The organism is Algiphilus sp. (assembly GCF_023145115.1).
Lineage (GTDB): Bacteria > Pseudomonadota > Gammaproteobacteria > Nevskiales > Nevskiaceae > Algiphilus.
Map to the genome: position 1 here is coordinate 1 of NZ_JAGLEJ010000036.1, position 57671 is coordinate 57671.

A 57671-nucleotide genomic window follows, 5' to 3' on the forward strand; every position below is an offset into this window, starting at 1 on the left:
AGCCGCGGAGGACAGGATGTCCGTCCGCGGCGACCCCGGAGCGCGCCGCCAGTCGCCGGGACTCCGGCCCGCCCCGCGGGCGGGCCGGAGCGCCTTCTGCGGGGTGCGCTCTTTTGGCAACTTTTCTGTCGCAAAACAGAAAAGTGGCCCGCGCCGGTCGAGCGGCTGCATTCGGTAGCGCCGAGGTTCCGAGGCGCGGAACCCGTGAGCGCGAACGGGACCAACGAGGAAGTCGCAAGCCCCAATGAGCACTGACGAGGCGATGGGCAACCGGGGACCGATCAAACCGCCAAGGCGGCGCACCAGCTGCCCGTCACGCGCAACCTGGCACCCCGCAAGACCTCAGCTCCGATACCCCTTCACCTTCACCCGGAAACTCGTGGCCGGCCCCGGCGTGGGCGCGGTCTTGGTCTTGAGGTCGTAGTCCGGCGGATCGAGCTCGAGGTCGAGCTTGTGGAACAGCCGTGCCATCGACAGCGCCAGCTGCACCTCGGCGAGGCTCTTGCCGAGGCAGGTGTGCGGGCCGCGGCCATAGGGCGAGTAGGCGCCGGACTGCATGTGCTCGGCGCGGGGCTTGGCGTAGCGGTCGACGTCGAACTTCGTGGGCTCGGGGTAGTACTCCTCCATGAAGTGCGGCACGGAGGTTCCCATGTAGATCATCTCGCCCTCGCGGACCTGGAAGCCCTGGAAGACGAAGTCCTTGTTGGCCGTGCGCATCTGCGCCACCGCGATCGGATACAGGCGCATGGCCTCCATGATCGCGCCCTGCAGCGTCGGGATCTGCGAGAAGAAGGTGCTCTCGTCGATTTCGCCGTCGGCGAAGAGCGCGTCGACCTCCTCGTGCACGCGACGCTTCACTTCGGGGTGCTTGAGCACGCAGTAGGTGATAGCGGCGGTGGTATTGGCCACCGTGTCGAGGCCGGCGACGTAGGGGCCGGTCAGCGTGACGGTGAGGTCCTGCTCGGGAATGACGTCGGGGCGCTCGACGTGGGCGCGCATGATGTCGTCGATGAGGTTGGGCGGATCGTCCTCCGACACCTCGGCAGAGGCATTCCGCTGCTTGGCGTACCAGTCCTCGACCATCGAGCGACGCAGCTCCTGCACCCGCGCCTTGGCGCGCTTGTACTTCGGGTTCTGCAGCAGGATCTTCGGCCGCTGCCGGGTGACCAGCACGTTGAGGATGTAGAGGATGTTGGTGCGGATGGCATCCACGTACTCGAGCGGCGCGCTGCCGGTGAGGATGGTGCCGAGCTGATCGGTGACCATGTACTGCATCGCCGGCAGCACGCGCACGCTCTCGCCCACCGGCCAGTCGCGCTTGAAGCAGCGGTCGGTGATGCGCACCAGCTCGTTGTAGCGTCCCTTGATGGATTCCTTGGAGTAGCCGCGCCGCATGATGTTGCGCAGTTCCTTGTGCGACTCGCCGTCCTCGCCGGTCAGCGTCCGGGTGGCGCCGTATTCCTCGACCAGCCCCTCCCAGAACTCCTTGGAACGCAGACAGTCCTTGCCCTCACGCGAGCCCATGAAGTTGGCCGCTTCGATGCCGCTGAGCACGACATAGGGCTTGCCGAGCACCGAGATGCGACACGCCGGTCCGTACTCGCGGTAGAGCTTGACGAAGAACTGCGCCGGATCGCGCGCCATGTCGAGGGTGTTGCCGAGCAGCGGCAGGCCCTTGGCCTGGGGGATCTCGCGTGCGGGCTGGGTTTCGGCAGCGACATTCATGAGCACATCCTGTTCCACAGGGCGGGACTTAACAACCGGACGGTATTCGTAAAGTCGCGGGCCCGACTCATGCAATTGGAGGAGGCGACCGCAGCGGCCGTTCAATCGAGCGCGTCGACCAGACCCCATGCGTGCGCGGTTTCCGCATCGATGCGCCCGCCGGAGAGCACCATCCAGGCCGTCCGGTATCGCCCGATCCGGCGGGAAATGCTCACGCAGCCGCCGGCACCGGGGATCAGCCCCATGCGGAGCTCGGGCAGCTGGAACCAGGCGTCGCGAGCCGCCGTGACATGACCCGCGAACGCCGGGAACTCGATCCCCGATCCGATGCAGGCGCCGTGCACGCGCACCCGGGTGCGGTCGGCGCAGACGGAGAGCGTCCGCCCGGGCAGCGCCACGCTCCGCACCAGGTGGCCGGTCACCGGATCCGGCACGGTGCCGAACTCGTCGAGATCGCCGCCGGTGGAGAAGCACTTGCCCGCCCCGTCGATGGTCACGGCATCGATGCTGTCGTCGGCGACGGCCAGCGACAGCGCCGCCACCAGCGCGTCGCGCATCTCCACCGTCATGGCGTTGCGTTGCGCGGGCCGGTCGAGGCGCAGATGCAGGCGATCGCCGTCGCGCAACAACGCGACCGCCTCGCCGTCTCCGGGAGGCGCGGCGGCCGGACGAGCCCGATGATCGCGCAGCCAGGCTCGGTGCTCGGGGCCGCCCTGCAGGGTCGCATAGGCGAGCGACTCGGCCACCAGCCCGGCTTCCAGTGGCAGCCCGTCGATGACGCGCAGCAGCTGCACGAACACCGCAGCGGCCCGGGGCGCGGCGTCGATGCCGTGCACGATACGCGCCAGATCCCGTGCATCCGCCGCCAGCACGTCGCACGCCGGCGCGTCGTCGAGCGACGTGCCGATGCCGATCACCGGGCAGGGCTGCACACCCAGCCACGCGCCAACCCGTCGGCGTTCCGCGGGCGTCAGCGCCGGGGCGCTGTCCAGCGCCACCACCAGACCATTGGCGCCGTCGAGAGCCGATAGCCGCTCGCCGGCGGCCGCCATGCCCAGCAGCGCCTCGTAGGTCAGCGGGCTCATCGCGCGCGGCCCGTCGCCGCGACCGGACGCGTCAGTGCCACAGGCCCGGATCGGGGGCGGCGCCGCGCAGGACGGCGTGCGCATCGCGCCAGCCCGGCATGGCGCGCTCGACGATCGCCCAGAATCGCGGGGTATGGCCCGATTCGCGCAGATGCGCCAATTCGTGGATCAGCACGTAGTCGAGACAGATGCGTGGCTGCGCGACCAGCGCCAACCCGATGCGGATGCGGCGCGTCTGCACGGTGCAGCTGCCCCAGCGCGACCGCATCCGCCGCACCTCGATCCGCGCGGCGCGGGCGTGCACCGCGCGCTCCGCCCGCGGCAGCCGCTCGGCGATGCGTGCCTCGAGCATCCGCCGGTACCACTGGTGCACCAGTCGCTGGCGGGATTCGCGGGTCGCGGTGGCATCCGCGGGCAGCAGCAGCGTGTCCCCCTCGCGCCGGCAGGTACGCGCCCGTCCGGCGGCGCGATCGCCCAGGAACAGGGTCTCGCCCCAGAGCGGCACGGCCTCGCCGGCCTCGAAATCGCGCCGCGGTGTCGTCGGCCGTGCGGCGAGACGCTCGCGGTGACGCCGGACCCAGTCCTGGCGCGATGCCACGAAGGCCCGCAGCTCGGCATCGCTGACGCGCGGCGGCGCACTCAACCGCAGCGCCCCGTCCGCGCTGCTGACCCGCAGGCGCAGATACTTGACGCGCTTGCGCTCGACGGTTACCGCCAGTTCCCCGACGGCGAGCGTGTACGGCGAGCGCGCCCGCGGCTTCACGCGCCGGCACCGCCATCCGGCAGGCGCTCGGCATATCCCTGATCGCCGAGCGCGCGTGTCAGGCGCTCGCGCGCACCGTCGGCGAGATCGGACCAGGCCGCGGCCAGCATCGACCAATGCTCGCCGCCTTCCAGGGCATCGCCGAGACCGGACAACGTACGCTCAGGCGCAACGCCGATGAGTCCCATCGTTGCGCCGCGCTCGCGCGGCGCCATGCGTGCGATCACGGTCAGCAGCGCGGGCCACGCGTCGGTATGGGCGGCGGCCTCGACCGCGTGCAGCAGCTGCTCGCCGTCGAGCCTTCCGGCAATGCGCGCGACCTGCGCCTGCTCGTCCTCGCCCATCAGCGTCACCAGTGGCAGCATCGAGGGCCACAGCCGCTCGGCATCGGTCGCACGCAGCGCGTCCACGAGCACCTCCTCGCGCTGGATGGCCGGCAGGGTCGCGAAACGCTGCTGACTGAACGGGCTCATGCAGGTCACCACCGGCAGCGCCACCGACCAGAGATCGTGGGTGTGGATCGCCTCGATCATGCTGGTGAGGATGCGCTCGTCCAGCCCGGCCGCCAGGTCGCCGAGCTTGCGGCGCCAGTCGTCGCCCACGTGCTCGAGCAGCGCCAGCGCTTCGGGCCAGAGCCCGCCGTCGGCGTCGGTAGCCTCGATGATGCGCACCAGCCGATCCTCGGGCAGCACGCCCATGATGTTCTCGAGCCGCCGCTTGTTCTCGACGAAGAAGGCGGTGTGCAGCACCGCGGCGTCGTCGTCGATGGCGTCCATGACGGCGCGCAGCGCCTCCAGCGTGATGATGTCGACGAAGCGCGCCATGGTGACGTACTCGCCCCGCCCCGCCAGCTCCACACCGACATCGCGGATGGTGACCACCGGCATGGCACGGATCAGCGGTTCGGTCTGCCCCGGGTCCAGGCTCAGGCAGAGATCGGCGAGAAACGGCGTCGGCAGGCGCTGGGCGATGCCCACGCCGCGGTCGACATCCATCTGCCCGGCGACGCGCGCGCTCAGCATGGGGCCGAGCACCTTCTCGGCCACCGTCGCCAGCATCGGGATCGGCAGCAGCCGCGAGGCCTGCACCAGACGCTTGAAGAACGCGGTATCGGAGGCAAAGAAGTGACGCGTTGCCTGCTCGCGCAGGCGCCGGATATCGGCCGCAGCCACCGATTCGAGCATGCCCAGCGCATCGCGCTCGACATCGAGGAATCGCGCCAGCTTGAGGATCTCGGCCTGGTGTTCGAGCTTGCTCATCAATCCCCCCTGCGCGGAAACAGCACGCGGCGCACGGGCCCGCGCAGCAGACGCGGCAGATAGCCCAGTGCGCGCTCGAGCGCGTCCTGGAGCTGCCGCTGCTGCGCGCGCCGGGAGTCCTCGATGAGTGTCGCGAGCGCCTGCGCGGACGCATCGTCCAGCGCATCCACCCCCGGCGGCGGCTCGTCGTCGATGGCCCGGCGCAGCGCCTTGCGCCCGTCGTCGTGCGGCATCTGCTTTCCTCGTTGTCGTTGTGCCTTCCCGCCCCCGTGCGGTTCGCCCGCCGGCGGACCGGAATCGTATCAGGTGGTCACCCGCCGCCGTGCCTGCGATGATCGACCCTGCGCGCACACAACACCGACAACAGGAGACGGCGCATGGCATCGACGGACGCCCGGGACGAACGCCCCGGCTGGCGCTGGGGCCCCTTCACCTTCCGCCTGCCCTTCCTGCACACCCGGCTCTGCTGGCCGGAGTTCCTGCAGGGCACGGCACTGGCATCGGCCACCGGACTGGCGCTGGTGCCGCTGATGACCACGCACTTCGGTCTGACCTTCGAGGAAGCGGTGACCATGTCGCTGATCAGCGGCTTCCTGCTCGGCACCGCCCCCATCGTCTTCGGGGAGCCCTACGCGCCCGGATGGGTGACCCCGGCACTGCCGCTGGTCCTGACCTTCGTGCTGGGCGGCTACGACACGCCGGTGGAGCGCTTCCAGGCGATGACCGCGCTGGCGGTCACGCTGTCGGTGCTGCTCTTCGTCCTCGGTGCCACCGGCCTGGGGCGCCGATTCATGGCCTGGCTGCCCGGCGCGCTCAAGTCGGGCCTGATCCTCGGCGCCGCCATCGCGGCGTTCAAGCGGGTCTTCGTCGACGACGCGCCGGAATACCTGTTCGCCCAGCCGGTCACCACGATCACGGCCTGCGCGGTGTGCCTGATCTTCATCTTCTCGATCCCCTTCCGCCTGCTCAAGACGCGCTTCCGGCCGCTCATGGTGCTGGGCAGTCTCGGCCTGCTGCCGGGCTTCCTGGTGGCCGCGGCGATCGGCCCCCTGGTCGGCGAGGTCCGCTACGACATCGAATGGGGCATCCTCGTCCCGCCGTTCATGGACACCTGGGCCAAGGTGTCGCCGCTGGCCATCGGCTGGCCGGACTGGGAGATGTACCTGGCGGCACTGCCGCTGGCGCTGGTCACCTACGTCATCCTGTTCGGCGACCTGGTGGCGGGCAACGAGATCCTGCGCGACGCCGGCGCCGACCGTCCCGACGAGCACATCGACATCGACACCACGCGCTCGCACTGGTCGCTCGGCATCCGCAACGCGGTCATGGCGGTGGCCGCTCCCATGTTCCCGACCCAGGGCAGCGTCTGGGCCGGCGTGCACGTGGTCATCGTGCAGCGCTGGCGGCAGGGCCGGCACGCCATGGACTCGCTGCACAGCGGCATCCACTCCTACTACTTCATGGGTCTTCCCTTCGTGTTCCTGCTGCTGCCGCTGCTCACCGGGCTGAAACCGCTGATGGGCATCGCCCTGTCGCTGACGCTGGTACTGACCGGCTTCGCCTGCGCCTATGTGGCGATGGCGGTGGTGCGCCATCCGGTCGAGCGCGGTGTGGCGCTGCTCACCGCCATGGCGCTGGCCCTGTTCGAGCCCTGGCAGGGCCTGCTGATCGGCCTGCTGGCGACCTTCCTGCTGATCGGCGGCCGCGATGCCGACGCAACCGAGGCGCGCGTCGCAGCGGCCGAGAAGCGCCTGCGCGAGGACGGCCCGGGCTAGGAGCCGAAAACCGTCATGTGCAGCATGCCCAGCCGCTCCTTGAGCGCCCGCGTGCTGCGGTCCAGCGCCAGCGTGTGCGGGAGGTAGTCGCGCGCATTGCCGTGGCGCAGCCGCTCGATGTCGGCCGGCGCCGGCATCGCCCGCAGACCCGCGGCCCGGAAGCGGGCCATGGCGCGCGGCATGTGCATGGCCGAAGTCACCAGCAGGAAGGGTTCGTCGGGCGCCTCCAGCAGCGGCCGGACCAGTGCCGGATGCGCGCGCGTGTTGACGGCGTCCGGCTCCAGCACGACAGCATCGGTGGACACGCCCAGCTCCACCAGCAGCGCGCGCATGGCATGGGCCTGCGTCCACTCGCTGCCGTCGCCGCCGCTGACCACGATGCGCGGCGCCCGTCCGGCATGCCACAGGCGCGCTGCCAGCAGCACCCGGTCGACCGCGGCGGTGGCATCCATGCCGCCCGCATCGTCGCCCGCCGCGACCACACCACCCCCGAGCAGCACGATCGCCTGCGTCGTGCCGTACTGCGCCACCGGTTGCGGCGGGTAGCGGTCGGACAGCGTGCCGGCGATGTGCTGTGCCACCAGCGGCGTGCTGATGGCGTAGCACAGCAGGCAGGCGACGATGGCCAGCGCGCGCAGGAACCAGTGGCTGATCAGCGCCGCGAGCAGCGCGAGGAACAGTGTCACGGTCAGCGGCTGAACCAGCGCGAACGCGATCTTGAGTGGATCGATGCTCATGCTTCGGCCTCCCTCGAAATCTCCCAGCAGCGATGGGCCGGCGGCGGACGGCGGAAATCCTCGTCGAGCGTCGCGGCGGTGATGTCCCGTATCCGCAGCCCGGCCAGCGCGTCCTCGTCCAGCTTGAACCGCCGTCGATTGCACGAAAAGTACAGCACGCCGCCCGGCGCCAGCAGCGCGGCCGCCGCGGTGATCAGCGCGGCATGGTCGCGCTGGACGTCGAAGTCGTCCTCGACGCGCTTGGAGTTGGAGAAGGTGGGCGGATCGCAGAAGATGCGCTCGAAGCGCAGGCGGCTGTCCTCGCGTGCCGTCGCGAGCCAGCTCATGCAGTCGGCGCGCAGCAGCGCGTGCGCGCCGGGCAGGCGGCGGCTGCGCCCGTCGCCGCGCTCGGCGCGGACGCCGTTGGCGGCGAAGTTCTCGGCCGCCCAGTCCAGGTAGCGGTTCGACAGATCCACCGACACCGTCTGGCGCGCCCCGCCGACCGCCGCGTGCACGCTGGCGGCGGCGGTGTAGCAGAACAGGTTGAGGAGTCGCAGGTCGCGGCATTCGCGCTGCAGGCGCAGGCGCATCGGGCGATGATCGAGGAACAGCCCGGTGTCGAGGTAGTGATCGAGATCGACGCGCAGTCGGCAGCCGTGCTCGTCGACATGGAACGCGGTGTCGCGGGTGCCTTCGTTGGCGGTGTACTGATGGCCGCGCTTCTGGGCGCGGCGCTGCTTGAAGTGCACCCGCCCCGCGGCCACGCCGGTGGTCGTCACCAGCGCGTCGAGGGCGCCGCGCAGCCGGGCCTCGGCGCGGGCCGGCTCGACGGTCCTGGGCGCGGCCATCTCCTGAACATGGAGGTGCGGCTCGCCGCCGTCCGCGTCGTAGCGGTCGATGAGCAACGGGTACTCGGGCAGGTCGGCGTCGTAGACCCGATAGCACGACACGCCGTTGCGTCGCGCCCACCGCGTCAGGTGCCGCTGGTTCTTGGCGAGGCGGTTGGCGAAGTCGGGCGCCGACGGGGCGGCTTCCTCCCCGCCCTCGCGCATGTCGAACTGCAGGAAGTTGCAGGCCAGCGGACCGTTGGAGACGCTGTGCCGGGCGCTCGCACGCAGCCCGAGTCGCTGCGAGTCGGCGTCCTGCGACAGCAGCAGCCCGACCCGCCAGCCGCCGAAGGCGCGGCGGAGGTGGCTGCCGAGCAGGCTGTAGAGCTTGATCAGCTCGTTGGCATCGCCGAGCCGCTCGCCGTAGGGCGGATTGGCGACCATCAGGCCGCGCGCCGCCGGCGCCGGCACCGCCACCGCATCGCCGCGCTCGAACCGGGTGATGGCGGCCATGCCCGCGAGCCGGGCATTGGACCGCGCGGTCGCCACCGCCGCCGGGTCCTGGTCGAAGCCCCGCAGCGGCGGCCCCTCCCAGGCGCGCACCGCGTCGCGGGCGCGCGCCACGGCCGCGTCCCAGCGCGCGGCGTCGTGGCCGTTCCAGCCGCGCGGGCTGGCGACATCGCGCAGCAGGCCCGGAGCGGTCCGCGTGGCCACCAGCGCCGCCTCGATGACCAGCGTGCCGCTGCCGCAGAACGGATCGCAGAAGGCCTCGCCGGCATCCGCGCGCTCGGGCCAGCCGGCGCGCAGCAGCAGACCCGCCGCCAGATTCTCGCGCAGTGGTGCCAGGCCGCCCTCGCGCCGGTAGCCGCGCCGGTGCAGGCCGCCGTTGCCGAGGTCGATGCCCAGCCGTGCACGGCGGCCCTGCAGCTGGAGCAGGACGCGGACATCGGGGTGGTCCGGGTCGACATCGGGGCGTTCACCGGTCTGCTCGCGGAAGCGGTCGACCACGCCGTCCTTGACGCGCAGACCGGCGAAGCCGGTGTGCGACACCGACTGGCTGCGCCCGGTCACCTCCACCATGAAGCGCAGCTCGCGCGCGAACAGCGCCGGCCAGTCGATGGCGCGTGCGGCCTCGTAGCAGGCATCGCCGGTCGGCGTCTCGAACTCGGCCAGCGGCAGCACGATGCGGCTTGCGACCCGGCTCCCCAGCAGGCAGGTGTAGAGACCGTCGAGATCGGCCGAGAACTGCACGCCGCCGCCGAGCTCGGCTGCATCGGTGGCGCCCAGCGCCGCGAGCTCGTCGCGCAGGACCGGGGCCAGTCCGAGACTGGTAGTGGCGAGGAATCGTTGCATGCGCGAGAGGATAGCGGCACCGCGGCATCAGACGCGGCGCGGCGGACCGTCGCGCCGCGCGATCAGCCGGCTCCGTCGGCCTCGCCGTCCGGTGTCAGGGCCACCAGCAGCTGCCGCGCCCGCACCTGCTGGCCGGCCTCGACCTCGACGCTGTCGACGGTGCCCGCCACCGGCGTGGTGAGCTGGAACTCCATCTTCATGGCCTCCAGCGCGATCAGCGTCTGACCGGCTTCGACGCGCTCGCCCGCGGCCACCTGCACCGCCACGATCTTGCCGTCGCTGTGCGCGACGATGCGGCCATCCGAGCCCGCCGCACCCGCTTCGGCCGGTGCCAGCGTGCGATCGTCGTAGCCGTGGGTGGCGCCCTCCGCGGACAGCCAGACCCCCGCCTCGTCGCGCGCGTAGTCGGCCACGCCCGAGCCTTCCGCGGTGTGGAAGCGGAAGCGGCCGTGCGCCGCGCGCTCGACGCGCGCCTCGACCTCGCTGTCCCCGATCCGCGCGCGGAACACGGCGCCGTGCTCGACGAAGAGCTTGAAGCGGTAGTCGGTCTCCCCGCGGCGCAGATGAAAGGCGGTGGGCGCCTCGTGCGAGCTGTGCCAGCCGCGGTACTCGGCGCCGAGGCCGTGCGCCTCCGCCAGCCGCGCGGCGTCGTCGATGTAGAGCGCCACCGCGGCCAGCAGCACGTGCCGGGCGGAGGGCGCATCGTCGGCGATCGCCTCGGGCGGGAAATGCGTCCCGATGAAGGCGGTGGTGGCGCTGCCGTCGGCGAAGGCCGGATGCCCGACGATGGCGTGCAGGAAGTCGCGGTTGGAGCGCACCCCGGCCAGGAAGGTGTCCTCCAGCGCGCGCAGCAGGCGGGCGCGCGCGGTCTCGCGATCCTCGCCCCAGGCGATGATCTTGGCCTGCATGGAATCGTAGTACGGGCTGATGACGCCGCCCGGCTCCAGGTAGGTATCGACGCGGATGCCGGGGCCCTCCGGCGCCCGCCAGTCGAGGACCGGCCCGGACTGCGGGACGTAGCCCGCCGCCGGGTCTTCCGCGCACAGCCGCACCTCGATGGCGTGGCCGAAGCGGTTCTCGTCGACCTCCTGCTGGGTCATGGGCAGCGCCTCGCCCTGCGCGACGCGCAGCTGCCATTCCACGAGATCGACGCCATAGACCATCTCGGTCACCGGATGCTCGACCTGCAGGCGGGTGTTCATCTCCAGGAAGTAGAACGCGCCGTCAGCCCCCAGCAGGAACTCGACCGTGCCGGCACCGACGTAGTCGACCGCCCTGGCGGCCGCCACCGCGGCCTCGCCCATGCGCGCGCGCAGCGCCGGCGCCACCGCCGGCGACGGCGCCTCCTCGACCACCTTCTGGTTGCGCCGCTGCACGGAGCAGTCGCGCTCGCCCAGATACACCGCGTTGCCCGATGCATCGCCGAAGACCTGGATCTCGACATGGCGCGCGTCGACCACGGCCTTCTCGATGAGCAGCTGACCGGAGCCGAAAGCGCTGTCCGCCTCCGAACGTGCCGAGTCGATGGCCGCGACCAGCTCTCCGGCCTCGTGCACCAGCCGCATGCCGCGCCCGCCGCCGCCGGCCGCGGCCTTGACCATGACCGGGAGGCCGATGCGCTCGGCCTCGGCGGCCAGCGTCCCGGTGGACTGGTCGTCGCCCTGGTAGCCCGGCACGCAGGGGACGTCCGCCTCCAGCATGCGCTGCTTCGACGTCGACTTGTTGCCCATCGCGTCGATGGCATCGGCAGGCGGCCCGATCCAGACCAGGCCGGCGTCGATGACCGCGCGCGCGAAATCGGCATTCTCCGAAAGGAAGCCGTACCCGGGATGCACGGCCTGCGCGCCACTGCGGCGCGCCGCCTCGATGATCGCGTCGGCGCGCAGATAGGAATCCTTCGCCGGCGCCGGCCCGATGTGCACGGCCTCGTCGGCCTCGCGCACGTGCAGGGCCTGCGCGTCAGCGTCGCTGAACACCGCGACGGTACGGTACCCCATGCGACGCGCGCCGCGGATCACGCGGACGGCGATCTCGCCGCGATTCGCAACCAGAACCTTGTCGAAGCGTTTCACCTTGGTCTCCGTGTTGTTGGCTGTCGTGCGATCAGGTGGAGCGCCGCGAGCGGTGCAGACCGCTCCATGCTCCGGGGATGTCGCGACGCAGCGGGCCGTTCATCGCCCCCGTCATGCGATTCGGCGAAGCGGTCCCGGCGCTCGCGCGGCCCCTCATTCGCTTGCGTCGGAGCGGGTGCGAGCTGTGCGTCGTGCTGCGACCGCCGCGGTCACTAAGCTCGGCTCCTGCCTCGCCAAGTGACCCGGCCCGGACGTCCTGTCCGGGCGCTCGCCACGCTGCGAAGTGCCGCTGGCACTTCGGTCCCGGCTCGCCCTCGCTAAGTGACCCTGCCGGGGCCATCCATGGCCCCGGCGCTCGCCGCAATTGAAATTCACTGGATTTCAATTGCGGCTCGCCCACTTGGCCGTGCGCTTCTGGAGGAACGCGGAGATGCCCTCGCCCGCCTCCGGGCCGCGCACTGCCTGCGCGAACTTGTCGGCGGCCATATCGAGCACGGCGTCCATGTCCATGTGCCCGACCGACAGCACGATGTCCTTGGTCATGGCGTTGGCCTGCGGCGCACACTGGCGGATCTCCTCGACCAGGCGGTCGATCTTGTCCTTCAGCTGGTGCTCGTCGGCGAAGCTCTCGTGCACCAGCCCCAGCGCCTCGGCGCGACGGCCGTCGAAGCGGGCGCCGGTCAGGCATAGACGGCGCGCCTGGGTGAGCCCGATCCGCTGCACCACGAAGGGCGCGATCTGCGCCGGCGGAAGGCCGCGCGTGGTCTCGGGCAGCCCGAAGCGGGTCTCGATGTGGGCATAGGCGATGTCGGAGACGCAGGCCAGTCCGACGCCGCCGCCGAGCACCGAGCCCTCGGCAACCGCCACCACGACCTGCGGCGCCTGCTCGACCTTGCGCAGCATGGTGCCGAAACCGCGCGAGAACACCTTGATGGGATCGGGCTCGCCGGCCTTGGGGGGTTGCATGCCGCCGGACATGACCTCCTTGAGGTCCGCGCCCGCGCAGAAGTGGCCTTCGGCGCCGCGCAGGACGACGATGCGCACCGCCTGCTGGGTGGCAATGGCGTCGAACACCTGGCACAGCTCGTCGACCATGGTGTGGTTCATGGCGTTGCGCGCCTGCGGCCGATTCAGCGTCACGTGCAGCACGCCGTCTTCGAAGCTGCACAGCAGGTTCCGGCATTCGGGAAGGGCGACCTCGCTCACTTTGACTCCGTGTTGGGGGATGGGGCGCTGACCATAGCCGAATCGGGAGTCAGAGCCGCGCCACCCCGAAGCTGTTGCCGTGCAGATGACGCGAGCGGGCCTCCCGGCACACCGACAGGCACAGCCCGAGCACCTTGCGGGTATCGCGCGGATCGATCAGGCCGTCGTCGAACATGCGCGCGCTGGCGGCGAAGGAATCCGATTCGCGGTCGAACTGGTCGACGATCTGCTGACGGATGCTGGCGAGCATCTTCTCGTCGTTCTCGCCGAGCTGCTTGCCCTGCTTCTCCCACTTCTCGCGGGTGATGATGTCCATGACGCCGGCGGCCTGCTCACCGCCCATCACCGAGGTACGCGCATTGGGCCAGGCGAAGATGAAGTCCGGGCCGAAGCCGCGCCCGCACATGCCGTAGTTGCCGGCGCCGAAGGACCCCCCCATCACGATGGTGATCTGCGGCACGGTGGCATTGGCCACCGCCTGGATCATCTTCGAGCCGTGCTTGACGATGCCGCCCTGCTCGGACTCCGAACCGACCATGTACCCGGTGGTGTTCATCAGGTAGACGATGGGAATGTTGGAGTGGCAGCACTGCTGGATGAACTGCCCGGCCTTGGTGGCGCCGCGGGTGGTGATGGGCCCGTTGTTGGCGATGATGCCGACCTGGTGCCCCTGGATGACGGCGCGCCCGCAGATGGTCTGGCGGTCGTACTCGATCTTGAAGTCGAGGAAATCGGAATCGTCGGCGATGCGCGCGATGACCTCGCGCGGGTCGTAGGGCGTGCGGTAGTCGGCCGGGACCACGCCGCACAGCTCCTCGACGTCGTAGCGCGGCGCACGCACCTCGCGCAGCTCCAGCGACGGCCGGTCGGCGTTCCAGCTCAGGCTGCCGACGACCTGCCGGGCCAGCCGGATGCCGTCGGCATCGTTCTCGGCGATGAATTCGGAGGTGCCCGCCACCTGGCAGTGCATCTCGGCACCGCCCAGATCCTCGTCGCTGGCGACCTCCCCGGTGGCCGCCTTGAGCAGCGGCGGGCCGGCCAGGAAGACCTTGGCCTGCTTGCGCACCATGATCACGTAGTCGGACAGGCCCGGCATGTACGCACCGCCGGCGGTGCTGGAACCGTGCACCACGGTGATCTGCGGGATACCGGCCGCCGACAGGCGGCACTGGTTGGCGAAGGTCTTGCCGCCGGGGATGAACACCTCGGCCTGATAGAGCAGATTGGCGCCGCCGGACTCGATCATCGACACCACCGGCAGGCGCTGCTCCAGCGCGATTTCCTGGAGGCGCAGCGTCTTCTGCACGCCCCACGGCGTCATCGTGCCGCCCTTGATGGCCGAGTTGCTCGCCACGACCAGGCAGCGCGTTCCGGACACGTAGCCGATGCCGGCGATGGTGTTGCCGCCGGCCAGCGAGCCGTCCTTGTCGTCGTGCTGCTGGTAGCCGCACAGGGTCGAAAGCTCCAGCCACGGGCTGCCGCGATCGAGCATCAGATGCACGCGCTCGCGCGGGAGGATCTGGCCGCGCTTCTCGAAGCGCTCGAGCTTGGAGGCTTCCTCGCGCCGGCCCTTGGCCTCGATCTCGCGCCATTCCGAGATGCGCTGGAGCATCTGCTCGCGATGCTGCGCGTAGCGCTCGCCGTGGACATCGACCGTCGATTCGATAATTGACATTTCCGTAGCTCCCCACCGCACAGTGGTCGTTTCACCGCGCGGCAATCCTACAACAGCATGTTATGGAAATGGGGCTTACCGATGCGCGGAGGGGTCGCGCGCCGGCTCGGCCCGGACGCCGGCCGGCGCGCGCGCGATCGGCCCCGGCAGCACCTCGGAGGGCGGACCGATCTGCTCGATGCGCCCTTCGGCCATGCGGATCACGGTATCGGCCAGACGGCGCACCTCGTCGACGCGGTGGCTGACGTAGACCATGGGGATGCGGAGCCGGTCGCGCAGCAGCTCGATGAAGGGCAGGAGCTCCGCGCGGCGGGCGTCGTCGAGCGAAACCAGCGGCTCGTCCAGCAGCAGCATCGAGGGCGCCGCCAGCAGGGCACGCCCGATCGCCACGCGGCGCGCCTCTCCACCGGACAGGCCGGCCGGTCGGCGGACGAGCAGATGTCCGAGGTCCAGCAGGTCGACCATCTGATCGAAGGTTGCCGGCGCCCGGCGCTGCCCGTGCCGCCGCATGCCGTAGCGGAGATTGGCGCGCACGCTGCGATGCGGGAACAGGCGCGGTTCCTGGAAGACGTACCCGATATGCCGCTGATGCCCCGGCACGACGATGCCGCGCGCCGTATCGACGAGGGTTCTCCCTCCGGCGACGATGCGCCCGTGCTGCAGCCGCCGCAGCCCCGCGATCACGTCCAGGGTGGTCGTCTTGCCGGCGCCCGACGGTCCGAACAGGGCCGTGACGCCGTGCTCGACGGCGAATTCCGCACGCAGCCGGAAGGCGCCCTGACGCTGATCGATCTCGACCTGCAGCATCAGCCCGCCTCCAGGCGACGCCGCATGCTGCGCGCCAGCCATTCGGACGCCAGCAGCGCGGCCAGCGCCAGCACTACCGACAGCAGCACGAGACGACCGGCCGCGCCCTCGCCGCCCGGAATCTGCAGATAGGTGTAGATCGCGATGGGTAGCGTGCGCGTCTCGCCGGGGATGTTGGACACGAAGGTGATAGTGGCCCCGAACTCGCCGAGGGCCCGCGCGAAAGCCAGCAACGCGCCGGCGATGATGCCCGGACTCGCCAGCGGCAGCGTCACCGTCAGGAACACGCGCAGCGGTCGTGCCCCCAGGACCATCGCGGCGCCCTCCAGACGGCGGTCGACCGCTTCGATGGAAAGCCGTACCGCGCGCACCATGAGCGGGAAGCCGACGATGGCGCCCGCCAGCACCGCTCCGGTCCAGCGGAAGGCCAGCGTGATGCCCAGCCATTCGTGGAGCCAGCCGCCGACCACACCCTGACGCCCGAACACCACGAGCAGCAGGTAGCCGGTCACCACCGGCGGCAGGATCAGCGGCAGATGCACGAGCGCGTCCAGCAGACTCTTGCCGACGAAATCGCGCCGCGCCAGCAGCCAGGCCACCGCGATCCCGATGGGCAGGCTCAGCGCCACCGCCCAGAACGAGACGCGCAGGCTGAGCAGCAGCGCGGTCCACTCCTCCGGCTGCAGGACGGGATTCACGGCTCCGGGCGCTCGAAGCCCCAGCGCTCGAACAGCGGCGTGCGCGCCGGCGCCGCGAGATAGCGCAGGAGTTCCGCTGCCGCAGGATGCTCGCTGCCGGCGAGCACCGCCCCCGGGTAGACGATGCGTGGATGGCTGCCGGCCGGGAACATCGCCATGACGCGCACGCTGGGGCCGGCCGCCATGGCGTCGCTGCGGTAGACGATGCCGAGCGGCGCCTCTCCGCGGCTCACCAGGGCAAGCGCCGCGCGCACGTCGTCGGCCTGCGCGATGCGCGAGCGCACATCGCTCCACAGACCCAGCGACTGCAGCGCCGCCTTGCCATAGAGGCCGGCCGGCACGGCATCGGTGTTGGCCATCGCCAGATAGCTGTCACCCAGGGCTGCGGCGAGGTCGGGCCGCGCATCCAGGTCGATCGATCCGGCAGTGCCGTTCGGCGCGATCAGCACCAGCCGGTTCGACAGCAGTGCCAGCCGCGACTCGGGGGTGAGCAGGCCGCGTTCCGCCAGATGGTCCATCCAGCCGGCATTGGCCGAGATGAAGACGTCGGCCGGCGCGCCGGCGGTGATCTGCCGCGCCAGCGTCGAGCTGCCGGCATAGGCGAGGCGCACCATCGTGCCGGTTTCGGCCTCGAAGGCCGATACCGTCTCGTCGAGCGCATTGCGCAGGCTGGCGGCCGCGAACACCGTCAGCGTCCCGGGCGCTTCCGCATGCAGCGGCCCCGCCGCGAGCCCCAGCAATCCAGCGATCAGTAACCGGCGATTCTTCAGCATGGTGCGCGCGCGCTTCCGCCCTCCCCGAGGATACGAGACGCTGAAGATACCCTGCGGCGCCCGCACACGCGGCTGCCGCCGATGCGCCCGCAGCCCGGGTACCATGCATGGCCATGCCGGAAGCCGATCTCAGCGGTTACACCGTCGCGGTGCCCGAAGCCCGCGAGCTCGATGTCTTCGCCGCCATGCTCGAGCGTCGCGGCGCCGTGCCGCTGCGCTGCCCGCTCGTCGCCATCCACGATGCGCCCGACCCGGCACCGGTGCTGGACTGGCTGCGCTGGTTCAGCGACGGCGGCTGCGACGATCTCGTACTGCTCACCGGGGAGGGTCTGCGCCGGCTGCTGCGCTGCATCGAGATGCATGCGCCGGAGATGCACGATCCCTTCGTGGCCGCACTGGGCGGCGTGCGCACCATCACCCGCGGCCCCAAGCCGGGTCGCGTGCTGCGCACCCTCGGCCTGCGCCCCGGCATCGTCGCCGAGCAGCCGACCACCGCGGGCGTCATCGCCACACTGAGCCGCGAAGCGCTCGCCGGGCGGCGCGTCGGCGTCCAGCTGTACGGGACCGAGCCCAACCGGCCGCTGATCGATTTCCTGACCGGCGCCGGCGCGGAGGTGCACACCGTGGCGCCCTATGTCTACGCCGATGCGGCCGAGGCCGAGCGCGTGGAAGCACTGATCGGCGCACTGGCCGGCGGCGAGGTCGACGCCATCGCCTTCACCAGCATGGCGCAGGTGGCGCGGCTGTTCCGCGTCGCACGCGCGGCAGACCGCGAAGCCGAGCTCCGCACCGGCCTGGAGCGCTGCACGGTGGCCGCGGTGGGCCCGGTGGTGGCCGACACACTCCGCGAGCACGGCGTCGAGGTCGACGCGATGCCCGGAGAGGCCTTCTTCCTCAAGCCGCTGACCAGCGCCATCGCCACGCTCCTCGCCGACCAGCAGGCGCCCGACCCGACCGACGACTGACGCCGCGCGCTCAATCGAGCAGATCGGCGCCCTCGCGCGCCGCACGCGCGATCTCGTGCGAGGTGATGACGCCCACCAGGTCGCTCTGGCGACGCGAGCCGCGCGGATTGAAGACCAGCGCCGTATCGGTGCCCTTGGCGCGCAGCCCGCGCATGATCACCGCCCACCGGCTGGTCGGTGCGGCCGCGAGGTAGTTGGTGTCGACCACCGTGTCGGGCGCCTCGTCGCGCAGCAGATAGAGCAGATCGGGCCGGGCCAGGCCCAGCACCTCCCCGTCGCGGCAAACCACCGTGTGCATGGCGCCGTCGCCGGGCCGGTAGCCCGCCTTCCAGTCCTCGATGGCACCGACGTCGAGGAGCTCGAATTCGCGCGTCATCACGGTGCGCGCATTGTGGGTCGCCGATACCGCCGCCTGCAGACCCTCCGGCACCCGCATGCCGCGCCGCGCCAGCTTGAGGGTATAGATGCTCTGCGGCACCAGCCGCACGCGCACCATGTGGGCCAGCGCGACAGTCGTGATGATGGGCAGCATGGCGCCGTAGTCGCGGGTCTGTTCCAGCGTCATCGTGATGGCGGTGATCACCGCGCCGCTGGTGCCGCCGACCATGCCCGCCATGCCGGCAACGGCGAAGACCACCGGGTCGATGCCCGCCGCCGGTGCAACCATTGCCAGCGCATTGCCCACCGCCGCCCCGAGCGTGGCGCCGAGGAACAGCGACGGCGCGAACACGCCGCCGGACGCGCCCGACCCCAGCGTCAGCGCCGTGGCGAGCATCTTGGCGGCGCACAGCAGCAGCAGGAACAGCGGATCGCTCAGGACCCCGCGCAGCACGTCGAGCACGGTCGGATAGCCCACGCCCGCGACGTGGTACTGCCCGGTGGCGCGCAGCAGCGCGTACATCATCAGCCCGACCAGCAGCATGCCGCACATGTGGCGGAGATAGGGATTGGCGAAGCGCTGCTCGAAGAAATCCTCGACCCGATACAGGCCACGGATGAAGCCGGCCGCGGCAACCCCCACGAGCACGCCGAAGGGCACGCAGAGCACAGCCGCGAACAGGCCCGTGACCTCACCCTCGAACTGCGCGATCTCGGGCACGTTGAAGGCCGGATCGAGACCGCTGTACAGGCGCCCGATGCCGGTCGCGGTGACCGAGGCGACCGCCACCAGCGACACCGTGCGCGCGCTCAGCGATACCAGCAGCAGCTCGAGCGCGAAGGCCATGCCGCCGATCGGGGCATTGAAGGTGCCCGCCACCGCCGCCGCGGCGCCGGCCGCGATCAGCGTGATGCGCTGACGCACCGGGATGCGTGCGACCGTCGCCACCGCCGACCCCACCGTCGAGCCGATCTGCACCATGGGCCCCTCCCGCCCCACCGAGCCGCCGGTGCCGATGGAGATGGCCGACGCCGCGGCCTTGGCCAGTGCCACCACCGGGCGGATCCGGCCCTTCTCGTAGTAGATGGCGTTGAGCACCTCGGGCACGCCGCCGCCCCGCGCCTCTGGTGCGATCCGGCTGGTGATCAGCGTGACCAGCGCCGCGCCGGCCACCGGCACCAGGATGATCCACGCGCCGAGCGGGCTGGGTGCGATGACGGCGGTCGGGTCATGGACCAGACCAAGCTCGCCGCGGAACATCAGATTGTGGAAGAAGGCGATGATCGCCTTGAACGCGATCGCGCCGAAGCCGCCGGCGATCCCGATGATGATCGCCAGGCCGAGCATCGCGGCGCCGGGCAGCGGCGCGGTTCCCGCCGCGTCGTCCGCCTGTCCGTCACTGTCGCGCTCGCCCTCGGTCATGGCGCGTTCCGTGGTTCCGCCCGTGACATCACCTTACGCTACCGGCCGCCGACGCTATGATCGGCACGATGTCGACGCTCCTGCATGTCATTGCGCTGTCCTGGCTCGCCGGCCTGGCCGCCTTCGCGGGCGGCATGGCGGCGCGCCTGGAGACGAGCTCCGAGACGCCCCGCAAGCGCGTGCTGATCCACGGCGTGGTGGCCTTCGGCGGCGGCGTGCTGCTGGCGGCCGTGGCGCTCGCGCTGATCCCGGAAGGCATCGCCAATCTGCACCCGCTCGCCCTCACGACGATCTTCCTCGCCGGCGGCGGCTTCTCCTACGCGATCGATCTCGCCATGGCGCGCATGCACGGCAGCGGCGCACAGCTCGCTGCACTGCTGCTGGATTTCGTGCCGGAAGCGGTATCGCTGGGCGCGGTATTCGCCCACGACCGTCAGACCGGCCTGCTGCTTGCCGGCTTCATCGCGGTGCAGAACCTGCCCGAAGGCTTCAATGCCTACCGCGAGATGCGTGCCGGCGGCATCGCCGCGCGCGTCGGGCTCGCGACGCTGCTCGGCGCCAGCATCGCCGGCCCTCTGGCTGCCGGCATCGGCCATCTCGTGCTGCAGGACCAGCCCGCGCTGACCGCGGCCATCATGACCTTCGCCAGCGGCGGCATCGTCTATCTGGTCTTCCAGGACATCGCGCCGCAGGCCCACATGCGCCGACAGCTGCGACCGCCGCTGGGGGCGGTGCTGGGCTTCGCGCTCGGCATGCTGGGCACCGCCCTGCTGCACTGATCACGGTGCTCGCGCGCCGCCGCCCACCTCGTCGAGGAAATCCAGCGCGGCCTGACTGAAGGCGTCGTTGCGGTCACCGGCGACCATGTGCCCGGCGCCCTCGATGTCGACAATCCGTGCGTCGGGGATGAGCTCGCGCAGGCGCTCGGCGCCCTCCGGGCTCACCACGTTGCTGGCGCTGCCGCGCACCAGCATGGTCGGCACGCGCACGCGCCGCGCCGCCGCGGCCATGCGGACCTCGAAGGTATCGAGGTAGGCGGCGTGCTCGTCGAAACGGTCGCTGATGATCTTGGGATCCCAGTGCCAGTAGAGGCGACCGTCATCGCCGTACCGCAGGTTGCGCATCAGCCCGGAGGGGTCCTTCGGACGCGGCCGGCTGGGATTGTACTCGGCGACCGCATCGGCGACCTCGTCGAGATTCGCGAACCCGTCCGGACGCGCCGTCATGAAGCGCCGGATGCGGGCAACGCCCTCGCGCTCGATATGCGGCGCGACATCGACCAGCACCAGCGCGCCGGCGACGGCATCATCGGATTCGCCGATGGCGGCCAGCGACGTGATACCGCCCATCGATGCGCCCACCAGCGCCGGCGTCGCACCCAGCGTGGCGATGACGGCGCGCAGGTCGGCGACCAGGGCGTCGGTGGTGTAGTCGCCGTCCGGATCCCAGGCGCTCTCGCCGTGACCGCGCGCGTCGTACGCCAGCACCCGGTAACCGGCGCCGGCCATGGTGCGGAAGGCGCGCGACCAGGCATGCCGTGTCTGTCCGCCGCCGTGCAGCAGCACCACCGGCGCGCCGGTTTCCGGACCGTCGATGTCGGCGGCGAGTTCGAGACCGCCGTGGCCCGCTATTCGGATCGTTTCCATCGCTCCATGATATCGGCAAGGGCCGGCATCCGGCCCCGGTCGCCTCAGAGGCCGAGATCCATGTCGGACGGCGCCGATACCGTATAGCGCAGATCCCAGCGCCGGACGGCACCCGGGGCCAGCTCCGCACGCCATTCGTGCAGCCCCTTTCGGCCGTCGAGATCGCGCGTCGTCGGCGCATCACCCTCGATGGCCACGTCGATATCACCGTCGCCCGCCACCGGTACCGTCTCCACGATGCGCACGGTCACCGGCTCGTCGTGCGCACTTTCCACGCGCACGGTCTGGGCCTGCAGCCAGCGCTGCCGGTTGCCGAAGAAGCTCTCGTCGCGCCTGGCGGGGTCGCGCTCGACGGTCACCTCGAGCGCCGGATCGACGCCGAAGCCCTGATCGTGCGTCTGCCCCGGCAGCAGCATGGGCAGCCGCGTGGTGCCCACGATGACGTCGTCGCGCAGCACTTCCGCGGTTCCGGCGGCGATGGCCGCGTCCCCGGGCATGCGCCAGCGCACCTGCAGATAGGCTGCCGCCTCGCGCTGCGGAACGATGCGGGCATGCATCTCGCCCTCCAGCGTGATGCTCGGCAGCACGAAGGGCCGCTCGCGGTTGTCGGCGGGAATGTCCACCGCGGACGGCAGCTCGTAGCGGATGTCGTAGCGGTTGGCAGTGGCCACTGCCTGCGTCTTCTGCCGGGGCGCGGCACCGGCGAGCATCATGTCGGCCATGGCCGATGTCTCGCGGCGCATCACCGGCTCGGGGGCGCGCGGCCGCAGGACCGGCACGTCCGGCTCGGGCACATCGAGGCGATACGAGCGGCGGGTGGTGGCGGCGCTGAGCCGCACGTCCCGCCAGTCGGTCCCGGTGTTCTGCGCCACCATCAGACGCGGCTCCAGCGTGACGCGGCGCTGCGCGCTGTCGAACCGCAACCGGTAGCGCACCTCGAAGCGGGCTTCCGTCACCGGGTATCGCACCCGCAGCTTGCCGCCATTGCCGGCAGTGGCAACATGCAGGGTCCTGCGCGCGGTGGCCGCCGAGCCGAGCGCCTGCAGCTCGGCGCGCAGCGCCTCGCGGCGCGAGGTCAGCTCGCGGCGCCGGGCGCGGTCCTCGTGCTCCTGCTGCGCCAGGCGGTACAGCGCATCGGAGACCGCGCCGAAGGCCTCCGACACATCCGGCACGCCCTGGTCGCCGCTGCCGACCCGCCCGAGCATGCCGCGCGCGATCTCGCGATCCGCGGCCGATCGATCGAGCAGCGCGAGCGCATCCTCGACCTCGTCGAGCTCGGCCTCGAGCCCGGCGCGGCGCCCCTCGGCATCCTCCCCGTAGCGCGTCCGCAGATCGATGCTTCGCACGGTCACCCCATCGCCGGGCGCAACGCGGACACTGCCGACATCGAGGTCCGCCGGCAGATCGTCCAGCACCGCCGCACCGTCGCTGACCGCCACCTCGGCGGTCACTTCGGCGCCGCCGGGCATGAGATGCACCTCGACGATGCGGGCCTCGGCGCTCAGCGCGACCAGGGGGATCAGTGACACGAACAGGATTCGGAGCATGGCGGACGACCGTCGGGGTGCGGTGACATCGGAACGGTAGCAAGGTGCTTCCCGCGGCGCACCGGCAGACGCGCACAAAAAAGCGCCGGTGCACGGCACCGGCGCATGTCCAGGTCGCTTTCGGGGGAGGGTCAGGGGGAGGACCCTTCGGGGAGGAGACCTGGAGAGGGATGAAACACGGGGCAGACGGGTCAGAAGTTGTACTGCAGCGTCACCGAACCCATGTCGACATCGGTGTCGTCGAGCGCGAGACGGTCGTACTCGAGGCGCAGCTGCATGCCCGGGCCCTCGCCGAACCGGACACCGAAGCCATAGAAGGTGTCGCTGCCGTCATCGCTGGCCGTGGCCCGGTTGCCGAAGAAGCCGGACGGCCCTTCGAGCTCGGCATCCCACCAGAGCTGACCGAGCTTGGCGTAGGGCGAGAAGCCGTTGGCCAGCGGCAGGTGCACCAGGGCGGCGGCGAAGGTGCCGTCCGCGTTGAGCGTGAAATCGCCGTCGTTGAGCTCGCCGAAATCGATGTAGCCGCCCTCGATGCTGAAGACGGGATTCAGCTGCACGCCGGCGAGACCGCGCCAGGCCCAGCGGTTGTCCTTGAACTCGTCCTCCTCGTCGAGGAAGTCATCGTCGTTGAGACGGAAGTAGCCGGCGCTGCCGCCAGCGTAGATCGACGGATCGAAGGCGAGGTCATCGCTCATCTGCGCAGCAGCCGGGAAGCTGGCGAAGCTGCCCGCGAGGACGATACCCGGCGCCAGCGTCATCAGTTTCTTCATGTTCGAGCTCCTTGGTCGGTTGTGTGCGTATCGACGTGCACAGAGCCTACTGCGCGTGACTGAGCGCTCACTGAATCACCCGCGTCCGGAACGCACACGGCCGGCCAGCATCACGCTGGCCGGCCGCGATGGCCCATCGAACGCGGAGGTATCACGCCGGAACCGGCTTGGCCTCCCCTTCGGCAGCGCGTTCGGCATCCCGGCTCGCGAGTGCCTCCCTGAGCAGTCCCTCCTCCTCGGCCAGCACTTCCGGCGTGAAGCGCACGGCGAAGGCGAAGAAGGAGCACACCACCACCGCGCAACCGAGGAAGAAGAGTCCCTGCCCATAGCTGAGGGACTCCGACTTGAAGAGGAAGCCCGCCGCCACGGCACCCGCGTTGCCGCCGGCGCCGACGATGCCGGCAACCGCTCCCAGCGCCTTCTTGTTCATGAAGGGCACCAGGCCGAAGGTCGCGCCCTCCGCCATCTGCACGAACAGGCTGAAGAAGATCATCGTCCCGATGGCCACGGCGAGCACGGTCATCTGCGAGAACACCATCAGCGCGATGCCTTCTATGAAGAGCGCGATGAAGAGGAACTGCACGCGTCCGCGAAGACCGCGATGGCGCGCGAACATGTCGGAGAAGAAGCCGCCCAGCGTGCGCGCGAAGATGTTCATCAGGCCGAACAGACCGGCGATGAGTCCGGCGGTCTTGAGGTCGAGCGAGAACTCGTCGAAGAAGTAGATCGCCGCGACATTGTTGATGGTCAGCTCGACGCCGAAGCAGGCGGCGTACACCACGAACAGCGCCCAGACTCGGTAGTCCCTGGCCGCGACCTTGAAGCTGCCCCACCCGCTGCGTTCGGCCTTGGCGGGCGGAATCAGACCCTGCTCGCGCAACTCGCGATAGTCGCCGTCGGGCGCGTCCTGGGTGAGGAAGTAGTAGGCCACACCCATCGCGAAGAGAATGATGCCGGGTACCACCATGGCCAGGCGCCATCCCACGAACTCCGACACGCCGAGGCTGACGATGGCAGCGAAGATGAGCGGCATGATGATCTGGGTCGTGCCGCCGCCCAGGTTGCCCCAGCCGGCCGTCGTCGCGTTCGCGGTCCCCACCACGTTCGGCGCGAACATCACCGAGGTGTGGTACTGCGTGATGACGAAGGACGCGCCGATGGCACCGATGGCGAGCCGGCCGAGCAGGAAGGTCTCGAAGCTGTTGGCGAAGCCGATGCACATCACCGGAATCGAACCCAGCGTCAGCAGCGCGGCATAGGTCCGGCGCGGCCCGAACTTGTCGCACAGCGGACCGATGAGGAAGCGCACCAGGACCGTGATGGCGACCGACGCGATGATGGTCGACCCCACCATCGACTTGTCGAGGTCGAGGTCCTCGCGCACCACGGCCATGAGCGGCGCGATGCCGAACCACCCGAAGAAGCACAGGTGGAATGCGAGCCAGGTCAGGTGGAAGGTGCGCATCTGTATCGACTTGAGGTCGAAGAGGCGGATGCGGGTCGCCTTGTTTGCCAGTTCCATGGAAAGTCTCTCCTAGCGTTAACCGTTGCACCGACGACGCGCGGGAGCCGTCTCGTGACGGCGTCGCGACCGGAAATGCGCCGGAGTGGACGCGGATGGCGCCGGCTGAGCGCCCCTTGCGAGTGCCGCTGTGATGTCCATCGTCGGCCTGCCCTTTCTCCACCGAGCCCCAAATGAAAAAGCGCCCGCCGGGTCATCGAGTGACCGTCAGCGGGCGCCTTTGCCCTGTTCCGTGCATCGCTGTCGCGCACCGGGTTCCGGTGCGATGGGTCGCCATTGACCCGGGCGCGTCATCGCCCGACTCAGATATCGCAGGAACCGTGCCAGCTCAGCGGCGGATCGAGGGAACGCCGGGACCGAACGATCGCGGTCCGGCACCGCACGGCGGCCGCGCCGAGGCACCAGGATGGCGCGCCGCGCGCTGCTCCGGAATGGTGCGTTTCCCCACGACAGTGCAACCGGCCCCGGACCGGGTCATTCGGCGACGGTCACCGCCTCGCTGATGAGACCGCGGATCTCGGGCAGGCAGGAGCCACAGTTGCCGCCGGCCTTCAGCAGATCGGTGACCTGCGCGGGCGAGGTCAGCCCCTTCGATTCGATGGCGTCGACGATGGTGCAACGCCCGACCCCGAAGCAGGAGCAGACGGTCGGCCCGGTATCGGCGCCGCGCGGCGGCTCACCGGCGAGCAGCGCGGCGCGATCGGCGCCGGACACGCGCTGCTTGCCGAACTGCTCGGCCAGCCAGTTGCGCGCCGGCAGGTCGGCACGCGGCGCGATGAACACGCAGGCCTCGACACGGTCGTCCACCAGCCAGATGGCGCGATAACTGCCGTGCGCGGCATCGACGAAATCGATCCAGTCGGCGTCCCGCGGCGCACCGGTCAGCGAGCGCGCCCATTGCGCGCAGTCGGCGGGGGGCTCCAGGCCGGCGAGCTCGTAGCGGTTGAACGAGACCCCCTGCACCCGGACCCACCACGGGACATCGTTCACCGGAATGGCATGCCGCGCCATCGCGAAGCCGAACCAGCCGGCCTCGAACGGCGTCACGCGCGCCGGCGTGTGCTTGAACTCGGGCTCGCCCGAGACCGGGTCCACCACCGGATTGACCAGCGCACCGACGCGCGCATCGGATGCGGTCTGGCTGTTCCAGTGGATGGGCACGAAGATCTCGCCGCGCTTCATCTCGCCGGATTCGGTGGCACGAACGACGAGCGAGCCCCACGGCGTCGAGACCCGCGCCAGGCGGCCCGCCTGGACACCGACCGCGAGCGCGTCGGCGGGATGCATGTCGACCACCGGCTCCGGCCGATGGCTCGCCAGCGTCGGTGCCAGCCGCGTGCGCGTCATGGTGTGCCACTGATCGCGGACCCGGCCGGTGTTGAGGATCATGGGGTACGCGGCACTGGGCGAGTTCGCCGGCGCCCGCGGCACCGTCGGCACGAATCGCGCACGGCCGTCGGGATGCGAGAAGCGACCGTCGCCGTAGGGCCGCGACGGCTCGGGCGCGGGACGCGCCGGCACCGGCCACTTCACCGGCTCCAGCGCATCGTAGTCCGCCCGCGACAGGCCCGCCAGACCACCGATATCGAACACCCGTCGCGCCTCGGCATCCGGGCCGTTCCCGAATGCGGACAGCCGCGCGTGCTCGTCGAAGATGGCATGCGCATCGGGGTAGTCGAAGGCATCGCCGTGACCGAGCCGACGGGCCAGATCGCAGATCGCCCACCAGTCCGGACGGGCCTCGTCCGGCGGAGCCCGGAACGGGCGCTGGCGCGAGATCACGCGCTCGGAATTGGTCACCGTGCCGTCGCGCTCGCCCCAGGTGGCGGCCGGAAGCTGGATGTCGGCGCAGCGCAGCGTATCGGTATCGTTGACGGCTTCCGACACCACCACCAGATCGCACCGCTCCAGCGCGGCCCGCACGCGATCGGCATCGGGCAGGCTGACCAGCGGATTGGTCGCCATGATCCAGATCGCCCGCACCCGGCCTTCGTGCACGGCCTCGAAGAGATCGACGGCCTTCAGGCCGGGACGCTCCGCCATCGCGGGCGACTGCCAGAACCGCTGGACAAGGGCGCGATGCGCGGCATCGTCCAGACTGAGATGGGCGGCGAGCTGATTGGCCAGCCCGCCCACTTCGCGCCCGCCCATGGCGTTGGGCTGACCGGTGATGGAGAACGGACCCGCGCCTGCCCGCCCGATCCGACCGGTGAGCAGGTGGCAGTTGATGATGGCGTTGACCTTGTCGGTCCCGCTGCTCGACTGATTCACGCCCTGCGAGAACAGCGTGACGGTGCGCGCGCGCTCCGCGAACAGGGCGAAGAAGGCGCGCACGGCGTCCTCCGGCAGCGCGCAGTCGCGCGCCACCGAGGCAACGTCGCATCCACGGGCCACGGCGTCCAGCGCGGCCTCGCTGTCGCGGCAGTGCGCGTCCACGAAGGCTTGATCCACGCAGTCGTTGTCGTGCAGATAGCGCAGCAGCCCGTTGAACAGCGCCACATCGCTGCCCGGCGCCAGTGGCAGGTGCATGTCCGCGATGTCGCAGGTCGCGGTGCGGCGGGGGTCGATGTTGACCACCCTGAGATCGGGCCGGGCCTCGCGCGCCCGACTCAGGCGCTGGTAGAGCACCGGATGGCACCAGGCGAGGTTGGAGCCCACCAGCACCACGAGGTCGGCGTTCTCGACGTCGGAGTATTCGACCGGAACCACGTCCTCGCCGAAGGCACGGGTGTATCCCGCGACCGCGGACGACATGCAGAGCCGCGAGTTGGTGTCGATGTTGGCGCTGCCGATGAAGCCCTTCATCAGCTTGTTGGCGACGTAGTAGTCCTCGGTCAGCAGCTGGCCGGAGACGTAGAACGCCACCGCGTCCGGGCCGTGCGCCTCGATGACGCGACCGAAGCCCTCGGCCACCCGCGCCATGGCGGCGTCCCACGAGGCGGGAGCGTGTGCCGCTCCCTTGTGCGGTCGCATCATCGGCTGGCGCAGCCGGGTGTCGTCGATGACCGTCTCGGCGAGCGTGCTGCCCTTGACGCACAGGCGTCCGTGGTTGGCTGGATGATCGTCGTCACCGGCGACGCGCCAGCCTCCGGCCGCCGACTGCACCCGGACGCCGCAGCCCACGCCGCAATAGGGACAGGTGGTGCGAACCGCGTCGTTCATGGACGACCGCTGCCGGCGCCGACCGCGCGCGCGCCCGTGGCTTGCGCGCCGCGCCATGGGGCACCGGCGCGCATGAATTCCGGACCGGGGATCAATCGACTGCCCCTCAGGCCGCCTCTTCGCAGTACGCTGCGCCGAAGAGCAGGCGCGAGCGCATCGCGCTGACATCGGCTCCGGTACGGATGAGGTCGAAGTACCACGGCCCGTCGTCCGTATCGCCGAACAGCACCGTGCCCACGACGCGGTTGCTGCGCAGGATCAACCGCTTGTACAGGCCGCGCCGCGGATCGTGCAGGACCAGATCCTCGGTATCCTCATCGCCGTTGATGTCCCCCGCGGAGTAGACCTTGACGCCGCTGATCTTGAGCTGCGTGCCGCTGACCGAACCGCGATAGCCCTTGCCGCCCTCGCCTGCCAGCTGCCCGGCGCAGATGCCCGCCTGCTCGTAGAGCGGCGCGACCAGCCCGTAGGTCGAGCCGCGGTGCTCGACGCACTCGCCGACGGCGTAGATGCGGGGGTCGAAGGTCTGCAGAGTGTCGTTGACCAGGACGCCGCGCCCGCACGCCAGACCGGCGTCGCGCGCAAGCGCGATGTTCGGCCGGATGCCGATCGCGATCACCACCAGATCCGCGGGGACCGACGTTCCGTCCGCCAGCTCGACCCGCTCGACCCGCCCCGCGCTTCCCGCGATGCGCCGCGTCTCGGCGCCCAGGCGCACGCGGATGCCGCGTTCGGCCAGGGTCGCCTTCAGCATGGTGCCGGCCTTGACGTCGAGCTGGCGCTCCATGAGGTGATCGGCGAGATGCAGCACCGTGACGTCCATGCCGCGCGCGCACAGGCCGCTGGCGGCCTCGAGACCGAGAAGCCCGCCGCCGATCACGACCGCGCGCCGGCGCTCGGCCGAGGCCGCGATCAGCGCATCGACATCGTCGAGGTCGCGGAAGGTGGTGACGCCGTCGAGCTCGGCACCGTCGATCGGAGGGATGAGGGGATCCGAGCCGGTCGCGATGAGCAGGCGGTCGTACTCGACTTCCCGTCCCGACGCCGAGCGCACGCACCGCCGTGTACGGTCGATGGCGACGACGGCATCGCCGGCGTGGAAGGTGATGGCATTGTCGGCATACCACTTCGACGGATGTGTGGTGACGGCCTCGGCATCCTGCTCGCCGGACAGCACGCTGGACAGCTGGATGCGGTTGTAGCTGCCGCGCGGCTCGGCGCCGAAGACCGTGATCCGGTAACGTGCCGGCGCACGGTCCAGCAGCTCCTCGACGGCGCGCATGGCCACCATGCCGTTGCCGACGACGACCAGCGAAGCCGGCTCCTCCGGCTGCGGGGCCGGCGGCAGATAGCGGCGCTTGGGCACCGCCTCCAGCCAGATGTCGCCGTCCTCGACCTTCACCGGGTAGGCGTCCACCGAGTTGCCGGCGTCCTCCAGGCAGCGCCCGGTGGCGAGACTGAAATGCTGCTTGTAGATCGGCGACGCGACCACGCGTTCCCCTTCCAGGCCCCCGACGATGCCTCGCGACAGTACGTTGGCGCCGGAGAAGGGATCGTGGTTGTCGATGGCGCGTACCGTTCCATCGTCGAGCCGGAAGATCGCGATCTGCTTGCCGTCGACCAGCGCACAGACGCCGGTATCCGGCACGATGGCGTCCACCGGGCAGATGCGTTGCCAGTTGCGGTCCGCCATCACGCTTCCTCCACGGCAACCGGGATGCCCTTCAGCCGGGCGCGTTCCTCGCTGGTCGCGGGGCGCTTCTGGCCGCGCTCCTCCACCAGCAGGACGTGGTCATCGCCGCCTTCGGCGTTGACGAAGGTGCGGAAGCGCGCGCGAACCGTCGGATCCTCGACCGCAGTGCGCCACTCGCACTGATAGGTATCGATGAGGTGCGCCATCTGCTGCTCGAGCTCCTCGGCGATGCCGAGACTGTCGTTGATGATCACGTCCTTCAGATAGTCGAGCCCACCCTCCAGGTTGTCGCGCCAGGTGCTGGTGCGCTGCAGACGCTCGGCCGTGCTGGCGTAGAACATCAGGAAGCGGTCGATATACCGGTACAGGGTCTCGGTATCGAGGTCCGAGGCCAGCAGTTCGGCGTGGCGCGGCTTCATGCCGCCATTGCCGCAGACGTAGAGGTTCCAGCCGCGCTCGGTCGCGATGACGCCGACATCCTTGCTCTGCGCCTCGGCGCACTCGCGCGTGCAGCCGGAGACCGCGAACTTGAGCTTGTGCGGCGCGCGCAGGCCCTTGTAGCGGTTCTCCATGTCGATCGCCATGCCCACCGAGTCCTGCACGCCGTACCGGCACCAGGTCGATCCGACGCAGGACTTCACGGTCCGCACCGCCTTGCCGTAGGCATGGCCCGACTCGAAGCCGGCCGCGATCAGCTCCTCCCAGATCATCGGCAGCTGATGGACCTGGGCGCCGAACAGGTCGATGCGCTGCCCGCCGGTGATCTTGGTGTAGAGGTCGTACTTCTTGGCGACACGCGCGAGGACCTCGAGCTTCTCCGCGGTGATCTCGCCGCCGGGCACGCGCGGCACCACCGAATAGGTACCGTCGCGCTGGATGTTGGCCAGGAAGTGGTCGTTGGAATCCTGCAGGCCGGCGTGCCTGGACTGCAGCACGAAGTCGTTCCAGCAGGTGGCGAGGATGCTCGCGACCGCCGGCTTGCAGATATCGCAGCCGTGGCCGCGGCCGTAGCGCGCCAGCAGATCGTCGAAGCTCTCGACGTGCTCGACGCGGACGATGTGGAAGAGCTCCTGCCGCGAGTACGGGAAGTGCTCGCAGAGATGATCGTTGACCGCCACGCCCTGCTTGACCAGCTCGGCCTTCAGGATCTTGGTGACCAGCGGCAGACAGCCGCCGCACGAGGTCGCCGCCTTGGTGCACGACTTGAGCGCGCCCACCGAGGTGTTGCCCTCGGCGATGGCGCCGCACAGCGCGCCCTTGGTGACATCGTTGCAGGAGCAGACCTGGGCGCCGTCGGGCAGCGCATCGACCCCGGTAGCGCCGGCGCCCTCCTCGTCGGCCGAGCCCAGCAGCAGGCTCTCGGGCTTCTCCGGCAGCGGCATGTCGTTCTGCATCATGGTCAGCCAGTCGGAGTACGCCTCGGCGTCACCGACCAGCACTCCGCCGATCAGGCGCGTGCCCTCGGCGTTCATGACCAGCTTCTTGTAGACGCCCGCGCGCTCGTCCTGGAACGCCATGGTGCGCGCGCCCTCGGTAACGCCGTGGGCGTCGCCCAGCGAGGCGACGTCGACGCCGAGCAGCTTGAGCTTGGTGCTCATGTCGGCGCCGGCGAAGCGCTGTGCGTCATCGCCCAGTACGTGGGCGGCCGCCACCTTCGCCATGTCGTAACCCGGAGCGACCAGTCCGTAGATGCGGCTCTCGAAGAGCGCGCACTCGCCGATGGCGTAGATGTCCGGATCCGAGGTCAGGCAGTGATCGTCGATGCAGATGCCGCCGCGCTCGCCCAGGGTCAGGCCCGCCGCGCGGGCGATGTCGTCGCGCGGCCGGATGCCGGCGGAGAACACGATCATGTCGGCCTCCAGCGAGCCGCCGTCGGCGAACTCCATGCGATGCCGGCACGCATCGCCATCGACGATGCGGCTGGTATTGGTGGCGGTGTGCACCACCACGCCCAGTTCCTCGATCTTCCGTCGCAGCAGCGCGCCGCCGGCATCATCGACCTGCACCGCCATCAGGCGCGGCGCGAACTCGATGACATGCGTCTCGAGGCCCATGTCCTTGAGGGCCTTGGCGGCTTCCAGTCCGAGCAGGCCGCCACCGACGACGACGCCCACCTTCGAGCGCGTGCCGGCTTCGGTCATCGCCTCGAGATCCTCGATGGTGCGATAGACGAAGCAGTCGGGTCGGTCGGCGCCCTCCACCGGCGGGACGAAGGGATACGAGCCGGTCGCCAGGACCAGCCGGTCGTAGTCGATACGCTCGCCGGCCGCGGTGACGACCGCGTGCCCCTCGCGATCGATCTCGACCACCCGGGTGTTGAGATGCAGCACCACGCCGTCGCCGTCGTAGAAGCCGTCGGCCACCAGCGACAGATCCTCGGCGCTCCGGCCGCTGAAGTAGCTCGACAGCTGCACGCGGTCATAGGCCGGGCGTACCTCCTCGCCGAGGACGGTGATGCGCACTCGGTCGCCGCCGTCGGCGCGCAGGCGCTCCACCAGACGGTGGCCCACCATGCCATTGCCGATCACCACGATGTGCTTGCTCATCCGGCACCTCCTGAACGAACGGTCGCGGGTATCGGGCCCGGACGCTCTGCCCGGGCCGCGAAGCGGATCTTTCTGCTTGCTCGATAGATGGTCGGAGTTCCCATATGCGAATTCGTCTCTGAAACAGAAAAGGCGTCCACACATGACGGCCCCGGTTGGGGCCGATCACGCATGGACGCCTTTGTCCATGGCTCCGCTGGCAACGCGAAGCCGATCTCGTCTGTGGTGCGGGCCGGTCGTTCGACCCGCGCGATTCTGCACAGGCTTAAACGCAGGATTCATGCCACCCGGGGAAGACTGATGGCGCGGCTTCGCGGGCGGCACGGACGGCGCATGCCCCATATCGAGGCATCGATGCCGGGCATGCGATCGATCGTGGTGCTCGACGCCACACGATGGGGCGCGTCCGCACCGCCGCAGCGCCGCGGCGGCATCGCCACGCCGGACCGCGACGGACCGCCCGGGTCACCGCGATGGCATGCGGGTTGCATCGATGGTTCGCAAGTCCGCACGGCCCTAGTCGTGCGTCCAATCGAACGCATTCCGGACAACGGCGTCCAGCACTGCGGTGCAATGGGCGCCGTTTCTTTTTCGTCACCATGAATCGAACCGAGGAATCCGCTTCAGGCAGCACCGATCCGGCGCGGAAGGCATCGCGATGCCCGTGCCCGGCTCCCCTTGCAGCGTCCGGGCCGCGTCTTGCGAATACCGGATTCGCCCCTGCCCATGAGCGGCACGATCACCTATGCGAATAATGCTGGTGGATGATGACCCCGAGCGCTGTGCTTCCATCGAGGCCTCGCTGCGCGAACTGGGGCACGAGATCGTCGCGATGGCTCCGACCGATGCCAATCTTCTCGATGCGGTCGAGCGCCGCCAGCCCGACGTCATCCTCATCGATGTCGATGCGCCCGGTCGCGACACGCTGGAGTCTCTGCGCCAAGTGCACCGCAATCTGCCCCGCCCCATCGTGCTGTTCGCCGAGAGCTGCGAACCCGCCACCATCCGGCAGGCGGTCCGCGCCGGCGTGACCTCCTACGTCGTGGACGGCATGAGCCCGGCCCGCCTCAAGCCGATCCTCGACGTCGCCATCGCGCGCTTCGAGGAATTCGAGGCCCTGAAGCGGGAACTCGAGGACACCAAGCTCAAGCTGGCGGACCGCCGCGACGTCGAGAAGGCCAAGGGGCTGCTCATGAAGCGCCGCGGTCTCGACGAGGACACGGCGTACTCCCAGCTGAGACGGTTGGCAATGACGCGCAACCTGAAGATGGGCGATGCCGCCCGCGCCATCATCTCTGCCGCGGAACTGTTGTGAGGCATTCCACATGACGTCATCGCCCGAGAAAACCGCGTTGCGCCTCGGCATCATGCCGCTCACCGATGCGGCACCGGTCATCGTGGCCCGAGACCTCGGCTTCTTCGCCAAGCACGGGCTGGAGGTCGAGGTGTGCCTCGAGACCGCCTGGGCCAGCGTGCGCGACAAGCTCGCTGCCGGCATGCTCGATGCCGCCCACATGCTCGCGCCCATGCCGCTCGCCGCCGCCCTCGGCCTCGACGGCATCGGCGTGCGCATGATCACGGCCATGTCGCTCAACCTGAACGGCAACGCCATCACGGTGTCGCGCTCGCTCTACGAACGCCTCGGCGTGAGCGGCGCCGACCCGGGCGCGGCGGGCCTCGCGCTCAAGCGCGTGCTGCAGTGCGACCGCGCCGCCGGCGTGCCACCGCACGTCTTCGCGCACGTCTACCCGTTCTCGTCGCATCACTACGAGCTGCGCTACTGGCTGGCAGGGTGCGGCATCGACCCCGAGCGCGATCTGCAGCTGGTGGTCATCCCGCCCGCCCAGATGGTCGAGCACCTCCGCGAGGGGCGCATCGACGGCTTCTGCGTCGGCGCGCCGTGGAGCACGCTGGCGGAATCGTCGGGCACCGGTCGCATCCTGGTGAGCAAGCACCAGATATGGAACAACAGCCCCGAGAAGGTGCTGGGCGTCACCGAGGACTGGGCCGACCGCAACCCACAGACCCATCTCGCGCTGGTCGCCGCGCTCATCGAAGCCGCACGCTGGCTCGACCTGCCCGAGAACCGCGGCGAGGCCGCGCGGCTACTGGCGGCGAGCCGCTGTCTCGAAGCCCCCGCGGACATCCTGCACCGCTCGCTGAACCCCGGCGCCGCCGCTCCGGACCGCGACCCGGGGCTGGTCTTCCACGCCGGCGCGGCCACCTTCCCGTGGCGCTCCCATGCGCAGTGGTTCCTGCGTCAGATGCAGCGCTGGCACCACGCCGCGCCCGACATCGACGTCCGCGGCCTCGCCGAGACGGTCTATCGGCCGGACCTGTACCGCGTCGCCGCGCGGCGCGTGCACGAGCCCTTCCCCAAGACCGACCTCAAGTCCGAGGGCCTCCACGCCGCGCTCTGGCAGACCCCCACCGAGGGCGGCGCCATGACCCTGGGCGCCGACCGCTTCTTCGACGGCGAGCAGTTCGACCCGATCTGACCGCAGGCGTCACCGCCGCGGGGGATCACCGGATCGGGCGGACCCCGCCCGATTCAGCTTCACCTGCCCGCCGCGCGTCGCCTATGCCGGGTTTCCGCTGCGCCAGCGCTCGCGCAGCGCGAACAGACCGGGCAGCATGACGATGCAGGCGATGAAGGCGAACGCGATGCTCAGACCGCTGACCGTGCCGAAGCGCTGCAGCGGTGGCGAGAACGCGAGCGCCAGCACGCCGAATCCGCACAGCGTCGTCAGCGCGCTTCCGAGGAGAGCGCCGCCGGTCCCGCATAGCCCCGAGGTGAGCGCATCGGCGACGCTGGCGCCGGCCGCGCGCTCGGCCACCAGGCGTTCGCCGAGATGGACGCAGTAGTCGACCCCGAGTCCGATCGCGAGACTGGTGATGACCACGGTCTCGCTGTTGAAGGGAATGCCGAGCACGGCCATGGCACCCAGCAGCCAGGCCAGCGCCACCACCACCGGGACCAGGAAGAGCACCCCCAGCGCCGGCATGCGGAACCGCCGTCCATAGACCGATGCCAGCAGCGCAAGAATCAGCACCAGGGTCACCGCGAAGCCGTTGACCAGTGTCTCGAACAGCGCGCGCTGGATGACGGCCTGCACCACCGGCAGTCCGGTCGCCACCGCGCGCACCGGGGCCTCCGCCTCGATGCGGTTGGCCAGCTCGCGCACATCCGCGGCAATGGACTCGGGGGGCGCATTGACCAGGATGCCGAGGCGCAATCGCGCCGACTCGTAGGCGCCGTCGGGTGCGCGATGCAGCACTTCGCCCGCGCGCTCGGAGTCGAGCGCGATGAAGCGGTCGAAGACCGCGGCCACGTCGCGGTCCGGGAGTCCGTCGCCGTCGTCGTCGCGATCGCGCATCAGCGCGGCGAGCTCGGGAAACTGGCCGGCGGATCGCCGCAGCGCGAAGGCCGGACTGTGCGTGATGATGGTGCCGTGCGCGGTGACCCCGCGCGCAACGCGCTCGACCGCGGTCAGGAGCCCGGGTGCGGTCACCTCGCCCTTGATGAGCACCTGCGCTTCGGACGCGAAGGGATTCTGCCGGAAGGTGTCCTTGACGTAGGCCAGATCGGCGCGCGCATCGTAGTTGCCGGGCGCGAAGGGTTCCGGAAGCGCGCGTACCCAGGCCGGCGGCTCGCGCGGCATGAAGTCCTCGGGATCGAAGCGGGTATCGATGCCGGTGGCGGCCACCGCCCCGCCGACCGCGAGCAGCAGGCAACCCGCGACGGAAAGCCCCGGATGGCGCGCCGACAGCGCCGCCACGCCCCGCAGGAGGCGATGCATCCATCCGGCCCTGAGTCCGACCGCCGGACTGCGGCGCGTGCGCCCGCGCCGCTCCAGCCACTGGTCCATCCCGATCTTGAGCGCCGGCACCAGCGCGCCGAACACCAGCAGCGCCGACAGGATGCCGAGACCGCTGACCAGCGCGAAGTCGCGGATCGACGCCAGCGGACTGATGACGTTGGCGAAGAAGGCCAGCGCCGTGGTCACCGCCGCGGTGACCAGGGCGGCCATGACACCCCCCACCGCGACCGTGGTCGCGGCGGCCGTGTCCGGTTCGCCCGCGTCCGTGCGCGCCTCGCGGTAGCGCATGACGATGTGCAGCGAATAGTCGATGCTCAGCCCGACCAGCAGGAAGGGCACCGCGATCAGCAGCGACGTCCGCGGGATCGCCAGCCAGCCCTGCAGACCGCTGAGCCAGATCAGCACGAGTGCGGCGCCCAGCAGGCTGAGCAGAATGTCCCAGACGTCGCGGTAGGCAATGGTGAGCGCAAGCACCAGCAGGATCAGCGCCACCGGCGTGATGATGACGAAGCTGTCGCCCACCGCGCGCACCGAGGCCGCCTTGACCACCCCGCGCCCCGACACGAAGGCATCCGGGAAGGCCGCGCGCGCCATGACGTCCATGCGCGCCTGGGCATCGAGGACCGCATCCTCGCCGACGACGCCGCTGGCGGGATTGTGCTGGCGGATGTGGGTCGCGCGGGCCCGCGCCCGGGTCGACCCGACCACGTAGTCGGACGGCAGGTAGTTGCGGGGCTCGGCAGCACTCAGCGGCGAGGCCGGATCGAGCAGCTCGGCGAGCAGCGACTCCGTTTCGGCGTCGGAAAGCGCCGCCAGTGCATCGATCTGGGCGGCGAGGTCCGGCTCGGGCCCCTCCAACCCGTCGATGCCGCGATCACGCGCCCAGGCCAGTCGCGCGATCAGGTTCTCGATGCCTTCGAAGCCGTCCTCGCGCAGCGTTTCGGCCAGCGGCTGCTCGGCCCGGATGGCACGCTGCAGCTCGAGGCCGCGGAGCAGCGATGCCCGGGTCAGCACGTTGCCCAGCAGCACTTCCCCGCCCTCGCCCTCGAAGGACCCGGCGCGCACCACGATCTGCGAGCTGACCGACTTCCCGGCGCGGTAGGTCGCCTCGATCTCGTCGGCGGCCTCGTGCGCCGCCGAGCGCACCGCGGCCTCGCCGATGTCGGCCTTGCTGCGCTCGCCGACGCCGGCACCGGCGCCGACCAACAGGGTCAGCGCCAGGAGCAGCCACGTCATCGGCCGTCGGCGGGCGACCAGCCACGCGGCATAGCGTTCGGCCACGGTCATGACCGGGGACCGACCGCGACCGTGGAACTGCCCGACATGCCGGCGCCTGCGTGGTGGTGCATGCCGACGCTAGCGACGTTCCAGCTGGGTGCGCCGGAAGAGATCGACGGTCTCATGGATCTCGACGCGTGCGCGGGTATCGTCGACCGCTCCCACGTCCGGCGCCAGCGGCAGATGGCGCGGCGGACGATCCATGTCGCTGGCGGGGTCCTCGCGCCAGGGCATGAAGAAGAGGCCGATCGCCGATTCCTGATCCCCCACGATGGTGCTGCCCGCGGCGGGGCCGGCATCGTCGGCCGCGATCGCGGGTGTGCCGAGCACGGCCATCAGGGCCAGCGCCATGGTCGTTGCTCCCTTCATGCACCACCTCCGGTGATCGCCAGCGAACGCGGCGGGGCACTGATGCCGCGGGCTTCCAGCTCGCGCACCCAGACCCGCACGATGAGATCGTCCTCCGAGCCGCGTTCGAGATAGGCGCGGTAGGCGGCCAGCGCGGCCTCGGGGCGTTCCAGGTAGACGTCGTACAGCACGCCCAGGTTGCGGTAGGCGATCGCATAGTCGGGGTGCAGGGCAATGGCTCGGCGATAGGCCTCCTCGGCGCGTGCATAGTCACCCTGCTCGCGGTAGAGGATGCCCAGCCAGTTGTGGGCCACGGCGTTCTCGGGGTTGGTCCGGACCGCCTCGCGGAAGTGCTGCAGCGCGACCTGCTGCTGGTTGCCGCGCGCCTCGAGAATGCCCAGATTGGTGAGCGGCCCCGACAGGGTCGGGTAGGCATCGGCGAGCGAGCGCAACAGCCCGCGCGCCTCGTCGCGACGCCCGTCACGCATCAGCGCGAGCGCTTCCTGGAAATAGCGGTCGGCCTTGCTGCGATCGGCGGCGCTCAGCGCGCGATCGGCACCCGGGTCGCGATCGCCCGCCGGTCGCTGGCTGCCACCGGAGGCACAGCCCTGCAGCCCGGCGGCGATGGCGACGAGCAGTGCGAAGACGACCGCCCGCGGCGCGCGCGGTCGATACCCGATGCCGTCACTGGAGCGAGGCATACTGATCCTCCCTGCGTTCGTGCTTGCCGTAGCGCGCCGGCACGAGCTCGGTCAGCGCCGTGGCGCTGCGCCGGATCCAGCGGTCCCAGAAGCCGTTGCCGAGCCGGCCGAGATTGGTTTCGTGCAATGCGATCGCCTGCTCTTCCAGCGGATAGGCGCGGTCCTCGAGGAGCAGCTCGTACTCCATCAGCGCCGCCCCGCTGAGATCCGGCGGCGGCGCCGATGCCAGCAGATCGGCCGCGAGGTCGCGATAGATTTCGGCGGTGGCATAGCTCGCGGCGGTGACGACCTCGTCGAAGCCTGATGCCGCGGCCCGTTCCAGCGCACGGATGGCCTCGTCCACGAGTCGCTTGCGCGCGGCCAGGTGCTCGCCGATGGGATGACGCAGCGGCTTGCCGGCCGCACGCCGCGCAGCGTGCCGGCCCAGCGCCAGATGCGCGCGGGCCGCGAGCAGCGCCGAATAGTCGCTGGCGCCGCGGCCGGCGGCACCGTGCGCCGCGATGATCTCGCGCTGCCAGCGCAGCGCGGCGTCGCGGTTCCCGCGCACGGCCTCGGCATAGTGGGCCACGCGCTCGCGCGCCTTCTGGGCGCGGTCGAGCGGCCGCTGCCACTGGCCGGCGTACTGCGTGTAGGCGCGTTCGGCGGCGGCCGTATCGCCGGCCTCGTCGTAACCGCTGGCAGCGGCCCACTGCGCCTCGCGGCGCTCCGCCGAACCCGGGGCGGCGCGCCTGGCGATGCGCTCGTAGACGACGGCGGCCGAGCCGGGACGCCCCAGCGCCTCGAAGGCGGTCACCAGCCACTTGTCGGCATCGGGCACCAGCTCGTGTCCGGCATGGCGCGTGCGGAAGGCTTCGAAGGCCGCCACCGCCTCGCCCCAGCGCTCGGCTGCGGCATAGCTGGCGGCGGCATCGTAGTCGGCGTCTGCGCGCAGTGGCGTGTCCGGGGCGATCTCGCCCACGCGCGCGAACAGCCGCGCCGCCGCCGCGGGCTCGCCGCGGTCGCGCGCGGCCTCGGCCTGGCGATAGACCGCGACCGCGGCGCGCTCCGTCACCCGCCCATGACGCTCGTCCCCGGCGGGCAGCATCCCGCGGACGGCGAGATAGGCGGTCTCGGCCTCGGCCCACTCGGCGGCCTCGAAGCGGGCGTCCGCGACCACGTGCGCTGCGTCAGTCCGCAGCGGGGTGGCCGCGCCCTCGGCGTCGCGCACGCGCCCGGCGATGGTGCGCGCCCGTTCCCAGTCGGCGAGCGCGTAGGCGTTCTCGGCGGCGCGCAGCAGCACCCGCTCGCGCTCGGGATGCTGGGGCTGGGCCTCGGCGAGCTGCAGCGCCAGCGCGATGGCATCGTCGAGTGCCGCGGCACGCGTGTCTTCCGGTGTCTCCCCGGCGATGCGCTGCTGGGTCTGGACGGCGGCGAGCGCGGCCTCGGCCGCATGCGGATTCGGCGCGTGCTCGAAGGCCAGCGCGCGGTACTGCGCCACCGCGCCCGGAAGATCACCCCCTTCGAGCAGGGCATCGGCGCGGTGCAGGCGCGCCTCCGCGATCCGCTCGCCGTCGGCCGGCAGCAGCGCGATCAGCTCGCGGTACCAGTCGGCCGCCACCAGGAAGCGCTCGGTGCCGGCGCGATCAGTGTCGGCGAGCTCCTGCGCCACCGCGTGGTGATGGCGGGCCAGGGTCGCGACATGCTCCCGGAAGCGCTCGCCGAAGGCGGCGTCGGCCTCGCGGCCCTCCCAGTAGGGGCCGTCCGGATGGAAGCGGCGCGCCAGCGCCGCGCGCGCCGCCATCGCCGGCTCGACGAAGCCGCCGGCCTCGTAGGCCCGGACCGCCCGATCCTGGAAGGCGGCCGCCAGCGGATGCGCCGAGCGGCTGCCGGCGAATGCGGCGAAGGTGGTCGCGGCATCGGTATAGCGTTCGCGCTCGAGCATCAGCGCGGCGAGCGCGGAGTGGTAGAGCGCGGCCCGGGCATCGATGCGTCCGGCCACCGCGTCGGACGGGCTGACCTGCGCCACGCCCCCGGCGCGCAGGAAGGCGAGGCTGATGCCGCGCAGCGCATCGCCGGCGATATCCCGCTGCTCCGGCGGCAAATCGTCGAGAACCGCCTCGTTGAAGCGGTCGTCGTCGTCGCCGGCGAGGGCCTCGTCGATGACCGGCACGAAGGCGGCGACGGCGGCATCCGGCTCGCCGTTCCGGAGTCGCGCCCAGCCAAGCTTGTATGCGGCCAGCCGGCGAAGCTCGGGCGAGGCGCTGTCGTCGGCCAGCATGGCGTCGTAGGCGGAAGCGGCGCGGCCCGGCTGGTCGGTGGCATAGAACAGCTCGCCGGCCCGGAAGGCAGCGTCGGCATGACGCTGGGATTGCGGATAGCGCGCCACCAGCGTGGCCAGCGACTCGGCCGCGTCGTCGGTGCGGCCGAGCAGGTGCAGCGCCCGCGCCTGCTGGTAGAGCGCCCGGTCATTCCCCGCGATGTCCGGATGGGCCGCGAACAGCCGGTCGTACAGCGCCAGCGCGGCTTCGAGACTGTCGCGATCGATGCCGTCCGCGCCGTCACCGGCCCGCACCCGCAGATAGGCCGCGCGCCGCAGGGCCTCGGCCCGGGTCGCCGGGTCGCGGGCGTAGGCCAGCAGGGTCTCGTAGTGCCGGATGGCCTCGACTACATCGGGGGTTGCTGGCTCGCCCGGAGCGACCTGCAGGAGCGACCCCTTCGACCCGCTCAGCCACCCGGGGAGCAGGCCGCCGTCGCTCTCGGTGATCGAGCCCAGCCTGGGGGGCGGATCGGCGGCGAGTGCCGCCCCGGAGCCCCCCGCGAACACCAGGGCGAACGCCAGTACCGGACCCGGCCGCATCACGACGCCGCCTCCGGCGGCAGCGCGGGTGCCTCGGTGGCGCCGAAATCGTGGTAGCGCGCCAGCGCTAGGTGCGCTTCGGCCAGATAGGCCTCGACCCGCTCGATGCGCGCCCCGAGATCCCCGAGCGCGGCGTCCTCCAGCCGGTGCACCGCGGCGCGGGCGGCCGATTCGGCCTCGGCGCCGACCCGTGCGGCATCACCGCCCGCGGAGGCGCCGGCGAGCACGGCCATGCGCCCGGCGATGCCCCGCAGCACGCGATGATCGCGGTAGGCGGAACGGAATGCCGGATCGGCCTGCAGGTGCTCGATGTAGAAGGTGTCCGGGGCCCGGCCGTCGCGATTCATCCACCAGCGCGCCTCGCGGCGCTCCAGGATCCATCCGGGCCAACCGCCATCATCGGCCTCGTGCGCCGTCACGAGATCGCGCAGCGCGCCGGACTCGACGTGATCGCGCGCCGCCAGAAGCTGATCGCGCGCCCGCTCCAGCAGCACGATGGCATCGTCGAACGCTTCCATGGCACGGTCGCGTGCACCCAGGTGGCCGAACCCGTACCCCATCGCGACCATGCCTTCCTGCACTGCGGGATCGAGCGGGTCGCGCCCGACCAGCTCGCGCCAGGTGCGCAGGGCGCGCCCCAAATCGGCGCGCCGGCCCTCGGTACCGGCAGCCGCATCGAAGTAGCGGAAACCGGTCTCGCGCCGCAGCTCGCGCTGGACCGCCGGATCGTCGACCCGCAGCGGCAGTGGCTCGGTCCGCCACGCCAGCGGCATGCCGGCATCGGTCGCGCGCGCGGGGGCGCGTTCCGCATACCCGGTGGGAAGAATGTGCGCCCAGCCCAGCCCGAGTAGCGCCTGCGCGGTGTAGAGGCCGCGCCGACGGACCGCCTGGAAATGCGCGATGGCCGCATCGCGCTGCCCGCTGGCGAGGGCGTGCTGGGCCAGCACCAGGTGCGCCTGATCCTGCAGCGTCCAGACAAGCGGGTCGGCGGGCTCGGCGTCCACCACGGCTTCCAGCGTGCCGACGCCCTCGTCGGTCCGGCCGTCGGCGAAACGCTCGGCGGCACGCCGCATCATCGCCGCGACGCTGGCGCCGGCGGCAGGATCGGCGGCCTGCGAGACGGTTCCGATCCCGAGCGCACGCTGCGCGGCCTGCCGGACCGGAGCGGCCTCCGGACCGTCGAGCGCGATCAGCGCGCGGGCGGCGTCGTACGGCCGTCCGGCATCCAGCAGCATCCCGGCGTAGGCGATGCGGGCCGCGGCGAGCGCCGCCGGACCATCCAGGGGCGCCACCGCGAGGTCGACACCCCCCATCAACCCCGCTTCCTCCAGTCGCACCGCATAGGTCGCCCCGGCACGCGGGGCATCCAGCCTGGCGGTTGCGCGCAGCGTCGGCGTGCGGGCCACCGACGCATCGCGGCGCGCGTCCACGCCGACCCGGAGGGCGGCGCCATCTGGCACCGCGATGGCAACCCGGTATCGGCCGCCGGTGCGCAGCGCCTCCGATTCCAGGTAGCTGACCGAATGCGAGCGGGTCGGCCCGTCTTCCACCGAGACCGTGATCCGGCGCACCTGGAACTCGGGCTCGACCTGCTGCACGAAGAGCACCACGCTGTCGTCGATGCCGCCGCCGCGCCCGGCATGGCCCTCTTCCACCGCCAGCGCTGCCGCGGCGACGCGTGCCACATCGGCGTCGCCCCCCGCATCCGCGGCGGCGACGACCGGCTGCCACCCGAGCGCCGCCGAGACGGCGAGGGTGCAGCAGCAGACGTAGTGGACGATTGAACGATTCATGCGCTGGCCCGTGCAGAAGCAAGAACGTCCACTGCATTGCGCCCGACGGAACGCAACACAGTGGACGTCGTTGTCCATACGAGCCGGAACCGGCAACGCGCTCGGAGGCGCTGCTCGCGTCGTTCCGACTCGTCATCCGGTAATGCACGGCCCGTGCCAACCGCCCGGCCGCGGCGGAGCCCCGGTGGGGCGCGGGTCGCCGCGCGCGCCGGGCACGGTAGCGGTGCATGCACGGAATCCGTGCCCCACGTTAAGACGCCGTTGCGCCAATACGACACGCCCGGCGGCTGCCATGCCGTGCGCCACTCGGCGCGGAAGGCCTGCAGTGGCCTGACGGGACGCACTCTGGCACAGGCCTTGCTTGACTCTCCCGTACGCGGCATGCAGCGGCATGTCACTGCGGTCTTGCGGCCACCGTCGGTCGCACATATTGGGATAACGCCGTCCATCCCGTGCCGGGCTCCGGTACGCGATGGACTTTTTTTTGCTCGTTTCATGCGGCGCGCCGGCGCAGGAAAGACGCAACGACCGCCGCCACAAGGGAGGGAGAAGCATGCGCCATCCGGGGATCCCCACACGCGGCCCGATCCGCTCTTCGCTGCTTGCAGCCGGCCTCGCCGCCATGGCGGCGCACGCGCCCCTGGCGGGCGCCGATGTCCGGGAGCACAACTACTTCACGCCGATGCTGTCGTACGCCCTGGCCGATGACGACCGGCTCACCGACGATGGCTTCGGCGGCGTCATCGCACTGGGTTCGCGCTTCTCGCCCTACCTAGGCGCCGAGATCCGCGGCAGTTATCTGACCTTCGACAGCGACGAGGAAGAGCGCGGACTCGTCTGCGGTCTGCTGAACACTTGCCCGCAGGTCGACGACACCGAGCTCTACGGCGGCGGCATCGGCCTCAACCTGTATCCCTTCGCGGGCGGCCTCTATCTGCATGTCGACGCCATGGCGGGCACGCACGCGCAGTACCACGGCGGAGTCGGCTACGAGTTCGGCGGCGCATCCGGGATGTCCCTGGTCGCCGAGGCGCTCTATCACATGAGCGAGGACTACGACGACACGCGCTTCAACCTGGGCCTCAAGTTCCCGTTCGGCGCATCCGCCGAGCCGGCGCCCGAGCCCGAACCCTACATGCCGCCGCCCGCGCCCGAACCGGTGCGCGTGGTCGAGCCGCCCGACTGCGAACTGCCCGCAGGCACCGGTGAGCCCATCGACTTCGCGGGCTGCGAGATCGGCGACACCATCGTGCTGGAAGGCGTCAACTTCGATTTCGACAGGGCGACGCTGACCCCGGAGTCCACCGAACTGCTCGACCGGGTCATCGACGCCCTGCTGGCGCGCCCCGACATCAAGATCGAGGTACGCGGACATACCGACAGCATGGGCTCGGACAGCTACAACGAGGCACTCTCCGATCGCCGTGCCCACTCGGTGATGCGCTATCTGCAGGAAGGCGGCATCCCGTCGAACCGCATGACCGCGCGCGGCTTCGGCGAGTCCGAGCCCATCGCCGACAACGACACCGAGCTGGGCCGCTCGCGCAACCGACGCGCCGAACTCTACATCTCGGACGCCAACCCGCCCGAGAGCGGCACGACCACGGCACCGGCGCGCGCCGCCCCGACCATGGGTGACGAGGTCGTCATCCGGGACGGCGCCTTCCAGCCCAACGAGCTGTACGTCACGCCCGGTACGCGCGTGAAGTGGCAGAACGAGACCAGTAGCAGCCAGACGGTCGAGTTCTTCGGCGACTCCGCGAGCTACCGGATTCCGCCCGGCGACTTCTACAGCAAGGTCTTCGACCGGGTCGGCACCTACTCCTACGCATCGGGGATCTACCCGGAGATGGAGACCGCGCGGATCATCGTCAAGCACGCCGAGGACATGCCGACCGCATCACCGGCACCCGCCCCGGCCCCCGACGCCGCGGAGGACGACACCGTCGATGCGGTCGACGCCGCCATGGCGCAGAGCGGCGGCGCCGGCCGGACTGTCCGCATCGAGGGCTACTCCTACGTCCCGGCCACGATCACCGTTCCCGCCGGGACCACGGTGACGTGGCAGAACAGCCCGGACAACCGTTCACACACCGTTTCGTCGCTGCCCGGCGGCGAGAGTGGTGCGCTGGCACCGGGGGCGAGCTTCTCGATGACCTTCGACACCCCCGGCACGTATCCCTACGGATGCGATTTCCATTCGGCGATGAGCGGCACCGTCGTCGTCGAGTAACCCGCCAACCGGAGAAACCGCTTTGCGCAATACCCGTCCGCCCCCCCGAGCACCGCTTCGCCGCCAGGGCCTCGCCCTGGCGGTGGGGCTCGCGACCATCGCCGGAACCGCTGGCGCGGCTTCCGGCAAGACCGCCGAAGTGGAGATCGTCGACTTCATGCGCTTCGACCCACTCGTGATCGAGGTCGAGCCGGGCACCACGGTGACCTGGACGAACTACGACGGCTCCAACCACTTCGTCAATGTCGACGGCGCCACCAGCCCGCGGCTCAAGATGGAGTCGAGCTGGTCGCACACCTTCAACGAGCCCGGCACCTACACCTTCAAGTGCAACATCCACCACAAGATGAAGGAAGGCACCGTGATCGTGAAATAGCCCTGAGCGACGGCCCTCATCGGGCCGCCGACCAGGATCCTCTCCGGTCGCGCCGGGCACCCCGCCCGGCCGACCGCCATGTCTCTCCCGGTCGACGCAGGTTCCCCATGCATCGACCCTTAGCCCCGCAACCGCGGGGCTCTTTTTTGGGCAACCGCCGCACGCCGCAGCTGCGACACCCGGCAGGCGTCCCGGGAGCAAGCTTACCCCCGCGCGATCCCGCCGCACCAGTCCGTGCGCCAGCGGCACCCGCGGATCCCGGCCCGGGCTCCCTCCCGGCATTGACGCAGCCTCGCCGCGCCCGGAGGCACGGGGATGCGGGGTCGTCGAACGGACGGACCCGGCCGCGCGCTGACGGGCGATCCGATGGCGGGGTTCCGACGATGACCGGCAGGAAGCCGAGGGCGCGCGACGTCAGCCGCGCACAGCGGTGATCGAGACGGTTGCGCATCGCGCCGGACCGGCATGCGAGCAGGCATTCGGGGGAAGCGGGATGTCCGCTCCCGGGCCCTGCGCACACGCCCCCGCCGGCATCGGCACCAGCATCGGCAGCAACGAAAAGACCCCGCCCTTGAAGGGACGGGGTCCGTCGGTCGCATTCGGGCGCAGCGGCGGCGATCACGCCGCCGCCACGGGTTCGCTCAGGAACGCCGACGTCGGTTCATGCGCCAGTACATCCAGACGCCGGTGATGCCCAGCACGATGGCGAGCACGCCGACAATGTTCACGACCCACTTGCCGAAGTCGCCGAAGATCTGCCCGCTGTGCACATCCAGCAGCACGCGTTCGACCGACATGCTGGGTTGCGAGAACGGCATCAGCGCCTCGCGCTCGGCCTCGGCGAGCGCTTCCGCCTCGGACCACCGGACGTCGGCAACGTCGTCCGCGGGCTGCCAGGTGAAGCCACCGTCGGTGCTGGCGTAGGCGTCGTCGGCACCCGCCACCACCACGGCGCCGTCGGCGTCGCGCGTGCCCAGACGCCGCGGTTCGGAGACCGGCAGGACGGGAGAACGCAGCTCGTCGTAGATGGCGCCTTCCTCGGTGAGCACGACCACCGAGCTGCGCGTGGCGATGAACAGCAGGGCCTGTTCGGGTCCCTCTCCCACCGCCATGCCGTGCGGATCGTTCATGGCGTACTCGACGGCTTCGCCGTTCAGCACGATCGCATCGCCCGCCTTGGTGATCCAGTGTCCGCCCGCCTTGTAGCCCTCCTGCGGGGGCACCGCGCTCAGCCCGTACAACCCGTTGGTCACCCAGGGCCAGTCGATGCGCAGCGTGTCATAGCCCCACGGCGCGCTCTGGTTGATGAGCAGCCCGGTCGCACCGAGCCAGGTCATGAACAGGAAGGCCGCCAGACCCGCGCGCTGATGCCACTTGCGCAGCTTCATGGTGAGGTTCTGACGCGGCCGCGCCGGGCGCTGCCGCGACGACGCGTTGCCGGTCACGCGGTCGCGGAACTGGCGTAGGGGTTTGGGAATCACGGTGCGCATTCTGGATCGGGCGGTCGAGTGCGCCGTCTCCGGGGCGGCGCCTGAGGTCGCGGTGTTGCTGTCGGGCATGGCGCTACGGCACCAGCTGGTCGAAGACGATCGCGGTCCGGGCCATGCGCTCCATCATCTCCACCGAGCGGGTGGCACCGGTGATGTTGTCGATGGGCTGGTCGAGGCCCTTGCCCTCGGCACGACCGCCGATGAGCTGATTGAGGAAGGAAGGCTCGCCAACCTCCTCGCCGCGCGACTCGCGATAGGTGAGCACGCGTGCGGCGACGATCTCGCCGTCCTTCACCACGAAGCCGCAGGTCGTGGGCTGATAGCCCTCCTTGCCGACATCGTCGAAGATCCAGGCGGTACGCGCGCCGTCGGTCCAGTAGCGCAGACGCGGCTTGGGGAACGGCCGCGTGAACACTTCGCGGACCTGCTGCTGCTTGCCGCTGTCCAGCGTCAGGACCTGGGGCGCGGGCACATCGGAACCGAAGTGCTCCGCGAGGAACTCTTCGGGTTCCTGGAAATAGATGTAGAACTCGAACTTCTCCTCGGCGGCACTGGTGTTGGTCACGATGTCGGCGAGCATGATGACGGTGGCCATGCACAGTGCGGCGACTGCTGCCAGATCGAACGCCCCGAGGCGCCCTCTGTTGGTGCATTCCTGCGGTGCGGCACTGCGTGCAGCGCGCTTGGATTGATAACGCATGTTCCCTCCCGGTCGGTGAACGCGTTGTCTTGTGAAGGTTCCCGCACGTCCTACGACATCGCACCGGCCCGGATCCGCCGGCCTGTATCAGCCCGGTCGGCGGTCCGGACCGGTGCGCTGCGTATCGCTGGCCGGCGGCAGACGGCACGCCTGCCGCCGGATGGGACCTGCTAGTTGGTGACGATATCGAAGGTGAAGGGCGCGAGCGCAGCGATGAGCTGGTTGCACTCGTAGTAGTGGTAGTTGACGCGCTCGCATGCGTTGTAGGCGGCTTCCACCACGGCGTTGAACTCCTCCATCGTGATCTGCAGATCGGCGTGGGCGGCGGCCATGCTGGCACCCATGTACTCGTTGCCCTTGCCCAGGACACGCTGCTCGAGCTGCGTGTTCAGGGCGATCTGCCGCTCGATGTGGCCGAACTCATTGAAGATCGGGGCGATGCGGTAGTCGAGTAGGATGTAGTGGAACAGCGCCTGAACCCAGGCGTTGATGCCGGCCTCGCCACCCATGTCCTCGACGATGCCGTCGGGGATGCCGAACGGCGGGGTCTTGGCCTTGCCGCTCTCGGTGAACCGGTCGTCGCCGGGGTCCTGGGCCAGGGCCGGTGAGCTCGCCAGTGCGAGGCTCAGCGCGACCGCGGTCAACATGCTGCGGAAAAGCGGTTTGATGCTCATGAATGCAACTCCTGATGATCGGAAGGGATCATGTCGGTTGAAGGGCGGGCACCCCGCACCGCGCGGGGGGCCCGGGTCTGCGCTAGAACGTGGCGTGCAGCGAGACGTAGAAGCCGTGCTGCTCCGGGGTCAGGGTGATGTTCCCGAGCATCGCGTAGGCCATCGTGATCGAGTAGTTCTTGCTGGGCGCGAAGGCGAAGAAGACGTCGACCCAGTCGCTCTCGTCCTTCTGGGTCAGGGCGTCGCCCAGATCCAGATTGAGACCATCCAGCAGATTGGTGACCGCCGTCAGGTCGATCCCCAACAGCTGGATACTGCGCTGGTCGAGGTTGTCGCCGTGCTGGGCATACTCCACGCCGATCGCCATGCGCTTGTTCAGCAGGTGCGCGATGGAGCCTTCGAGGCGGACCTCCTTGTCGTTGTCGTCAGCGCGACCGATGCCGTTCTGGTGGCCGAAGCCGGTCAGACCCGTCTGGTTGGCAGAGGTGTAGCGCGCCGTGATGTTGAACAGCGTGCTGATCGGGAAGAAGATCTTGGTCGCTGCGATGTAGCCCTCCCAGTCCTCGGACTCGGCAGCACCCAGCGTATTGAGCAGCTGCTCGTTGTCGTTGGACTTCCAGAAGCCGCCGATGGCGACCTGCGGGATCAGGCTGTGCGAGTCGTAGACCGCGTCACCGAAGAGCCGCAGCTTGGCGCCGAAGACGTCCATCTTGATGGTGGTGTTCCACGGCTCGATGCCGGCACCGGCACCATTGAGCGCGCTCAGCACCAGGCCGACGGTGTCGAAGGTGCCGGCGGTGGGCAGGACACTGCGCGTATAGGACAGCTCGAGACGATCGTAGAAGCCGATCTGGGCGCCGATCGTGTTGAGGCTGTAGTCGGGCAGATACGCGAAGGTGTAGCGGATGCCGCCATTGATGCCGTCACGCGTGCCGTAGCCGGCGATCGTGGCCCAGGGGGTGATGCCACCACCACCCGCACCGTCGATCATGCCGACACCGCCGGTGAGTAGCACCTTGCCGTTGTCGTAGAAGCTCCAGGCGGGGCTGGAGCAGAGGGCCAGACACAGTCCGAACAGGAGCGTCCGGGGCGTGATGGTTCGGCGGTTGCCTCTTGCGATAGTCATGTATTTCTCCCTGCTTCCGAAGCGCCGTGGCGCCGTTGTGGTCTGCGTGCCGAAAGGCGTGGCACAAAACAAAAAGTCCGCGCCCGGCTGCTGCCGAGTTCGCGGACTTCGTCGTCGCATGGATCGGCGGCATTGCCGATCCGTTATGGGTTGTCATACGCCCACTCTTGGCGTACGGGTACTTGGAAGCAATGCCCGTGCCAAACGTCACATTGCTGACGTTCAACCTTTTTAAACAGGGGTTTAGATCACCGTCGGCGTCACAGGCGCGCGATCATCCACCACCGCAGGTGACATCCGTCACCCGCTGTCGATGCAGCGTCCAACAGCTGTGCATCGATTGGATGCGGCACCGCACCATGCGAGTGCGGGCGATGGTGCGCGCCCCTGCTGCAGCATTCCGGGGCGGGCCCCGACACCACGCGGGCGCCGAGTCGGGCGTGCCCCGGGCGCCGGCGGCGCCGGGCTCGGCACGGCACGCGGCGCGCCCGCATCACGACGGGGCGTCGGTCAGGGACGGAGCGTGCACCGCGCCCGGGCGCGGATGCGCGCGCCCTCAGTATCAGCCCAGCGCCCTGGGCGCGCGGGCGCGGTGGAAGCCGCGATAGACCGGGCTGCGGTCGTGCTCGGAAAGGGGGAACGCCTTGACGCCGAGCGAGCTGCCGCCGTCGATCTTGATGCAGGTGCCGGTCACGAAGGCCGCGCCCTCGGACAGCAGCCAGCAGATCGCGCTCGACACTTCGGCTTCCTCGCCCATGCGCTGCATCGGTGCAAGCTTGCTCAGGCGCGGGATGACGTCCCTGGCGAAGGCGGGATCGTAGTGATCCATGCCGCTGGAGGCGATGTAGCCCGGCGCCACGGCATTGACCCGCACGCCGCTGGAGGCCCACTCGATGGCAGCGGTCTCGGTGAAGTTGAGCATGCCCGCCCGGGCGGCACCCGAATGGCCCATCCCCGGCATGCCGTTCCACATGTCGGCAATCATGTTCACTATGGCACCGCCCTGCGTCTTCAGGCAGCGGTTGAAGCATTCGCGCGCCATCAGGAAGCCGCCGGTGAGGTTGTTGGCCACCACGGCCTCCCACCCCTTCTTGGAGATCAGCGCCAGCGGCGTCGGATACTGACCGCCGGCGTTGTTGACCAGCCCGTGGATGGCGCCGTTGGCGTCGAGGATGCTCTGGACGGCCGCGCCGACCGCCTCCTCGTCGCGGATATCGAAGGCGGCCGTCGACACGCTGCCGCCATCCTCGCGGATCTCGGCCGCGGTGGCGTCGAGTTTCTCCTGCTTGCGCCCGGTGATGACGACGTGGGCGCCGAGGCTGGCGAGCTCGTGCGCCGTGCAGCGCCCGATGCCGCTGCCGCCCCCGGTGACGACGATGATGCGATCGCGGAACTGATCCGCGGCCAGAACCGAGCGGTAACCCATATGACCCTCTCCCTCAAATCAAAACGCCCCGGCCACAGGGACCGGGGCGTGCATGCGGACCGTCTGCGCGGGGCGCGACCTCAGAGCTTCTCGGTCAACTGCGGCACGACCTCGAACAGATCGCCGACCAGACCGTAGTCGGCGACCTCGAAGATCGGCGCTTCCTCGTCCTTGTTGATGGCGACGATGGTGCGCGCATCCTTGATGCCGGCGAGATGCTGGATCGCGCCCGAGATGCCCGCACAGACGTAGAGCTCCGGCGAGATGATCTTGCCGGTCTGCCCCACCTGCATGTCGTTGGGCACGTACCCCGAGTCGACCGCCGCGCGCGACGCGCCCACGGCCGCGCCGATCTTGTCGGCCAGCTTGTAGATGATCTCGAAGTTCTCGGACGAGCCGAGCGCACGACCGCCGGAGACGACGCGCGCGGCGGACTGCAGGTCCGGGCGATCCGACTTGTGCACTTCGAGCCCCTCGAAGCGGGTGTGGGACGGCAGCTCGGCCTCGACGCTGGCGGCCTCGACGGCGGCGCTGTTGTCGGCCGCCACCGGCTGGAAGGAGGCCAGACGCACGGTGCCGCAGATCATCGGCTCGGCCGGGGCCTCGACGGTGATGATCGCGTTGCCGGCATAGATCGGCCGGTCGAAGCTGTTGGGGCCATGCACGGCCATGATGTCGGTCACCTGCGGCACGCCCAGCAGCGCGGCGACGCGCGGCATGAGGTCCTTGCCGAAGGTGCCGTTGGCCACCAGCACATGGCTGTAGCCGCCCTGCTGGGCGAGCGCCACGATCTGCGGCGCCAGGGTCGCGGCCATGGGATGCGCGTTGGCCGGGTTGTCGACCACCAGCACCTTGCTCACGCCGGCGAGCTTGGCGGCCTCCTCGGCGATGGCCTGGCCGGCCTCGGCGAAGACGGCGACCTCGATATCACCACCGATCTGCCCGGCGCAGTCCAGCGCCTTGGCGACGCCGCTGCTCAGCTGGCCCTCGGTGTGTTCGGCAATCAGAAGAATCTTGCTCATGATGATTTCCTTGACGTTCGGTGTGCCAGCGCCTCAGACCAGGCCCTTGGCCTTGAGCTTCTCGACGAGCTCGTCGACGGTCTTGACCATCTCGCCCTTGCTGCGCTCGGGCGGCGGCGCGGTCTTGGTGACCTTGATCGACGCTGCGGCCTCGACGCCCAGCTCATCCAGGCTGGAGGCATCGATGGGCTTCTTCTTCGCCTTCATGATGTCCGGCAGCTTGAGATAGCGCGGCTCGTTGAGGCGCAGGTCGGTGGTGATGACGGCCGGCAGATCGATGTCCAGGGTCTCGAGACCGGCGTCGATCTCGCGCGTCACCCGCGCCTTGCCGTCGCTCACCTCGAGCTCCGAGGCGAAGGTGGCCTGCGCGATGCCGAGCAGCGCAGCGGTCATCTGACCGGTCTGGTTGGCATCGTCATCGATGGCCTGCTTGCCCATCAGGAAGAGATCCGGGGTCTCCTTCTCGAACACGGCCTTGAGCGCGCGCGCGGCGGTCAGCGGCTCGACGGCGTCCTCGGTCTTGACATGGATGGCACGGTCCGCGCCGAAGGCAAGCGCGGTGCGCAGCGTCTCCTCGGCCTTGGCACCACCGATGGTGACGGCGACGATCTCGGTGACGGTGCCCTTCTCCTTGAGCCGCATGGCTTCTTCCATGGCGATCTCGTCGAAGGGGTTCATCGAGTGCTTCACCCCGTCGGTGACGACACCGGAGCCGTCACCCTTGACCTGAATCCGCACGTTGTAGTCGACAACGCGCTTGACGCTGACCAGAGCTTTCATGAATGACCTCGTTTCTCTGCTGATTGCAAAAGCGATGCGTCACGGAACTCGCGGATGCGTGCGGGCGGGCCGTTTCGTGTCGCCCCACGCCCCGGATCCCGTGGCGATTGCCGTGGCTGATATGGGTTGCGCAGTTACATCGCCCCATAGTTGGGGCCGCCGCCGCCCTCCGGCGCGACCCAGGTGATGTTCTGCGCGGGATCCTTGATGTCGCAGGTCTTGCAGTGCACGCAGTTCTGCGCGTTGATCTGGAACCGCTTGCTGCCGTCGTCGGCGTCGACCACCTCGTAGACACCGGCCGGGCAGTAGCGCTGGGCAGGTTCGTCGAACCGCGGCAGGTTCTCGCCGATCGGAATGCTGGCATCCGCCAGCGTCAGGTGGATCGGCTGATCCTCCTCGTGGTTCGTGCTGGACAGGAAGACCGACGACAGCTTGTCGAAGGACAGCTTGCCGTCCGGCTTCGGGTAGTCGATGCGGGTCGCTTCCGATGCCGGCTTGAGGGCGAGATGATCGGGCTGGCGGTCGTGCAGCGTCCAGGGGGCGTGCCCCCCGAGCAGGGTCTGCTCGATGAAGTTGAAGGCGCCGCCGAAGAACGCGCCGAACTTGTGGATGGCCGGCCCGAAGTTGCGGCTGGCCTTGAGCTCGTCGTGCAGCCAGCTGGCCTCGAATGCCTGCGTGTAGCCGTCGAGCTCGTCGGCGCCCTCGCTGCCGGCGAGCAGGCGCTCGGCGCAGGCGTCCGCGGCCAGCATGCCCGACTTCATCGCGGTGTGGCTGCCCTTGATCTTGGCGAAGTTCAGCGTGCCGGCATCGCAGCCGATGAGGGCGCCGCCCGGGAACACCATCTTGGGCAGCGCGTTGAGGCCACCCTTGGTGATGGCGCGCGCGCCGTAGGAGACGCGCTTGCCGCCCTCGAGGTGGCGCGACATCACCGGGTGATGCTTGAGGCGCTGGAACTCGTCGAAGGGCGAGAGATACGGGTTCTCGTAGGAGAGGTCGACGATCAGGCCGACCGAGACCAGGTTGTCCTCCAGGTGGTAGAGGAACCAGCCGCCCGGATTGTCGTCGTCCAGCGGCCAGCCGGCGCCGTGCACGACCAGGCCCGGCTCGTGCTTGTCGGGCTGGATCTCCCAGAGCTCCTTGAGCCCGATGCCATAGTGCTGCGGATCGCGCCCGGCGTCGAGATCGTACTGGTCGATGAGCCGCTTGCCGATGTGGCCGCGGCAGCCCTCCGCGAACAGCGTGTACTTGGCGCGCAGCTCCATGCCGGGCGCGTAGTCGTCCTTCTCTCCGCCGTCGCGCGCCACGCCGAGGTCATTGGTGACGATGCCGCGCACGACACCGTCCTCGATGATGGCGTCCTGCGCCGCGAACCCCGGATAGATCTCGACGCCCAGGGCCTCGGCCTGCTCGCCGAGCCAGCGGACCACCTTGCCCAGCGAGACGATGAAGTTGCCGTGGTTGTGCATCGTGCGCGGCACGATGGCGTTGGGCAGCTTCGATGCCTTCTCCTGCGTCTTCAGCAGGTACATCTCGTCGCGCGTCACCGCGGTGTTCAGCGGTGCGCCGCGGTCCTTCCAGTCGGGGAAGAGCTCGTTCAGCGCGCGCGGCTCGAAGACCGCTCCGGAGAGGATGTGCGCTCCGACCTCGGAGCCCTTCTCGACGACGCAGACATTGATCTCCTGCCCGGCCGCCTCGGCCTTCTGCTTGAGGCGGCAGGCCGCCGACAGGCCGGCCGGGCCGGCGCCGACGACGACCACGTCGTATTCCATTACATCGCGTTCGACTTCTGACATGCGTAGTTCCGATCGTGGCGGCGCCGGGCGTCCGCGCCGCGCCCCCATTGACGTTCCAGCCGCCGATTGTAACGCGGCCGCCGCCGCGACCCCGCTACCCTGTCGAGTAGCGCTGGCGTCAGAGCCCTTCGAGCAGGCCGGCCGGCACCTTCACCGGCTTGTCGAGCAGCATCTGACCGAAGGCCTTGCCCTGCGGATCGGTGCGCAGACTCGCCGCGCCGCCGCCGCCCAGCGCATGGCGCAGCAGGAAGTTCAGGCTGTGGGAACCGGGCAGGTACCAGCGCGCCACGCTTCCGCGCTCGGCATCGAGCAGGTGCGCGTAGTAGTCGCGCACGCCCGCCTCGTCGAGCGCCGCGGCGATCCACGGGAGCAGCTCGGGACGGCGCGCGATGACGCCGACATTGGCGTGATCCCCCTTGTCGCCGGAACGCGCGAAGGCCACGCGCATCAGCGGGACTTCCTGCAGATCCGCGGCGTCGCCGGGGGCCGGCGGATCGACCGCATCGGGCGCACTGCCGGGAGCATCCGCTGCCGGAATGGCAACCGTCTCGCGCCGATCGTCGATCGCGATCTCCACCGGCACCTTGTCCTTGTCGACCAGCGTCGAGAACAGTGCGGGCACCATGTGCGGCTGCGGCCTCCCGCCGAAGTAGCCGGTGAAGCCCGGCGCCATGCCGGTGGCGGCCTGCGCGATTTCGCGCGAGAACAGCTGCACGGCCTTGGGATTGCCGTGGCGCACCGCGATCTTGACGATCACTTCCCGCGTGTCGCGGGCGCCGTCGCGCGCATGCGGCCCGTAGCTCTCCTCGGCACCCACCGCGTGCACGTCGACACCCTCGAAATCGCCCCAGCCCTTCTCCGCGAGCTGACCGCGCACCTTCTCCACGATGCCGCGGGCGACGGCGTGCCCCTTCTCGGCCGCGCGCGGGCCGCCCATCATGAACAGCGCCGCGCAGCGCATGCCGGCCGGATAGGTCGCGCTCACCTTGTACTGGCCGGTCGGCGCGCGGCCGCGGGCACCGTGCAGCGCGACCCGGTCGGGGCCGACCTGCTCGGCGGTGACGCCGCTGAAGTCGCAGATCACATCGGGCAGGTAGTAGCTGCGCGGATCGCCGATCTCGTAGAGCATCTGCTCGAGCACCGTGCCGGGGGTGACCATGCCGCCGGTTCCCTCCGGCTTGGTGATGACCATGCTGCCGTCGGCCGCCACCTCCGCGATCGGAAAGCCCATGTTGGCGTAGCCGTCGGCCACCAGGTGCCAGTCCGTGAAGTTGCCGCCGGTGCACTGCGCGCCGCATTCGATGATGTGGCCGGCGAGCGAGCCGGCCGCGAGCCGATCATGATCATCGGCCGTCCAGCCCAGCTCGTGCATGAGCGGCCCGAGCACCACCGCCGAATCGACGCAGCGGCCGGTGACCACGATGTCGGCGCCGGCGGCCAGCGCCTGCGCGACCGGCAGCGCGCCGAGGTAGGCGTTCATCGACACCAGCGAATCGGGCAGCGCGGCGCCCGACTCGAGCTCGGTGACACCGGCGAACTCCTGCTTGCGCGGCATCAGGTCATCGCCCAGAACGACGGCGACCCGCAGCGACACGCCGGCATTGTCGAGCACCGCCTCCAGCGCCTTCTTGCAGGCCAGCGGATTGATGCCGCCGGCATTGGCGACGACCTTGATCCCGCGCTCGGCGATCTCGGGCGCCAGCTCGCCCATGACGTGCTTCACGAAATCGTTGGCGTAGCCCTCGTCGGGATCGCGCATGCGCTTGGCGGCGAGGATCGACATCGTCACTTCGGCCAGATAGTCGAAGACGAGGTAATCAATGTTTCCGCTTCGGACCAACTGCCGCGCCGCGGTGTTGGTATCGCCCCAGAAACCGGAGGCGCAGCCTATGCGCACTGTCTTGTCGGTCATTTCAACTGTCTCCTGCGGCTATCGACGGAACCCCGAGATTACACCCAAACGGCTGAACGCGCGTTCACAACTGTCCGCCGCGAGCGGAAATGGTAAACCTCGTTACCAGTTCATGGCCCCCATCAACACGTGCAGCACGAGCCAGCTCAGGACCCCCGCGATGACGCCCGCGACCAGATCGTCGAGCATGATGCCGAAGCCCCCGCCGACGCGCGCATCGATCCAGCTGATCGGCCAGGGCTTGGCGATGTCGACGATCCGGAACGCCACGAAGACCACCGCGAGCTTCACCCAGAGCGGACCGGCCACCCAGCCGAGCGCGGGGAGGATGGGCAGCGCCGCCACGCAGTAGCCGACCATCTCGTCGAACACGATGCCCGGGTGGTCATGCACACCCAGGCGCCGACTGCTGACCGAGCACAGATAGATCCCGAGCGCCGACAACGCCAGCAGCGCCACCGCGTAGGCGCGCACGTGCAGCCAGCTCAGCGCCAGGAAGAGCACGACCCCCGGCAGGGTTCCGAAGGTGCCCGGCGCGACCCGCGACAGGCCGCTCCCGAAGCCGAAGGCCAGGATGTGCACCGGCGAGGAAAGGATCAGCCCGGGGGGAAAGCGCACCACCCGCCGCCGCTCGGCCTCACGCATGCCGCCACTCCGTCCTCGGTGCGCGGCAATGCTGTATCGAGCTTTCAGAAATGACGATAACCCCCTGATTCCATGAATGCCTCCGTGCCATCGGCGCGCAGCAGGCGCACCGTCTTCGCGGTGGTGAAGCGCCCCACCACGGTGAGGGAGGTGGCGACCCCGCGGCAGCGGGTCACGGCGGTCTCGACCACCTCGGGCGCCAGCGCCACCGCCAGCTCGTAATCGTCGCCGCCCGTTGCCTGCCAGGCAAGCCGTGTGTCGTCGTCCGGATAGGCGGCCAGCGCGTCGGAGCACGGCAGCAGATCGGCGCGGATCACCGCCCCGACGCTGC

At 70.1% G+C, this 57671-nt stretch carries 45 protein-coding genes (1 of these 45 running past the window's edge); 8 read left to right on the forward strand and 37 right to left on the reverse strand.

Annotated features, from left to right (window positions below; genetic code table 11):
- Positions 1-342: 342 nt before the first annotated feature.
- The 5 genes from KAH28_RS11425 to KAH28_RS11445 all read right to left on the reverse strand — a co-directional run bounded on the left by KAH28_RS11425 (position 343) and on the right by KAH28_RS11445 (position 5065).
- Positions 343-1725 (reverse strand): cytochrome P450, encoded by a 1383-nt coding sequence (locus KAH28_RS11425; protein ID WP_290576717.1) that lies wholly within the window; start codon positions 1723-1725, stop codon positions 343-345.
- Between the two features lie 101 nt (positions 1726-1826).
- Entirely contained in the window at positions 1827-2810 is a 984-nt protein-coding gene (locus KAH28_RS11430) for an enoyl-CoA hydratase/isomerase family protein (RefSeq protein WP_290576719.1), read from the reverse strand.
- 31 nt (positions 2811-2841) lie between these two features.
- Positions 2842-3573: a SprT family zinc-dependent metalloprotease gene (locus tag KAH28_RS11435; protein ID WP_290576721.1), complete on the reverse strand. Its 732-nt coding sequence runs from the start codon at positions 3571-3573 to the stop codon at positions 2842-2844.
- Entirely contained in the window at positions 3570-4832 is a 1263-nt protein-coding gene (locus tag KAH28_RS11440) for a hypothetical protein (RefSeq protein WP_290576723.1), read from the reverse strand. Before KAH28_RS11440 ends, KAH28_RS11435 begins: the two co-directional genes overlap by 4 nt.
- The gene (locus tag KAH28_RS11445; protein ID WP_290576725.1) at positions 4832-5065 is read right to left on the reverse strand and encodes a hypothetical protein; all 234 of its coding nucleotides are present in this window, start codon (positions 5063-5065) and stop codon (positions 4832-4834) included. Before KAH28_RS11445 ends, KAH28_RS11440 begins: the two co-directional genes overlap by 1 nt.
- A gap of 144 nt (positions 5066-5209) precedes the next feature.
- Here KAH28_RS11445 and KAH28_RS11450 point away from each other — a divergent pair, with 144 nt between their 5' ends.
- A complete protein-coding gene (locus KAH28_RS11450) occupies positions 5210-6607 on the forward strand; it encodes a hypothetical protein (protein WP_290576727.1) in 1398 nt (465 codons plus the stop codon).
- Here KAH28_RS11450 and KAH28_RS11455 read toward each other — a convergent pair.
- The 8 genes from KAH28_RS11455 to modA form a co-directional block, all read right to left on the reverse strand.
- Positions 6604-7344: a YdcF family protein gene (locus KAH28_RS11455; protein ID WP_290576729.1), complete on the reverse strand. Its 741-nt coding sequence runs from the start codon at positions 7342-7344 to the stop codon at positions 6604-6606. The two genes, KAH28_RS11450 and KAH28_RS11455, sit on opposite strands and share 4 nt — an antisense overlap.
- Complete coding sequence (rlmKL, locus tag KAH28_RS11460; protein WP_290576731.1) at positions 7341-9503, reverse strand: bifunctional 23S rRNA (guanine(2069)-N(7))-methyltransferase RlmK/23S rRNA (guanine(2445)-N(2))-methyltransferase RlmL; 2163 nt, start codon at positions 9501-9503, stop codon at positions 7341-7343. The genes KAH28_RS11455 and rlmKL overlap by 4 nt, the downstream gene beginning before the upstream one ends.
- Positions 9504-9565: 62 nt before the next feature.
- Positions 9566-11575: a biotin carboxylase N-terminal domain-containing protein gene (locus KAH28_RS11465; protein WP_290576733.1), complete on the reverse strand. Its 2010-nt coding sequence runs from the start codon at positions 11573-11575 to the stop codon at positions 9566-9568.
- Positions 11576-11956: 381 nt separating this feature from the next.
- The gene (locus tag KAH28_RS11470) at positions 11957-12781 is read right to left on the reverse strand and encodes an enoyl-CoA hydratase/isomerase family protein (protein WP_290576735.1); all 825 of its coding nucleotides are present in this window, start codon (positions 12779-12781) and stop codon (positions 11957-11959) included.
- Between the two features lie 49 nt (positions 12782-12830).
- A complete protein-coding gene (locus tag KAH28_RS11475) occupies positions 12831-14456 on the reverse strand; it encodes a carboxyl transferase domain-containing protein (RefSeq protein ID WP_290576737.1) in 1626 nt (541 codons plus the stop codon).
- A 75-nt stretch (positions 14457-14531) separates the two neighbouring features.
- Positions 14532-15263 (reverse strand): molybdenum ABC transporter ATP-binding protein, encoded by a 732-nt coding sequence (modC, locus tag KAH28_RS11480; RefSeq protein ID WP_290576739.1) that lies wholly within the window; start codon positions 15261-15263, stop codon positions 14532-14534.
- Positions 15263-15961: a molybdate ABC transporter permease subunit gene (gene modB, locus KAH28_RS11485; RefSeq protein ID WP_290576741.1), complete on the reverse strand. Its 699-nt coding sequence runs from the start codon at positions 15959-15961 to the stop codon at positions 15263-15265. Before modB ends, modC begins: the two co-directional genes overlap by 1 nt.
- The gene (modA, locus tag KAH28_RS11490) at positions 15958-16734 is read right to left on the reverse strand and encodes a molybdate ABC transporter substrate-binding protein (protein WP_290576743.1); all 777 of its coding nucleotides are present in this window, start codon (positions 16732-16734) and stop codon (positions 15958-15960) included. The genes modB and modA overlap by 4 nt, the downstream gene beginning before the upstream one ends.
- 107 nt (positions 16735-16841) lie before the next feature.
- Here modA and KAH28_RS11495 point away from each other — a divergent pair, with 107 nt between their 5' ends.
- Positions 16842-17699: a uroporphyrinogen-III synthase gene (locus tag KAH28_RS11495; protein ID WP_290576745.1), complete on the forward strand. Its 858-nt coding sequence runs from the start codon at positions 16842-16844 to the stop codon at positions 17697-17699.
- Between the two features lie 10 nt (positions 17700-17709).
- On the opposite strand, the gene KAH28_RS11500 is transcribed toward KAH28_RS11495, so the two are convergent.
- Complete coding sequence (locus tag KAH28_RS11500) at positions 17710-19500, reverse strand: chloride channel protein (RefSeq protein WP_290576747.1); 1791 nt, start codon at positions 19498-19500, stop codon at positions 17710-17712.
- A gap of 68 nt (positions 19501-19568) precedes the next feature.
- Here KAH28_RS11500 and KAH28_RS11505 point away from each other — a divergent pair, with 68 nt between their 5' ends.
- Positions 19569-20279, forward strand: coding sequence for a hypothetical protein (locus KAH28_RS11505; RefSeq protein ID WP_290576749.1), 711 nt, complete (start codon positions 19569-19571; stop codon positions 20277-20279).
- Here KAH28_RS11505 and KAH28_RS11510 read toward each other — a convergent pair whose 3' ends face one another.
- The 7 genes from KAH28_RS11510 to nirB all read right to left on the reverse strand — a co-directional run bounded on the left by KAH28_RS11510 (position 20280) and on the right by nirB (position 32386).
- Entirely contained in the window at positions 20280-21146 is an 867-nt protein-coding gene (locus tag KAH28_RS11510) for an alpha/beta hydrolase (RefSeq protein WP_290576751.1), read from the reverse strand.
- 44 nt (positions 21147-21190) lie between these two features.
- Positions 21191-22693, reverse strand: coding sequence for a DUF4139 domain-containing protein (locus tag KAH28_RS11515; protein ID WP_290576753.1), 1503 nt, complete (start codon positions 22691-22693; stop codon positions 21191-21193).
- Positions 22694-22884: 191 nt separating this feature from the next.
- Positions 22885-23463, reverse strand: coding sequence for an outer membrane beta-barrel protein (locus tag KAH28_RS11520; RefSeq protein ID WP_290576755.1), 579 nt, complete (start codon positions 23461-23463; stop codon positions 22885-22887).
- A 151-nt stretch (positions 23464-23614) separates the two neighbouring features.
- Positions 23615-24985, reverse strand: a complete 1371-nt coding sequence (locus tag KAH28_RS11525; protein ID WP_290576757.1) for an MFS transporter — start codon at positions 24983-24985, stop codon at positions 23615-23617.
- A gap of 474 nt (positions 24986-25459) precedes the next feature.
- The gene (locus KAH28_RS11530; protein WP_290576758.1) at positions 25460-28147 is read right to left on the reverse strand and encodes a nitrate reductase; all 2688 of its coding nucleotides are present in this window, start codon (positions 28145-28147) and stop codon (positions 25460-25462) included.
- Between the two features lie 106 nt (positions 28148-28253).
- Positions 28254-29840: a nitrite reductase small subunit NirD gene (nirD, locus tag KAH28_RS11535; RefSeq protein WP_366918175.1), complete on the reverse strand. Its 1587-nt coding sequence runs from the start codon at positions 29838-29840 to the stop codon at positions 28254-28256.
- Positions 29840-32386, reverse strand: a complete 2547-nt coding sequence (gene nirB, locus KAH28_RS11545; RefSeq protein ID WP_290576759.1) for a nitrite reductase large subunit NirB — start codon at positions 32384-32386, stop codon at positions 29840-29842. Before nirB ends, nirD begins: the two co-directional genes overlap by 1 nt.
- A gap of 171 nt (positions 32387-32557) precedes the next feature.
- Between nirB and KAH28_RS11550 the strand changes: the two genes are divergently transcribed.
- The 3 genes from KAH28_RS11550 to KAH28_RS11560 all read left to right on the forward strand — a co-directional run bounded on the left by KAH28_RS11550 (position 32558) and on the right by KAH28_RS11560 (position 34884).
- Positions 32558-32989: a hypothetical protein gene (locus KAH28_RS11550; RefSeq protein ID WP_290576760.1), complete on the forward strand. Its 432-nt coding sequence runs from the start codon at positions 32558-32560 to the stop codon at positions 32987-32989.
- A gap of 142 nt (positions 32990-33131) precedes the next feature.
- The gene (locus tag KAH28_RS11555) at positions 33132-33701 is read left to right on the forward strand and encodes an ANTAR domain-containing protein (protein WP_290576762.1); all 570 of its coding nucleotides are present in this window, start codon (positions 33132-33134) and stop codon (positions 33699-33701) included.
- A gap of 10 nt (positions 33702-33711) precedes the next feature.
- The gene (locus tag KAH28_RS11560; RefSeq protein WP_290576764.1) at positions 33712-34884 is read left to right on the forward strand and encodes a CmpA/NrtA family ABC transporter substrate-binding protein; all 1173 of its coding nucleotides are present in this window, start codon (positions 33712-33714) and stop codon (positions 34882-34884) included.
- Positions 34885-34965: 81 nt separating this feature from the next.
- Here the strand turns inward: KAH28_RS11560 and KAH28_RS11565 are convergent, their stop codons facing one another.
- From KAH28_RS11565 to KAH28_RS11585, 5 genes are all read right to left on the reverse strand, one after another.
- Positions 34966-37494: an MMPL family transporter gene (locus KAH28_RS11565; protein WP_290576766.1), complete on the reverse strand. Its 2529-nt coding sequence runs from the start codon at positions 37492-37494 to the stop codon at positions 34966-34968.
- A gap of 69 nt (positions 37495-37563) precedes the next feature.
- Positions 37564-37854 (reverse strand): hypothetical protein, encoded by a 291-nt coding sequence (locus KAH28_RS11570; RefSeq protein WP_290576768.1) that lies wholly within the window; start codon positions 37852-37854, stop codon positions 37564-37566.
- Complete coding sequence (locus KAH28_RS11575) at positions 37851-38534, reverse strand: tetratricopeptide repeat protein (protein ID WP_290576770.1); 684 nt, start codon at positions 38532-38534, stop codon at positions 37851-37853. The genes KAH28_RS11570 and KAH28_RS11575 overlap by 4 nt, the downstream gene beginning before the upstream one ends.
- The gene (locus KAH28_RS11580) at positions 38518-41370 is read right to left on the reverse strand and encodes a tetratricopeptide repeat protein (RefSeq protein ID WP_290576879.1); all 2853 of its coding nucleotides are present in this window, start codon (positions 41368-41370) and stop codon (positions 38518-38520) included. The genes KAH28_RS11575 and KAH28_RS11580 overlap by 17 nt, the downstream gene beginning before the upstream one ends.
- Entirely contained in the window at positions 41370-43163 is a 1794-nt protein-coding gene (locus KAH28_RS11585; protein ID WP_290576772.1) for a hypothetical protein, read from the reverse strand. The genes KAH28_RS11580 and KAH28_RS11585 overlap by 1 nt, the downstream gene beginning before the upstream one ends.
- Positions 43164-43716: 553 nt before the next feature.
- Here KAH28_RS11585 and KAH28_RS11590 point away from each other — a divergent pair.
- Together KAH28_RS11590 and KAH28_RS11595 are read left to right on the forward strand one after the other, a co-directional pair.
- Positions 43717-45396: an OmpA family protein gene (locus KAH28_RS11590; protein ID WP_290576773.1), complete on the forward strand. Its 1680-nt coding sequence runs from the start codon at positions 43717-43719 to the stop codon at positions 45394-45396.
- A 22-nt stretch (positions 45397-45418) separates the two neighbouring features.
- Positions 45419-45772 carry a plastocyanin/azurin family copper-binding protein gene (locus KAH28_RS11595; RefSeq protein ID WP_290576775.1) on the forward strand — a complete coding sequence of 118 codons (354 nt, stop codon included), beginning with the start codon at positions 45419-45421 and terminating at the stop codon, positions 45770-45772.
- A gap of 641 nt (positions 45773-46413) precedes the next feature.
- On the opposite strand, the gene KAH28_RS11600 is transcribed toward KAH28_RS11595, so the two are convergent.
- The 11 genes from KAH28_RS11600 to thiL form a co-directional block, all read right to left on the reverse strand.
- Positions 46414-47253, reverse strand: coding sequence for a PepSY-associated TM helix domain-containing protein (locus tag KAH28_RS11600; protein ID WP_290576776.1), 840 nt, complete (start codon positions 47251-47253; stop codon positions 46414-46416).
- Positions 47254-47335: 82 nt separating this feature from the next.
- Positions 47336-47962, reverse strand: coding sequence for an FMN-binding protein (locus KAH28_RS11605; protein ID WP_290576777.1), 627 nt, complete (start codon positions 47960-47962; stop codon positions 47336-47338).
- 170 nt (positions 47963-48132) lie between these two features.
- Positions 48133-48636: a group 1 truncated hemoglobin gene (locus tag KAH28_RS11610; protein ID WP_290576778.1), complete on the reverse strand. Its 504-nt coding sequence runs from the start codon at positions 48634-48636 to the stop codon at positions 48133-48135.
- Between the two features lie 82 nt (positions 48637-48718).
- Entirely contained in the window at positions 48719-49762 is a 1044-nt protein-coding gene (locus KAH28_RS11615; RefSeq protein ID WP_290576779.1) for a DUF3034 family protein, read from the reverse strand.
- Between the two features lie 562 nt (positions 49763-50324).
- The gene (locus KAH28_RS11620; RefSeq protein ID WP_290576780.1) at positions 50325-51188 is read right to left on the reverse strand and encodes an SDR family oxidoreductase; all 864 of its coding nucleotides are present in this window, start codon (positions 51186-51188) and stop codon (positions 50325-50327) included.
- Positions 51189-51268: 80 nt separating this feature from the next.
- Positions 51269-52210: an FAD-binding protein gene (locus KAH28_RS11625; RefSeq protein ID WP_290576781.1), complete on the reverse strand. Its 942-nt coding sequence runs from the start codon at positions 52208-52210 to the stop codon at positions 51269-51271.
- 33 nt (positions 52211-52243) lie between these two features.
- Positions 52244-52990: an electron transfer flavoprotein subunit beta/FixA family protein gene (locus KAH28_RS11630; RefSeq protein ID WP_290576782.1), complete on the reverse strand. Its 747-nt coding sequence runs from the start codon at positions 52988-52990 to the stop codon at positions 52244-52246.
- A 134-nt stretch (positions 52991-53124) separates the two neighbouring features.
- Positions 53125-54783 (reverse strand): electron transfer flavoprotein-ubiquinone oxidoreductase, encoded by a 1659-nt coding sequence (locus KAH28_RS11635; protein ID WP_290576783.1) that lies wholly within the window; start codon positions 54781-54783, stop codon positions 53125-53127.
- Between the two features lie 118 nt (positions 54784-54901).
- Complete coding sequence (locus KAH28_RS11640; RefSeq protein WP_290576784.1) at positions 54902-56695, reverse strand: acyclic terpene utilization AtuA family protein; 1794 nt, start codon at positions 56693-56695, stop codon at positions 54902-54904.
- 102 nt (positions 56696-56797) lie between these two features.
- A complete protein-coding gene (locus KAH28_RS11645; RefSeq protein WP_290576785.1) occupies positions 56798-57340 on the reverse strand; it encodes a phosphatidylglycerophosphatase A in 543 nt (180 codons plus the stop codon).
- Between the two features lie 44 nt (positions 57341-57384).
- Positions 57385-57671 carry the 3' portion of a thiamine-phosphate kinase gene (gene thiL, locus KAH28_RS11650; protein ID WP_290576786.1) on the reverse strand. The gene runs 640 nt beyond the window's last position, so only the last 287 of its 927 coding nucleotides appear in the window; the start codon falls outside the window, past its right edge; the stop codon is at positions 57385-57387.

Coding starts and splice junctions, on each gene's coding strand:
- modA (WP_290576743.1), bottom strand. CDS start 16,734: ATGCTGAAGAATCGCCGGTTACTGATCGCTGGATTGCTGGGGCTCGCG.
- KAH28_RS11475 (WP_290576737.1), bottom strand. CDS start 14,456: ATGTCAATTATCGAATCGACGGTCGATGTCCACGGCGAGCGCTACGCG.
- KAH28_RS11555 (WP_290576762.1), top strand. CDS start 33,132: ATGCGAATAATGCTGGTGGATGATGACCCCGAGCGCTGTGCTTCCATC.
- KAH28_RS11430 (WP_290576719.1), bottom strand. CDS start 2,810: ATGAGCCCGCTGACCTACGAGGCGCTGCTGGGCATGGCGGCCGCCGGC.
- nirD (WP_366918175.1), bottom strand. CDS start 29,840: ATGGCGGACCGCAACTGGCAACGCATCTGCCCGGTGGACGCCATCGTG.
- KAH28_RS11520 (WP_290576755.1), bottom strand. CDS start 23,463: ATGAAGAAACTGATGACGCTGGCGCCGGGTATCGTCCTCGCGGGCAGC.
- KAH28_RS11640 (WP_290576784.1), bottom strand. CDS start 56,695: ATGACCGACAAGACAGTGCGCATAGGCTGCGCCTCCGGTTTCTGGGGC.
- KAH28_RS11440 (WP_290576723.1), bottom strand. CDS start 4,832: ATGAGCAAGCTCGAACACCAGGCCGAGATCCTCAAGCTGGCGCGATTC.
- KAH28_RS11585 (WP_290576772.1), bottom strand. CDS start 43,163: ATGAATCGTTCAATCGTCCACTACGTCTGCTGCTGCACCCTCGCCGTC.
- KAH28_RS11445 (WP_290576725.1), bottom strand. CDS start 5,065: ATGCCGCACGACGACGGGCGCAAGGCGCTGCGCCGGGCCATCGACGAC.
- KAH28_RS11570 (WP_290576768.1), bottom strand. CDS start 37,854: ATGAAGGGAGCAACGACCATGGCGCTGGCCCTGATGGCCGTGCTCGGC.
- KAH28_RS11590 (WP_290576773.1), top strand. CDS start 43,717: ATGCGCCATCCGGGGATCCCCACACGCGGCCCGATCCGCTCTTCGCTG.
- KAH28_RS11425 (WP_290576717.1), bottom strand. CDS start 1,725: ATGAATGTCGCTGCCGAAACCCAGCCCGCACGCGAGATCCCCCAGGCC.
- KAH28_RS11610 (WP_290576778.1), bottom strand. CDS start 48,636: ATGAGCATCAAACCGCTTTTCCGCAGCATGTTGACCGCGGTCGCGCTG.
- KAH28_RS11645 (WP_290576785.1), bottom strand. CDS start 57,340: ATGCGTGAGGCCGAGCGGCGGCGGGTGGTGCGCTTTCCCCCCGGGCTG.
- KAH28_RS11495 (WP_290576745.1), top strand. CDS start 16,842: ATGGCCATGCCGGAAGCCGATCTCAGCGGTTACACCGTCGCGGTGCCC.
- KAH28_RS11525 (WP_290576757.1), bottom strand. CDS start 24,985: ATGGAACTGGCAAACAAGGCGACCCGCATCCGCCTCTTCGACCTCAAG.
- KAH28_RS11565 (WP_290576766.1), bottom strand. CDS start 37,494: ATGACCGTGGCCGAACGCTATGCCGCGTGGCTGGTCGCCCGCCGACGG.
- KAH28_RS11505 (WP_290576749.1), top strand. CDS start 19,569: ATGTCGACGCTCCTGCATGTCATTGCGCTGTCCTGGCTCGCCGGCCTG.
- KAH28_RS11450 (WP_290576727.1), top strand. CDS start 5,210: ATGGCATCGACGGACGCCCGGGACGAACGCCCCGGCTGGCGCTGGGGC.
- KAH28_RS11510 (WP_290576751.1), bottom strand. CDS start 21,146: ATGGAAACGATCCGAATAGCGGGCCACGGCGGTCTCGAACTCGCCGCC.
- KAH28_RS11625 (WP_290576781.1), bottom strand. CDS start 52,210: ATGAGCAAGATTCTTCTGATTGCCGAACACACCGAGGGCCAGCTGAGC.
- KAH28_RS11605 (WP_290576777.1), bottom strand. CDS start 47,962: ATGCGTTATCAATCCAAGCGCGCTGCACGCAGTGCCGCACCGCAGGAA.
- KAH28_RS11515 (WP_290576753.1), bottom strand. CDS start 22,693: ATGCTCCGAATCCTGTTCGTGTCACTGATCCCCCTGGTCGCGCTGAGC.
- nirB (WP_290576759.1), bottom strand. CDS start 32,386: ATGAGCAAGCACATCGTGGTGATCGGCAATGGCATGGTGGGCCACCGT.
- rlmKL (WP_290576731.1), bottom strand. CDS start 9,503: ATGCAACGATTCCTCGCCACTACCAGTCTCGGACTGGCCCCGGTCCTG.
- KAH28_RS11580 (WP_290576879.1), bottom strand. CDS start 41,370: ATGCGGCCGGGTCCGGTACTGGCGTTCGCCCTGGTGTTCGCGGGGGGC.
- KAH28_RS11560 (WP_290576764.1), top strand. CDS start 33,712: ATGACGTCATCGCCCGAGAAAACCGCGTTGCGCCTCGGCATCATGCCG.
- KAH28_RS11455 (WP_290576729.1), bottom strand. CDS start 7,344: ATGAGCATCGATCCACTCAAGATCGCGTTCGCGCTGGTTCAGCCGCTG.
- KAH28_RS11615 (WP_290576779.1), bottom strand. CDS start 49,762: ATGACTATCGCAAGAGGCAACCGCCGAACCATCACGCCCCGGACGCTC.
- KAH28_RS11635 (WP_290576783.1), bottom strand. CDS start 54,783: ATGTCAGAAGTCGAACGCGATGTAATGGAATACGACGTGGTCGTCGTC.
- KAH28_RS11550 (WP_290576760.1), top strand. CDS start 32,558: ATGGACGCCTTTGTCCATGGCTCCGCTGGCAACGCGAAGCCGATCTCG.
- KAH28_RS11620 (WP_290576780.1), bottom strand. CDS start 51,188: ATGGGTTACCGCTCGGTTCTGGCCGCGGATCAGTTCCGCGATCGCATC.
- KAH28_RS11630 (WP_290576782.1), bottom strand. CDS start 52,990: ATGAAAGCTCTGGTCAGCGTCAAGCGCGTTGTCGACTACAACGTGCGG.
- KAH28_RS11575 (WP_290576770.1), bottom strand. CDS start 38,534: ATGCCTCGCTCCAGTGACGGCATCGGGTATCGACCGCGCGCGCCGCGG.
- KAH28_RS11500 (WP_290576747.1), bottom strand. CDS start 19,500: ATGACCGAGGGCGAGCGCGACAGTGACGGACAGGCGGACGACGCGGCG.
- modC (WP_290576739.1), bottom strand. CDS start 15,263: ATGCTGCAGGTCGAGATCGATCAGCGTCAGGGCGCCTTCCGGCTGCGT.
- KAH28_RS11530 (WP_290576758.1), bottom strand. CDS start 28,147: ATGAACGACGCGGTTCGCACCACCTGTCCCTATTGCGGCGTGGGCTGC.